This window comes from uncultured Dokdonia sp. (assembly GCF_947492815.1).
Taxonomy (GTDB): domain Bacteria; phylum Bacteroidota; class Bacteroidia; order Flavobacteriales; family Flavobacteriaceae; genus Dokdonia.
Window position 1 is genome coordinate 115,344 of the sequence record NZ_CANLOB010000008.1, and the last position, 57,671, is coordinate 173,014.

A 57,671-nucleotide genomic window follows, 5' to 3' on the forward strand; every position below is an offset into this window, starting at 1 on the left:
TTATAGGTATTGTAGCCTTTTTCTTGGGCAATCACCATATCCTCTTTTCCTGCTTCACGTATCACTTTATCATTATCTTGATCATGAATCCATCCTTCAGAAGTGATTTCTTGACGATTTCCACGTACGGTAATATTGTAATCACTACGGGTTGTATATTCTCTACGAGGTAATGGTGCGTCTGTCCTGTTTTCCCAAAAACTCTTCCCATCTACATGCACCCATGTTGCAGATCCTTCATATCTAGGACTATCATCTACTTGATATACTTTCTGCGTCCATTGTCCTTTCACATGGTCTTTAGGTTTTTGTTCGAAACGCCATTTATTATCTCCATCGTACATATAAAAATCTTGATTTTCAAACATCCAATCTTGCCTCCAATGCTTTACAATATGTGGTTGAGAAGGGTTTCCAACTTGTAAAAGATGCTGTATAGACACCTTATCTTTTTCATCAGTTACCAATGCTGCATATTCTAATGCCGTAGAAGTCTCTGGATGGGAGGGTTTATATAAAGAATCTCCACTGTATTCAAATGTTTCAACAAAATTAAAAGTCACTTCAAAACACCCGCACATTTTCTTTATGGCTTCTGCATCTTGTTTCTTTTTGTTTTGCGCATGTATTGTTCCTAACATAAAAATTGCAATAAGTGCAATCACAGTTCTTTTCATGATATCTCTTTTTAATTGGATTAATTGTTCGGGTGCAAAAATAGTTATTTTTATTAAATCTAAATAAGAATAATTTATATATTTGCACTCTATTAAGAATCATTCTAGATAAAATGAAATATAACTACTTGATAATGTTTACGTTATCTTTATTCGCTTTCGCGAAAGCGTATACACAAGAAACACAACCTCAAAAGAAAAAAGACACGACGCGCGTCTCTGAACTTGATGAAGTGGTGCTTACCGCAACCCGTACAGAACGTCAATTATCATCATTACCACTACCCGTTACATTAGTTTCTGGCAAGACGATCAAACAATCTGGGAGTTTACGAATAGACGATATTCTGGCAGAACAAACGGGATTGGTATTAGCTACCGATGAAAGTGGTTTTGAAGGCATACAAATACAAGGAATAGATTCTGATTATACGCTTGTATTAATAGATGGAGTTCCTCTTGTAGGAAGACGGGCTGGAAATTTTGACCTAAGCAGACTTACCGTTGGGAATATCAAACAAATTGAAGTGGTTAAAGGGCCATCCAGTAGTTTGTATGGTTCTGAAGCATTGGCTGGAGTTATCAATATTATTACCAAAACACCTAAAAATGAGAAGTTAAAAGGAGAAGCTTCCTATCGTGTAGGTTCTTTTACTGAACAAGATATTAATCTTTCCTTTCATCAAAAGAAAGGGAAAATACGATATGCTATTTTTGGAAATCGTTTTTCAAGTGAAGGATATGATCTCACTCCAGAAACAGCATCTCAGACGGTAAATCCATTTGAAAACTATACGTTTAATGGACGATTTTATTATGATTTTTCAGATCGATTAAAACTCTTTGCTTCTGGGCGTTATTTTGATCAATCGCAAGATTCTGGATTTTCATTTACAGATACCAATACCAATGGAGAACAAGTAATTATTACTGCTGCTGGTGAAGCCAATGAACAAGACTGGAATGGGCATGTACAATTAGATCAAGAGTGGAATGATAACCTAACCACTTCATATGAATTTTACTATACAAATTACATCGCTGAATCCCTTGCAAGAGATACTGATACCAATGCAATTATTACCGACACCTTTTTTGATCAACAATTAGTACGACCTGAAATACGCAGTAATTACACCTTTGAAAATGAAGGTACTCTAACAGCAGGTGTTGGATACCAATACGAATCATTAGATCGTTCGTTTTTTGATGAGCTTGTGAGTTTTAATTCGCAATGTGTATATGCACAATATGACTTTAATCCTATTGAAAATTTGAATATAATCGTTGGAGGGCGCTTTGACAATCATTCTGAATACAGCAACCAATTAAGCCCTAAAGTAGCTTTACGCTATAATATTACAGATGAACTAGCCTTAAAAGGTTCTGTAGGGTATGGATTTAAAGCGCCCGATTTCAGACAACTTTATTTCAATTTCACCAACTCAACAGTAGGATACACTGTATTAGGTTACAATGCTGTACCAAATGAATTACAAACATTATTTGAACAAGGGCAATTAGCATTAGGACAAAATATATCTACTGTAGAAGGACAAGTAGCTGTGAATGAAATCATTTCCCAATTTGATAATGAACTAAAAGCTGAAAGTTCTGTCGGATATAACATAGGATTCAATTACCGCCCTTTTAATGCACTTACCCTAGATATTAATGCCTTTAGAAATAACTTTAGCGACCTTATTGACACCCAAGTAATCGCAAGAAAAACAAATGGTCAAAATGTATTTAGTTATAAAAATTTTGACCGCATTTATACAGAAGGACTTGAGCTGAATGCTACTTATAAAATCACACAGCATATTAAAATTAGTGGGGGTTATCAGTTATTATATGCCTTCAATAGAGATATCAAAGAGCAAGTTGAAAATGGAGAACTCTTTGTAAGAGATGAAGACTTGACTTCTATTCCACTCTCTGAAGATGATCACTTTGGTTTTTTTAATAGATCAAGACATACCGCTAATCTTAAACTCTTTTATGACATTCCAAAATGGACATCAAATATTAATGCTCGCGTCATTTATCGAAGTAGATACGGATTAGGAGATACCAATGGAAACGGAACATTTGATGCTTTTGATGATGATGCCATAGTAGTAGATGGTTTTGCTACTGTTAATATAGCTGCTAGTAAAAAACTATTTGAACACTTTGAAATACAAGCAGGAGCCGATAATCTTTTTGATTTCCAAAATACAAACATACCTGGAATTCCAGGAACTCGAGGATACCTGAAAATTAATTACCAATTTTAATATATATACAACAATGAGAAAAGGATTTTATTTATTAGTACTAGTTAGTTTTATTATTGCTTCATGTAGTAATGATGATGACGGAGGCGAGGTAGCTTGTGCAGAAAGCACATTCTTTGAAGACAGCGATGGCGATGGTTTAGGAAATGCCAACGAATCACAAAGTGCCTGCGAAGCCCCAGAAGGTTTTGTTGCAAATTCAGATGACAATGATGATACGCAAGCATTAGCAAATCTGATTACTGCGTCTATTACAGATGTACATGCCCCACAAGAAGGAGGACAAGGACAACCCATTTCTGGTGATTTTACCAAGTTTGATCTTGATACAGGACAAATCACAACTAGCGATACAGATTGGGATATTGCTTTTAGAGCAACTACTATTATTGTAAATGGAGGTGTCTCACAAGGAACCACAGACGAGCCAGAGAGAACTGGTAATGCTGGCGCTTATATCGCTACAGGAACAATGAGTGATATTACATCTGTAGACACCAATTTATTTGTTCAAGATGCTGCCGATATACCTGCTATTCCTTCAGGAAGTGATAATGGTTGGTATAATTATTCAGGACCTCCATTATTCTTAATTACTCCTTTACCAGGAAAGATTTTAGTATTTAGAACTACAGAAGGTCGTTATGCAAAAGTTGAAATTTTAAGTTATTATGAAGGCGCTCCTTCTAATCCTGATACAACAGTAGATGCTAGTAGGTATTTTACATTTAATTATGTGTATCAACCTAATAATAATGTGACTGTTTTCTAATACATCTTAATTATTTTATTAGCCATCAATAATAAAAGCCTCTCAAATGAGAGGCTTTTGTTTTTTTATAACAATTTAATTTTATTACAACTTCACTTGCAAGGTTGTATAAAATGCTAATGGCTCTGCAGGGATAATACCTGGTCCAGGATACCCAGTGGCTCTTCTCGTAAAATACGATTCATCTAGTGCATTATTAATACCTGCTTCTAATCGCCAACGTTTATAAGTATATGCGGCAGAGATATCTAAAATACCATACGACGGAATACTTCCTTCTATACCACGTTGATTATCATTTACATCTTGAGGAGCATTTGTCGCATCTGTAAATTGTTCTGTCAGATACGTATATTGAATACTTGCCGTTAAGTTTTTATATCCAAAGTTCACACCCGTTTTAAGGTTTACATCAGGAATAAATTCTACTTGATTCCCTTCTACCCCTATTTCTTCAGAGTTTACATATTCAGATTGTGTCAATGCTAGGTTTGCAAATAGATTTAGTTTGATGTTTTCCTTTTCTTCAAAAAACGTATTTCTCACATTCCAATCCCCAAAAAATTCTAATCCATAAATAAACGCATCACCTATATTTCCTCTTCGTCTCTTAATACTATTATCAGTATCTGTAAACAATACTTCCCCCAGACGTTCGTCATAACGCACTCCAAATAAGCTCACATCATAAGATAGTTTATTATCAATTCGACCTCTCGCTCCAACATCAATGGTAAACCCTTCTTCATCTGTAATATTTTCATCAATCACAAATGATGGGTTTACAATACGTATGTCATTAAATGTCACCGAGCGATAGTTTTGACTTACATTTCCATACAATTCTATTGCCTGATTTAATCTGTAGGTTATACCAGTTCCTAATAACACAAAGTCACGTTCAAAAGTTCTGTTATCTGGTACTTCTTCATTTAATAGAGGATTTCCAGCTAAGTCCAACACAATATTTCTAAAAGCGCCTTCACTTTCTGTTTTTATATATTCAAAACGAAATCCAGGAGTAACCGTAAGTCTATCTGTAATATTAAAAATATTCTCTCCAAAAACTGCTAAGTTTCTATTTGGAAAATCAAACTGAGCCTGACGTTCAAAATTTGGAAATTGATCATCAGCAAAAGAAAAATCAGCATCTGCGGCGGCGGTACCTGGTCCTTGACGTTGATTATTATTAGCATCGTAATACTTAGATCCTATCAAAAGTACAGCATCTTTTTTTCCTATGTTATAACGTGTCAACAAGCGTGCTTCTGCTCCCCAATTTGAAAAATCATCTACCAAAACTTCTCTTGGCTCTTCTAAATCATCTGGCTGAGAAACTCTATTTTGACGAAACCCTACAGCACTTCGCCTCGCATCTAATCCAAACAGATGCAAACTAAAATCTGTTTTCTGACTAAACTTATGATCCAAACGTAATGAATATACCTTCCAATCAATATCAAACCAATTACGATCTCTATTACTAAAATCTGGATCTTCTAAGAATTGAGCATCTGTCAATCCTCCTGCTTGTTTTGCGAGGTAATTAAATAATGTAAGCTCTCCAGTAATGGTTGTTTTATCACTTAGCTTATACCCTACACTTGCAAAATAGTTACGACTATTAAATTGAGAATTGGGTCGGAAGCCATCTCCTTGTTTATAATTAAAATACGTATAATAACTCAACTTTCCAACGGTTCCGCTTAAGCTATTAAAAGAAGTAAGCAATCCAAACGAACCTGCAGTTTGTCTTGATACGAATTCTATTTTTTTATCTGGATTCGGTTTTTTGAACTTAAAATTTATCAATCCACCAAACTGTGTCCCATATTGTAAAGAAGCAGCACCACGCACTACTTGTATCTCACTCAAAGCTTCTGCAGGTGGGGTATAATAGCTTTCTGGATATCCTAATACATCTGCACTAATATCATAATTATTCTGACGGATATTAAAATTGGCCGAACGATTTGGATCTAATCCTCTACCCCCAATATTTAATTGCAATCCTGCATCTCCATTTTCATAAATATTCAATCCCACCACTTGGCTATAAATTTGACGAGGTGCATTTGCAGCAAGGTTTCCTGTGATTTGATCTATTAATACTACCTCACTTTTTTTACCTGCATAAATGGCCGTTCCTTCTACCTTCTTTAAAGAACGTAGTGCAAATATTTTTTCTTTACGCGTACTTAAAACAACTTCAGACAGAGATTCTCCTAGAGGGACTAGACTGTAATTCTTTTGAGTATTTCCCTGAATCATAAGAGGTTCTTCTATCAACTCAAAGGAAAGTCCAAAAACAGTAAGCACATACGTACCTTCTTGTACATTTTCAAACACATAGTTTCCTTGGACATCAGTTGTTGTTACTTGGTTTCCTCCCTGCAAATAGAGTTCTACGCCAGCCAATGGGGTATTCGTGTCATCAGTAATAACACCAGAAATGGTGTACTGTGCATGTGCACAAAATGATAATAGTATGAAAAATAATATGTTATAAACCTTTAATCTCATCGTTGAAGGGTTTGATCCAATTTTTGTGTGTAAATGATTCTTTTATTTCTGCCAGATTTACATCTGGGTCTATATATGTGGTACTCAATCGTCCGTTAAGCGCTACGTATGATTCTACATACACCTCAACATTTTGATGACCTTGTGCTGTAAAATGGTCGCGAAGATAGTGCGCATATTCCAATATAAAGTCAGGTTGGAAGCTCATTTGTTTTTCTTGCAAAGGTGTCAAGAAATCTGCATTATTTACATAGAAACGTTTGCCCGTTACTCCATCTTTGATTTTGAACTGTGCATATCCTGATTTTTCCATGAGCATCACACGCCAAGAAAAACGATACCCTTCTTCTGTCCAAAAAAGCTCTCCTGGATACAAAGCATAGCGCCAAGGGAGTAATAATTGGATACAAAAGAATAGGGTAACAACTCCCACAGACAATTTGTATCGTTGTACAGAAATAGGTTTCCATACGGTAGTACCTTCTAATAATTCTTTGGGGTATTTTACCGCTTTCGCGAAAGCGTATACCACTTTCTTATGAAACGCAGCATCAAAAAATATTAATGCACTTACAATCATAATATACGGAAACATCCCAATAGGAAATAATACTCGCGTCAATATATGGAAGATCACCACCATTAAAAAAGCAAACGTACGGGTAGGTTTCCAGAGTAATAAAAATGGTATCAACAGATCATAACCAGCGCCTATCCAGCTAAACGCATAGTGCACCCATTCTTGACCTAGTAGATCTCCAAGAAAAGGAATATCAAACTTAGAAGGCAACCATATTTTAAGTGGCATGGCATTGACTAACCAATCACTATTTAATTTGGCGAGTCCTGCATATACATAGACAATTGCTAATACTAATTTAATGCTATCAATGGTCCAACGCGGCACATATCCAATAGCCATTGTTGTAGAAAAAGAATCTTTTTGTTTACGCTTTCGCGAAATGGTATGCTGAGCTTGTCGAAGTAGCGTATCTAGCGAAAAATACTGTCCTGCAGGAACAAAAATTAATAAGAAGCTAAGTATAGAAATGAAATAATAATGATTAAGATACGTGGTTTTATCCATTAATTCTATATAGGTAAAGCTTAGGAAAAAGGTGATCATTGCAAAGCGATACTTCCATCCTATTGTAATCATCACAGCACTTGCAGCACAAATACCAAATAAAAGGTAGGTCCATTCTCCCAAAGGACGCACCCAACTAAAACCGTAAAATGTGAAATGAAATTCTGGAGCGATATAAAATTTTTCAATCCATCCATAGCTCCAAAAACGGATAATACTCACAAACATCAGAATACCAAAAAACACACGAAAGACCGCTAATGGAGCGGCCTCTGTGTAGCTATTCAAATATGTTTGGAGTTTTTTGTTCATAAAGTTTTAATCTCCATCTGCATCAGCAAAATCAATACTGATACTCAGAGCACTTACAGTATCTACTTTTAATAAAGGTACGATACGTTGTACCTCATCATAAGCATTTAAAAATGTGGTAGGAGGATTATTTTGTAATTCTTGTTCAAAGCTTCCTAAACCTTGTACGGCTTGTCTTGCAGTATTAAACTGGTTATCTATAATCGTACTTAAGTCAGCACCATCTTTAATGATATTTAATTCATCAAGGTAACTGCTTAAACTTTCGCCTTGTGCGTTTCCATTATAAGCGCGACCATTAAAAAAATCTTGTACAGCATCCAGTCCCTCTAAAAAGAATTGTTTAGATAGATTTCCTGCATACAATGCCTCTATCGTATTAGGCTCTACAGTGCCTGAAAATACACCTCCTGGGATACCCATTTTACCTGCTCTTAAAAATCTTTCGTAATAAAAAATATAATCATTTACAAGACGATCTACAGAAGCAGTAGAAGAAGCTCCATCATTATTTACAAAAGTATCTCTAAAACCACCTTGCCATTCGTTTAACACAGTTGTGGTAAGCGTTTGCATATCTGCTACAATATCTTGAAGGTATTGTTTATAATCATCTCCTTGTGCTCCATTATAGATAGCTAGTATTGCTGTATCATCTGCTGCTATTCCGTGAAGAAGGTAATCTAATGTTGGAAATCCTTTAGCCGCTCTATTGGAAGATAATCCTAAGTCATAAGAACCAGAAGCGATGTTATCTTCTATGGTTGTTACACTGGCAGGAAAAATATTTATATTTAAACGAAGTCCTACAGTTTCGGCAGGTCCATTTTCAAACATAGAGACACGTTGCCACGTAGTATAAGCATCTAACCAAGCAGCTCTGATAGCTGTTAAGTCATTAGAATTTGTGACAAACGCGGTTGTTTCTGTTTGAAGTGCATTTACTTTAGATTGAAAATCTACATAACCCGGTACGATAATGTTATCTGCCCAATTTTCTAATAGCGCAGTTCTATCAAACGAAGATGGTGTTGGATCTGGTCCCCCAGTTGGGTTATCATCTTCGCTAGAACACGCATATGCAAATAAAACTAATGCAATAATTCCTAAAAATCTTTTCATTCGTATAGTCTTTTACCACCAAAAGGGAGCACTTAGGCTCCCTTTGACTTTGGCGATTCTCATAATTAATTTATTGTTCCTGCCTGTTCTACAGTAAATGTAAAACGACTTGCAATAGTCTCAGACATTTCATCTAATGCTGCTGGTGTTAGATCCCAAAATCCATTTCCGGCAGTTAATTGATCAACAAACTCTTGAACCTCTGCTCCAGAAAAATAAGGAGCATTCGTTGCTGGATTTCTTGTAAACTGTAAGCTATAGATAAATCCAAATCCTTCAGAAAGATCATGAAAAGCTGCTCCAAAATCATCAGCTTCAATTCCGTTTTTACCTTGTTGTAAATAGTATACAGCACGAACACCTATCACTTGAGATAATAATTCTCTTAAAATAGTAGTTTGCTCATCTCTTACATCATAATCTTTTGCTACGATTGCTGCTCTTCCTAATACAAAAGCATCAAAAATATTATCTGCTATTCCTGCAAAATCACTATCTCCTTCTACTCTACCTATATATTTATTTAAGAAACTATCATCATCACCTATTGTTGGGTTTGGGTTTGTAAGATCTGCAGATGTTCCATAAGCATATCCGTAAGCTTCATCCCAAAAATGTTCCATTTGTGTATCAGTACCACTATCATTTCTAGGAACATCATTATCATTATCTTCTCTATTTGTTCCCGCATCTAATAATGTAGTACTTATATAGTTATTTACAATCTGATCAACCATTAAAGCTCCTATAAAACCTTTAGTAACAGCTTGATTGTATTCTAAACCTCCAGCATTCACATATCTTGTACTTCCACCATCAGCAATTTGACCTGCAACTCCTGGAGCTGCTGCTGTATTTTCTGCCGGAAACACTTCATTAATTTGTGCAGATAAAAGATCTCCAAAAAACTGTCTTATGGTCGCTGCTTCTGCTGTATTTGCAGTAAAATAATCTTCAGAACTAGCAACTGTATTTCTTAATTGTCTACTTGAAGAATTCAAATCTTCATTTCCAAATGGTGAGTTTTCATTAGCATACATATCTAGTAATGATTGCTCTGTAGCTATATCAAAATCTCTCATAGAAGAAATTAATTCTTCTCCCATAAGAATTCGTTGTGTTTGTCCAGGGAAATTTACTGTAGATTCTCCATCTCTTTCAAAAGAATAGGTAACAGGAACTTCAATATTTATTGAATCTGGGCCTGGATCGACAATGACTCCGTCATCATCATTGCTACAAGAAGTAAAAGCTAAGGTCGTAATGGCTAGTGTGGAAAATAGGATTTTTTTCATTTTTATTTAGACTTAATATAAATAACGTTTTTGATTACGACGACAAAAATAAGTCAGAGAAACGATTATACCAAGTTTATTTAGATTAAATTTAAATAAGGAATGTTAAGTTTAAGTTATGCACTAAAGATTGTAGGTTATAACTGGCTTTGTAGCTCTGCTCGTACAGATTTCACCCAAGTTTCTAGAAGTTCTTTTTCTTCTTCAGAGAGGTTTCCGTGGATTAATGCATAGGATTCTAATGGCATTTCACCTTCTTCTACTTCTTCTACTAGTTCGTCTAGTTTATGATCTTTCTTCTTTATAGAATAACTTTCCCATTTTGCAAAATCAAGATGTTCTTTCCCTTCTTCTATGTGATCTGCTAAGAAAAAAGTAAAAGGAGCCACCTCTGCATACCAAGGATACACTGTAGTGTTACTATGACAATCGTAACAGTTATTTTTAAGTATTGCTTTTACTTCTTCAGAAGGTTTTGTTTCTGCCTCAAAAGCAGCGATATCAGAATAGTCGCCTATATTTTTATCAGGTCTGATAAATTGAATAACAACCAATACTATAAGCGCTACAATGGCAATAATCTTTACAACTTTACGAATCATGAGGTGTGTTTATTTTCGACAAAAGTAAAAATATATGAACGCATTCACAACCCTATTTTTAATTATTCTAAATAAAAGAAAGTTAAAAACTGATGTCATAACAACTTACTCTTTTGGATACCTCAGATTTAATAAAGACTTTTGCACTAATGAATATATACACTACGCTCCAAATTGGAGCTTTCCACACAAATCATTGCGAAGATTTCCTTATTTACGAACAAATTTCCTCTCATCATAAATTAATTGCAGTACTAGATGGATGTACAATGGGTACAGAATCTGTTTTTGCTTCTATGCTTTATGGGAAAATTTTACGCACTATTGCTAAAAACATGTTTTACAAAGAATTTGTTACGAACAACGCGATAGTCTTAGAAACTACACTTAAAGACGTTATCAGGGAGTTAATAAAAGAAACTGTTTGTATTAAGAATCAACTTGGACTAGAAATAAACGAATTACTAGCCACACTTGTTTTAGGAATTATAGATACTAAAAGTGCTTCTGCAGAATGTATCACCATTGGAGATGGTTTGATTTATATAGATGGAAATACGTATGAGTATGAGCAAAATGATAAGCCAGATTACTTAGGATATCATTTATATGACGATTTTGACACTTGGTATGATCATCAACAACAAAAATTATCGATCCCAAATTTTAAAGATATGTCGTTTTGTACTGATGGAATATTTACCTTTAAGCATTTAGAAAATAAAGAAAAGCAAAAACCAGTATCAGAAATTATTGAATATGTATTACAAGATACTGAGCATATGGAATATGACACTTTATTAGATAGAAAAATACGTCATTTAAAAAATCAATGGAGGCATGTTGTCACAGATGATCTTGCTATTATAAGAATTATAAATACCCCATGAAAGTAGTATATCTCAAACAAAATTGGTCAGGTTATTTTACATATCCTATCTATGATGAGAAAGGAGAATTTGTAAATCAAGAGCATCGTATTCCGTTTGATATGACTATTAGTATAGATGATGATCTATTTATAGGAACTGCTATTGACCAAGAGTCAAAGCATCTCTTTGACAAGCCCGCAGAAGTAAAAGGATTTATAGAAAAAAATCTGATTAGCTTTACAAAACAATATCCTTGTCTTTATTTTTTAAATGATCAAGGAGAACTTGCTATAGACCCAGATAAACCACATCCCGAAATACGATATACAGGTTTTTTAAATGATGATAAGAATGAGATTATGGGGAAATGGGAAATAGGTACTGTACCAGGAGAAGGTGATTGGGGAGAGTTTGAATTAAAAAAAGTGTGATGGATGATTTTACACTAGATTATATAGACCATGTAGCTATACGTGTAAAAGATATAGAGACATCCGCTTCTTGGTATGAGAACGTACTTGGGCTTAAACGTAAAGTAGTCCCTGAATGGGGAGCGTATCCTATTTTATGTTGGCTGGTAAAATCGGTGTTGCCATATTTTCTACTACACTAGATGCCCCATCAATGGAGGCTTCCTATAGAAACATAAAAATAGATCATTTTGCTTTTCATGTGAGTATGGAAAATTTCGCGAAAGCAAGAAAGAAATATAAAGCTTTACAATTAGAATATATTTTTAGAGATCATATCCATTTTCATTCCATCTATACCAAAGATCCTGATGGCCAGACTGTAGAGCTTACCACTATTATTGGAGATTCAGACATCTTCTATACATAAGCGGTATTGCTCTATTCATTATTTGATACACATAAAAAAGCCTTCTTAAAAAGAAGGCTTTCATTTATACAAATTTCAATATGTTTCTTTTTAGTGACATCTAGGGCTCGGTTTGATGTTTACTTTATGTTTCATTCTGAAATAGGTTAAGTTATTCGATTAACTAACGTTTGTTAGATCATTTTATTGTTTGCTAATATATAATCAAATAACATACCAATTCAAAAGTTATTACTGTAATGATTGATATATAATAAACAGCTTAAAAATGTATTAACATGGTAATTTTCACAAATTAAGTGAATTGATTTCTAAATGTTAATAGTACCATAATCATCAATATAGTATATGAGAGCTACGCTTTCGCGAAAGCTACCCACTTCTACAACAATTAGATCCTGATAGTTGAGGCCAACGTCGTTATGTATATCACGCTACTTTATCTGAATATTACCGAATTCAAGAAAATTACAAACAAGCAATCATACATATGGATATTGCTATAGATCTAGTAACAAATCAACAAGGGAAAGAATATTTAGAGAAGAAGAGAATTGCGTTCATTCTTTAAGTCATCAACCTCATCTTTAAGCATTTTTTCAGCCCAAATCATTGCTTCCTCTAAGCCGTTATTAAAAAGTTTAAAAGGTTTCCTACAAAAAATTTGTTCTATAGCTGTTGTAGAAGGATCTGTTCCTGAAGGCACTACAATAGAAAGTGCCTTTAAGGTTCCTATTTTATGTAAATGTTCATAATCTGTAGGGACTACAGAATACGAATTAACACGATTAGAAATATACACCCAAGGTTTATTTTTCAAAACCAATAATCCTTTAAAGAGTAATGATGCTGCTGATGCATACGATAGATTAACGCCTTCATTTACTTCTACAACAAGAATATTTTTATTGTATACATAAACAGTAGCAATCTTACTTGTAATAGTCTTCGTTAACTGAAATTTGTTACTTACGTTATGTGGATTTAGGGAACTCATCTATGCTAAGATAGACTATCCTATCTGAATTTTAAATACTAAAAAACAAAAACCTATTAACTCTATGAAAGACAAAAACTTATAGATGAAATGCAGAAATAACCATTCATTAATTCTCTGGATGATACTTCGCTACCACTCTGTCTACACAATTAATTCCATCGATTGCAGCAGAAATAATTCCACCAGCATACCCAGCTCCTTCTCCGCAAGGGTACAATCCTTTTATTTCTACATGTTCTAAAGTAATAGGATCACGTGGGATAGACACCGGAGATGATGTTCTACTTTCTGGAGCGTGCAATACAGCATCGTTTGTAAGATACCCTTTCATCTTTCTTCCAAAAGCGAGGAATGCTTTCTTTAAACGTTTTGAGAGCATTGGAGGTAATACTTTATTTAAATCTACCGAGACAATTCCTGGTTGATAGGATGTTTTAGGAAAGTTTTTTGAGACTCTTCCATCCACAAAATCACGCATACGTTGTGCAGGTACTGCCTGTGTTTTTCCTGCAGCTTCCCAACAAGCATGCTCTACTGATTTTTGAAAATCTAAGCACACAAATGGATCTCCATCTTTATAATTAGACAAATCTTCTGGCGTCACACTCACTACAATCCCAGAATTTGAGTATGGATTATCACGTTTGGAAGGACTCCAGCCATTGGTCACTACTTCTTCCTGTGCCGTTGCGCATGGCGCAATAATACCACCGGGACACATACAAAAAGAATATACGCCCATTCCATCTACTTGTTGTACCAAACTATAGGATGCTGGTGGCAAATATGGATTATCACTATCTCCATGATACTGAATATGATCAATCAATTCTTGCTGATGCTCTATACGGACACCGATTGCAAAAGGTTTAGCTTCTATTTTAATATTCCTATCATGCAATAAATAAAAAATATCACGTGCACTATGGCCTGTTGCTAAGATTACGTTTTTAAAAGATAACCAGTCTGTATCATTAATTTGTATTTCAGAAATTTGCTGATCTACAACTTTAAGATCGGTAAGTTTACTTTCAAAACGAACTTCACCTCCAGCTTCTATAATAGCTTCTCGCATGGAAGTAATGATCTTGGGTAATTTATTGGTTCCAATATGAGGATGTGCATCTACCAAAATATCTTCTACAGCACCAAAATGTACAAACCACTCTATCGCTTTCAGTACATTACCTCTTTTTTTAGAGCGTGTATATAGCTTTCCATCCGAATAGGTTCCCGCACCCCCTTCTCCAAAGCAATAGTTAGAATCTTCGTTTACCACATGATCTTTATTGATGGCTGCAAGATCTCGGCGTCTCGCTCGCACATCTTTTCCACGTTCAAAAACAATAGGTTTTAACCCTCCTTCTATGGCACGTAAAGCCGCATATAACCCTGCGGGACCTGCACCAATAATAGCAATTTCTGGAGCATTATGTACCTCTTGAGGCACAAATGCAGGTAATGATTCACGTATTTCATCATGTTTCCAAAACTCAATCTGTAATGAAATCTTTACAGGAGCTTTACGTGCGTCTATGCTTCGTTTACGAATATCCCATTCTCGCACATCGTCTGCTCGTAGTCTCGCTTTCGCGAAAGCTTTCTCAGCAATATAATCATCATCTTCAGCTTGATGCGGTAATACATTTATTTGAACAAGTGTACTCATGGAATAATCGTTAGCTATTAGTTTGTAGTTCTTTCATTTCAGTGAAGGCGGAAATCTGAATGATTTATGGAATTCATTTTTGAGATTGCCAAATCCTGTCTATTCAATACTACTGTCTTAAAATGAATGTTCCTTTATATGCTCCTATCTGCCGACAGGCAAGTTCGCGAAAGCGGAAATCTTCATTATTCAGTCATTTTGATCCTTCGACTTCGCTCAGGATAAACTTTAGGAGAGCTCACACAAGCAGCTTCAGGTGATACTCATTGCCATGCAATTTCCTGCCTGCCGCAGGCAAGCTCGTCGTTCGTTCCTCACGCTGTCGAAATAACTCTTTTCATTTCAATATTAAATATTCGATATTTTTAAGTTCAAAAATCAGCAATCGTTAATCGACAATCGAAATATTATTTCAAACGTTCAATTAATGCCTCTAGCGTCACCGTTTCTTGTTCTCCTGCTACCATATCCTTTACTGTAAACGTATTGTCTTGCATTTCTTGTGTTCCTGCTAAAATCACAAATGGAATCTCACGACGATTGGCATAGGTCATTTGTTTTTTCATTTGTTTACCAGAAGTTACCATATTAGGATATATCTCAGCGCTGATTCCTTGAAATCGAAGTTTTTTAATAGCTTTCATTGCATACAAAGCTTCTTTATCACCAAAATTGATAAAAAACACCTTGGTTCCTTCTATCGCTTCTTCTGGAAATAAATTCAATTCTTCAAGCACTAATGCAATACGATCCAATCCAAAAGAGATCCCTACCCCACTCACATTTGGTAATCCAAAAATTCCTGTAAGATCTGCATAGCGACCTCCACCACCTACACTACCCATCTGTACACCTTCAGGTGCTGCTACTTCAAAAATGGCACCTGTATAATAATTCAGCCCACGAGCCAGCGTAACATCTAGTTGTAAAATAGCACTTTCTAATCCTAAACTTTCGATAGCATCATTAATAAATACCATTTCTTCAATTCCCTCTACTCCTGTTTCTGAAGTAGCCAGTAATTTTTTAAGTGTTGCTAACTGGTCTCCAAAACTACCAGAAATTGTAAATAATGGATCTACGTTTTTTATAGCTTCTTCAGAAATACCTTTAGAAAGCATTTCTTCGATTACTTTTTCCTTTCCAATTTTATCAAGCTTATCTAGAGCTACTGTAAAATCAATAAGTTTATCGCTAGCACCGATCACTTCTGCAATACCAGAAAGGATCTTACGATTGTTCATTTTTATAGTTACTCCTTCAAGTTTTAACGCAGTGAATACAGCATCATACAACTGTACAAACTCCACTTCCTGCCATAAAGAATCACTTCCTACTACATCGGCATCACACTGATAAAACTCTCTAAAACGCCCTTTCTGAGGGCGATCTGCTCTCCAAACAGGTTGCATTTGATAGCGCTTAAAAGGAAATTCAATCTCATTTTGGTGTTGTACCACATACCGTGCAAAAGGAACGGTTAGGTCATAACGTAAGGCTTTTCCAGATATAAGCTTCGTCATACCTTTTAAATCGTATGATACTTTATCAAAATTTTCTAATGTTGATGTTTTTATAAGATCATTAAAACCATCTTTTATCTTACTAAAATAATCCCCACTATTTAGAATCTTAAATATCAAACGATCTCCTTCTTCCCCATATTTCCCCATAAGTGTACTACTATTTTCAAAACTAGGGGTCTCAATAGGTTGAAATCCATAGTGCTGAAATTGCGTACGAATCGTATTCATAATATAGGAGCGTTTTGCCACCTCTGTAGGTGAAAAATCACGAGTTCCTTTAGGTATGGATGGTTTTTGTGCCATTTGTTTTTAGTCGTTAGCTTTTGTCATTAACTAGTTGTTTTCATATGCTTTATTGTATAAAAATCAACCTGCTATCATTTTCTTTTTCTTATACAGTGAATCAATGCATAGAATTTCGATGTCATTTTCGATTCTAGCTTCGATTTCAATGAGTGCAAATATCATAAAAATTAGACATTATTAATCTGTTTATGACTAGTATTTATAGTCTTTTCTTATGGTTTATATAAAGGAAGAAAAATTACACGCCACCTATTTTCCCATTTCCCTAGCCCTAAAGGGTAGGGAAAATTGCCTGAGAACTTATTGATTATTTTTTACTTTTGAGAATGGATCATTTAAAAAATGAAGGGATGCACGGAGAGGCAAAAAGTGACAAATTTGCCTTTGCCGAATATTTACGAAAAAATGCTACTCCAGAAGAAACTAAATTATGGGAATATTTAAAACAACGCCCTAAAGGTTATAAATTTAGAAGACAACATCCTTTTAATGATTATATATTAGATTTCTATTGTCATCGAGCAAAATTAGCTATTGAAATTGATGGTCCTATACACGCAATTCAAAAACAATATGATAAAGATAGAACATCAGTAATCAATGAATATGGCATCTCTGAAATACGGTTTTCAAACGAAGAAGTACATAATAATTTTAATGGTGTAAAAAACAGTATTATTTCTGTTCTAAATACAATCTCAAAAAATCACTCCCTTTAGGGTTGGGGAAATTGATTTTTGGCTTTGATTAATCATTATGAGTCATGGCGTATGTTTTCTATTATTCTTTTAAACCTTGATATTCTCATTTTTTGTTTCCCCTACCCTGAAGGGAGCAAAAAAATTAAACACATTGAATGATCTCAAAAAATCACTCCCTTTAGGGTTGGGGAAATTGATTTTTGGCTTTGCAAGCTGTTCAATTTCTTTCTAAAAATTGAGGGTATGAAATAATTAATTGAAAAGTTTGGTAACTTTTTTACCCCTTAATAGTCTTATCACAAACAACTATTAAAAACGAGTATAGATGAAAAGAGCAGTATTTGTTGTTTTATTGGGGTTTATTAGTCATTTTAATTACGCACAAAATGTGACGGGAGATTGGTATGGAAACCTAGAAGTACAGCCAGGCATGGTGCTTCCATTAGTTTTACATATCAATGAGACAGATGGCACTTATACCGGCACACTAGATAGTCCAGACCAAAAAGCATTTGGAATTCCTATCACTACAGTTACATATGCAGACGCTACACTACATGTTGCGATCACAAATATGGGGCTCACTTACGAAGGTGCTGTAAAAAGTGATGCTCATATTGAAGGGACTTTTCAACAAGGTGGACAAACATTTCCGTTAGCACTTGCTCGGGAAGCAATAACAGTAGAAGCACCTAACAGACCACAAGAACCACAAGCACCTTTTCCATATAAAACAGAAGAAGTAACTTTTAAGAATGAAGCGGCTAATGCTACTTTTTCTGGTACCATCACACTTCCTAAAGTTGTTTTTAAAGGTAAAAAGAAATTGCCTGCTGTCATTCTAATTTCTGGTTCGGGACCTCAAGACCGTAATGAAGAATTATTGGGACATAAACCTTTTTTAGTGATTGCAGATTACCTTACGCGTAATGGTATTGCGGTATTACGATATGATGATAGAGGTACTGCAAAATCTACCGGAGAGTTTCAAGGAGCAACTAGCGCAGATTTTGCTACAGATGCACAAGCTGCTTTTGATTTTTTGAAGAATCACCCTGATATAGATGCCTCTAAAATTGGCTTTGCGGGTCATAGTGAAGGCGGATTGATCGCACCAATGGTTGCTGCAAAAAACAAAGAAGTAGCATTCATTGCGCTATTAGCTGGAGTGGGACAACCAGGAGACGAATTATTGATGGATCAAGGGTTTCTCATTGGAAAAGCGCAAGGGCTTGATGATGAGATATTACGTAAAAATCGAATTGCACAAGAAGTCATGTTTGGCATTGTAAAGGAGTATTATGGAAATACTCCGAAAGTAAAAGAAGAACTCACAACATATTTAAGTAATGCTTTAGATCAAAATCCAGAAATGATCCCTGAAGGAAGTTCTAAAGAAGCACTTATGAAGCGTGAGATTAACACACTTTCTTCTGAGTGGTTTCAGTACTTACTCATTACAGACCCTAGACCTACGTTAGAGAAGGTAACCTGCCCTGTATTAGCTATTAATGGATCTTTAGATTTACAAGTACCATCACAAAAGAATCTTGAAAATATCGAAAATGCTGTTAAAAAAGGTGGAAATACAGATGTTACCACCGTAGAATTCCCTAATTTGAACCATCTATTTCAAACCACTACTACTGGAAGCCCGTCTGAATATGCAACAATAGAAGAAACATTTTCACCAGAGGCATTGAAAGTATTGAGTGACTGGATTATAGAAAAGACTAAATAACACAACCCATTATGTTTTCACTTTTTAGAGAAAATTTCCGTATTTCATTAGACAGCATTAAAAGTCAATCATTAAGAACTATCTTAACTGTACTTATTATTTCTCTTGGAATATTTGCACTTGTCGGCATACTTACATTTATAAAAGCATTTGAAAACACTCTTACTAATGATTTTGCATCTATAGGAAGTAATACTCTTACAATTCAACGGTATGAATTTTCAAACCAACGAAGAGGAGATCGTAAAATCATTAACCCAGTGATAGGATATCGAGATGTAAAAGAATTTGCTGACAATTTTTCATTTCCAACTGCGCAAACAGCAATTTCATTTACAGGAACTTTTACGGCTGAAGTAAAATATGAAAATGATAAAACAGATCCTGAGGTTCGAGTTGTTGGCGTAAATGAGAATTTCCTCCAAAATGCTGGACTTAAATTAGACAAAGGACGAAATTTCACTCCTTTTGATATTAGTAATAATACACGTGTCTGCGTACTGGGAAGTGATTTTTATAAAAATCTATTCAAAGATGATAACCCTATTGGAAAAACAATAAGTATAAGAGGTACTAAATTTAATGTCATAGCTATCCTAGAAGAAAAAGGAGCCACCTTTGGTAATAATCAAGATTTACGTGTATTGATTCCCATACAAGTAGCCCGTACTATGTTTACGCAACCTAATATTAATTATAGTGTAAGTATTATGGTAGACGATCCAGAATTTCTGGATAGCGCCGAAGAAGAAGCTGTACTCGCATTTAGAAACATCCGAAAACTATCACCTATAGAAGAAAATAATTTTGGAATAGGTCGTAGTGACGATCTCGTAAATCAAATTGCGGTGATAACAGGAGCCTTAGGTGCTGCTGCATGGGTTATAAGTTTAATTACCATTTTTGGATCATGTATTGCACTTGTAAATATTATGCTAGTTTCTGTAACAGAACGTACACGCGAAATCGGTGTACGAAAAGCATTAGGGGCTAAAAAATCTACGATTGCGTTTCAGTTTTTATATGAAGCTATTATTATTGGACAATTAGGAGGGTTCTTAGGTATTTTCCTTGGCGTCGTCGTAGGATTTGCTATTGCTTATGGATTCGAATTAGTGTTTACATTCCCATGGAAAGCTGTTATAACCGCTGCATCTATTACTTTTGTAATCGCAGTTGTATCTGGTTTACTTCCAGCACTTAAAGCTGCTAAATTAGATCCTATTGAGTCATTAAGATATGAGTAATTTGTTATTGGTAATTATATAAAGGTCTAAAAATCTTTGTATAATTTTACCAGAAATACTATTCCTTAATATCTACAAAGCGAGAAAACCAACTAAACAAATCACCTTTGGTAATCACAGCACCTTGTTGAATCAGTTTAAATTTATCACTATTTGGTTTATCACTATAGTCTTTACTAGCACTCATAAAAACAACATCATCATTCCCTAAGTTTTGCTGTAACCATTGATATCCTTCTTTTGTGGTGATATCAATATCTTCTTTATTAATTTTTACGGCGATCAGCGTCATTTTATCTTCTCTAAGATCGAAAAGATGCATTTGATTAGGAGATATATGCTCTAAATATTTTGCTTTAGTCAATACATTCTCCCATACAAGGTCAGAAAAAATATCGATCTCTTCTTCAGCAACGTGAGGTTTATTAGTTTTTATTTCTTGCCATTCATCTGCTGTGATAGATTGAGTAGCTAAAAAATTAATAAACTCTTGGTGTAGTTCTTCTAGTTGTTCTTTTGTAAGTCGAGCGTATTGCATGCTATTCCTTATTTTAAAAATACGCTTTCGCGAAAGCGTATACTTGTATATTTTATATATGCGAATTGTTAGCTATAAAAAAACCGCTTTCATAACTGAAAGCGGTTTTAAATACTATGTATTCCCAATTATGCTTCTGCGATTACGTCAAATGCAAATGGTACGACAACATCTCTATGGAAACGAATAGAAGCTTCATAGCTACCTAAACGCTTAATGTTATTACCAGGGATTGTAATAAATTTTTTCTCAACAGAAACACCTGCTTTTTCTAAAGCTGCTGCTAGATCTGCATTATTTACAGAACCAAAAAGCTTGTCTCCATCTCCAGTTTTAGAGCTAATTTTAACTTCTAAATCTTTTAATTTATCTGCTTCTTTTTGAGCATCATCAATTACTTTCTTCTCCTTAAAAGCTCTTTGCTTTAGGTTTTCAGCAAGCACTTTTCTTGCAGAAGGTGTTGCAAGTACTGCTGCTCCTTGAGGAATTAGAAAATTTCTTCCGTAACCGTTTTTTACTGTTACGATATCGTCTGCAAATCCTAGATTCTCAACGTCTCTCTTTAATATAAGTTCCATGAATGTCTAGTTTTTATTTGTATAAGTCAGTCACGTAAGGCATAAGAGCCAAGTGGCGTGCACGTTTTACAGCAACACTAACTTTACGTTGATATTTTAATGAAGTTCCTGTAAGACGACGTGGTAACAATTTACCTTGCTCGTTTACAAAAGACAATAACCAATCTGCATCTTTATAATCAACGTACTTGATACCTGATTTCTTAAAACGGCAGTATTTTTTTGCCTTATTAGTTTCAATATTCAAAGGCGTAAGATATCTGATATCTCCGTCTTTTTTTCCTTTTGCTTGTTGTTCGATAGAAGATGCCATAATTACGCTTGTTTTTTGTTTCTAGCTACTCTTTTTTCTGCCCAAGCAATTGCATGCTTGTCTAACTTAACAGTAAGATAACGCATTACACGCTCATCTCTACGGAATGTAAGCTCATACTCAGAGATTGCCTCTCCAGGTACTGTAAATTCAAATAGGTGGTAAAAACCACTTTTTTTGTGTTGGATAGGATAAGCAAGCTTCTTAAGCCCCCAATCCTCTTTGTTAATCATCTTAGCACCCTTGCTTTTAAGAAAATCTTCGTACTTCTTAACTGTTTCCTTTATCTGTTCATCAGATAAAACGGGATTCAAGATGAAAACAGTTTCATAATGATTCATATAGAATGATTTTAATTTAAAAATGAGTGCAAAATTAAGTATAGTTATTGGTTTAGCAAAGCATATTTCAAACAAATTAAGGTCAAAATATTCGTTTTTTAAAAATAGACCTATAAATATAGCGTAATTTGTTATGAAGAAACCACTTATAGCCATGTAATTCAATAATAGAATCTTAAAAGAGTCGATAAAAAACATAAAAATCCGACGAAATTCACTTTTTTATTGGTGTTTCCTTTTTTTTTGAGTATTATTGTATCTCTTAACCTATTTAAATTAAAGACTGTGGAAGGAGTAATTCTAGATTGCGCTGTTGTTGACGACTCGAGTCTACAACGCCTTGCGATTGTAAAAATGATCAGTGATCATCCTAATTTACGACTCGTAGCCGAATACAATAATGCCATAGAGACAAAAAACGGTCTACTTGAAACAAAAGTAGATTTAATATTTCTCGATATCGAGATGCCTATTTTGTCTGGATTCGATCTATTAGATGATCTGATCCATAAACCACAAATCATATTTGTTACAGGAAAAACAAAATATGCGTACAAAGCATTTAACTATAATGCAATTGATTACTTACGCAAGCCTATAACTAAAGATAGATTTACAAACGCGGTTTACAAAGCCATTAGCTTATATAAACTTAAAACAGAAGGTGCTGTAGATGATGATGATTACATTTTTGTAAAAAGTAACCTCAAGAAGAAAAAAGTAATGCTTAATGAGTTAAAATACATTACTGCATTAGGTGATTATGTTAAACTTGTTACTGTACATGATCCTATTGTTGTTCTTGCTACGATGAAATCTTTTGTCGCACAACTACCGCCAGAACGTTTTATGCGTATACACAAATCATACATTATTAACATAGATAAAGTAGATAAATACAATAGTAGAAATATTGAAATTGATGGAGAAAAAATTCCATTAAGTCGACATAAAAAGACAGAGTTAATAGAAGCACTTTCTGCTTAAGATTAATTCCAATTTACAACAGTAAAAAATCCGCTCCCCCAAATAAGCGGATTTTTTTTATATCCTATTTTCTCTATATATCTTACTCCAATTTAGTTGTATATGCTTTCGCGAAAGCGAACTTGTGAAATTCACGACTACAAGGAGGAGAGCGAAGCGTTAAAGCGTACAAAAGAGAAAAACTAATAACAATCGACATCTATAATAAGGCGTACGCTTCTATATTGAGGTATTGCCTTAAAGCTTGTTTGCACTCTAGCTATAAGCCCTTTTGTCTGCTTTAAGTTTTGTCTTCTATGAATCTTTACCAACACATTACGACGGTATTGATTACGTATACGAGCTACAGGAGGTGTTTCTGGGCCTAAGACAGCTTCATTTCCTAATACTTGGCGCAATGCTTTTGCTACCCATATACTAGATGCTTCAATTTTCTGGTAATCTCTATGCTTTAATGTAATGCGAATTAATCTATAAAAAGGAGGATATTTAAAATCGTGTCGTTCTTGCAATTGCTCTTCATACATCGCATCAAATTTATTAACAGATACCTGCTGTAATATCTGATGATACGGATTGTAGGTCTGCACCAAAACTTTTCCTTGTTTTTCTGTTCGCCCTGCCCTACCTGACACTTGCGCTATTAATTGATAACTGCGTTCGTGTGCTCTAAAATCTGGAAAATTAAGCATACTATCAGCGTTCAGGATTCCTACTAGTGTTACATTTCTAAAATCAAGGCCTTTGGTAAGCATTTGTGTTCCTACCAGTATATCAATCTGTTCTTGTTCAAAAGCAGTAATTATCTTTTCAAACCCATATTTTCCTCTAGTCGTATCGGAATCCATACGAGCGACTTTATATGATGGATACAACTCTTTAAGCTCTGCTTCTATTTGTTCGGTTCCGAATCCTTTTGTTGTTAAATCTGGACTACCACAAACCATGCATTTTAATTGCATTGCTATATGATGGCCACAATAATGACATCGTAATTGGTTTCTATATTTATGATAGGTTAAACTCACGTCACAATTAGGACATTGCGGCGCATGGCCACATGTTTTGCATTCTAAAACAGGCGAAAAACCTCTTCGGTTTTGAAATAAAATAACTTGCTCTCCTAGTTTTAATGCATCTGTAATTGCACGTAATAAGGTGTCACTGAAATGCCCAGTCATTTCTCGTTTACGTTGTTTTTCCTTGATATCTACAAGGTTAATTTCTGGCATCAAGATATTACCATGTCTATATGCAAGATGTACATAACCATATTTACCTTGTCTAGCATTATAAACAGTCTCTACACTAGGTGTCGCAGATCCTAACATTACTTTTGCATTAAACATATGGCCTAACACTATAGCTGTATCTCTTGCATGATAACGCGGTGCTGGATCGTATTGTTTAAAGCTACTCTCATGTTCTTCATCTACAACGATTAATTCTAGATCGCTAAAAGGAAGTAACATAGCACTTCGAGCACCAATAATAATTTGTGCTTTCGGAGCATTATGAAGTACATTATTCCAAACTTCTACACGTTCGTGCACTGAATATTTAGAATGATAAACAGCTACTTTTTCTCCGAAATAATTCTGTAACCGAGTAATTAACTGAGTAGTTAATGCAATTTCAGGAAGCAAGTATAAAATTTGTTTTCCTGAGTGTAATAGTTCTTCTATGATAGATACATAAATCTCTGTTTTTCCAGATGCTGTTACTCCATGAAGCAAACACACATTTTGTATTTTAAAGCTTTCTTTGATTTGTTGTAAAGCTTCAGCTTGATATGTATTTAATGTTTTAATATCACTTGTTTCTCCTTCAAATTCGATACGGTCTTTCCGTTTTTCATAGGTTTCAAAAACACCTTTTGAAACAAGCGACTTTAGTTGTGATGATGAAGCATTTGCAGCTTTTTGTAAGGCAATCGTGGTAATGGGTTTATTGGTTTTCGCTTTAAGCGAAAAAAAAGTGAGCACCAACTCTCGTTGTTTTGGAGCTCTTGACAATGAGTCTAGTAACTCATTAAAAGCAACTTCTTCTTTATAATCAGAATGTATTTGAACAAAAGCAACTAGCTTAGGTTTATATTGCTCGTACACTTCTTCTTGTACAGAAATAGCACCTTTATCTAATAGTTTTTTAATAGTAGGCAACACTTTACGTTTACCTAATATATCCATGACTTCTTGTATTTTAATCACAGATTGATGTTGTAATGCTTCGTAAATTAAAAACTCATCATCTTGCAAGTCTTCATCTTGAAGGACTACTTCGGGCTGTAATCTTATGATGGTTTCACTTTCCAATAGAAAGGCACTAGGAAGAGATGCTCTCATGACTTCGCCTTCTGTACACATATAGTAAGAAGCTACCCAAGCCCATAACTCAAATTGTTTTTTAGTTACTATAGGTTTTTCATCAAGAATATGCTCTATCTCTTTAGCTTCATATAGTGTAGGTGGTGATGTATGTATATTTTTCACCAAAGCAGCATACACCTTTGACTTTCCAAAAGGAACTGCAACTCGCATGCCCGCTTGTAAAAATTTTGCTTCTGCCTCAGTGATACTATAGGTAAAAGCTTTTTCTACAGGAATGGGAAGTATGACGTCTATAAAATATGGCATTTATCAGAAAAATATAAACGAAAATACAAAGTAAGTAAGATGTTCTTGCCGTATATGGATAAGAATTATAAACAAAGAGAAATAGAAACATAAAAAGGAAAGCTACCCGAAGGTTACTTCCCCTTATATTTTTTCAATCTACTGATTGAAATATTTATTGATTATTCCTAGTTTCTACTTGGAAATACTCCTTGTAGCGCTATGATATAATGTACCCCTAAAAACGGCTGTAGATTACTATATGATTGACTACCTCCTTGCATACCTACAGTAGTAGCCGTTGTTACAGCATTATCGTTTAACTTAGCACCTGCAGCGGCAGCAGAACTATAGAACTGTCCTGTACCTAGGAAGTTTCCTTCTGGCTCATCCTCATTATTATTATCACCTACATTTACAGTTGTTGTAGAAGTAGCTATATGATTGTGAGAAGGCAAATTAGCTATCGAAAGTTGAATACGTTCAGTACCGCCTCTCTGTCCTAACTGGTATGTTCTTAGCCCAGGACCAGTCCCTGGATGAATAGCAGCCCTACCTCTCAAATCAGGTAATGCAAAAGTTGTTCTTCCGTCTCCTCCATAGGTAGTTCCTAAGATCGAAAACAAAGCAGAGTATTGACTTATCGCTAATAACTGTCCATCGCAGTATGCCCAAGATCTTGGCGCAAAATTTCCTGCAAATAATTTAATTTCTCCTAAAAATGGATCCATAATATATTGTTTTAAATAATGTTAGTAAAATTGATTTAGATAGGTATTAATTTCTAGATGGATATACTCCAAATAACGCTATGATATAATTTGCCGTACCAAAAGGCTTAATGATATCAAAACTTTGACCATTACCTGTGTTAGTCATAGAGCTAGCTGTTGTCATAGATCCGCCATTAAGTGTAGCGCTAGCTGCAGCGCCAGAACTAAAAATTTGTCCTGTACCTACAAAGTTTCCTTCTGGCTCATCTTCGTTATTGTTATCTCCTACATGCGCTGTTGTATCACTAGCTACAAAGTGATTGTGAGTAGGCATTTCAGCAACTGTAAGTGTATGGTCTTCTTGCCCTCCTCTTTCACCCAGTCTATATGTAGACAGTCCAGGTCCATGACCAGGGTGGATAGGGGTTCTACCTCTTAAATCAGGTAATGCAAAGGTTGTTCTGCCATCTCCTCCATAGGTAGTTCCTAGGATAGAGAACAGAGCTGTATTTTGAGCAATCGGCAATAATTGCCCATTACAAAAAGCCCAACTCCTAGGTGCAAAGTTCCCCGCAAACATTACAATTTCGCCAATAAATGGATTCATAATTGTGTGTGTTTTAGTGTTAATTAATAATTTTCCTCATCAAAATATTTTTAAATAATTTGATATCCCACCAAATCTAAAAATTATGGCTAAGAAAAAACCCCGTATTTCTACGGGGTTTTATAATTAAGCAGTTATTTACTAGTATTATTCTACACGAATCCAATTTTGTGTCCTATAGAACACTGCAATATACCCTCTTACATGTAAAATAGATGGATCTTCCTTATCCAACCATAGCTTTGCCGTATATTTCTTTCCTTTTTCTGGATCAAAAATGGTACCTCCAGAATATTCATCACCATCTTTTTCTAGGTCTTTAATAATATTCAATCCAATAACAGGTACATTTTTTTCTGCTCCTTTACATTTACTACAAACCTCATCTTGACGAGTCTCATCAGTAATGGCGACTACTTTTCCAAACACCTTATCTCCTTTCTTGTATATCTCTACCGTAGATTTTGCCTCTCCGGTCTCATCATCTATTGTTTTCCATTTTCCAAATATGGTTCCTTGCTGTGCAAATCCTTGAATAAAAAATAATAGCAATACTGCTTGTATAATGGCTTTTTTACGATTCATTTATATAACAATTTAGTATAAACAATAACGGTAGACCATAGCCTACCGTTTATCATATATGAAGAAGTTCCATTAACTTCCTAACATTCCTTCTTTAAGATCTTCATCGGCAGGATCTTCTCCTAACCAAATTCCAAAAAGTGCCTTTTTAAAGTCTAATCCTTCAATAGTTCCAACTTTAGTTCCATTTTTATAAACGACTGTTCCTTGACCTTTAATATAGGCAATATCAAATACATTGGTCTTTACAATTTCGTCACTAAAAAAGCCTTTAAACTTTTCTATTCTGTCTTCTATTGGAGCAATGTTATCATCTGTAGATGCTTCAAATCCATCATCTACAGCACTTTTCATTTTCTTACTTGAAACCAATTTAGAGACGATATCAAGTTTTATCACCATTGTTTCATCTGCATTGATGATACGTTGTGCATCACTACTTTTAGATTGAAGGTATAAGCCTCCTGCATAAAGATCAAAAACTACTTTCTCTCTCATTCCTGCTCCATTAAGTACAAGGTCTGTACCTTCTAACGTCATTTGATTAGGAAGTGTTGCATCTCCTACCTGTGTTTGCGCATTTGCAAATCCAATACTAAAAATTGCCATTAAGGCTAACATAAAATTTCTCATTGTTTATTTATTGAGGGTTTGATTCATTTTCAATTTTTGTAACGCTGCATTCAATTCAAATCCGAGTAATAACAAATTTGAATTAAGCCAAATATATAACATCATAATTAAAAGAGCACCTATAGAGCCGTACAACTCATTATAATTTGAAAAATTATCGATGTAAATTCCAAAAAGATACGTTGTTAGCATAAATAATATAGTGGTCATTAAAGCTCCTGGAGAGAAAAACTTACTCGTTTTTCCTTCTTTTGTTCCAAAATAATATAATGTTGCTACTGCAATATATATCATAATAACAAAAAACATGTAACTCCCTATAGAAACTAATGTAACATCTACACCGTCACTCATCATATCACGTTCTCTTAATATATGCAGTACATATTCAAAATATATTAATACTGTTATAGTAGTAACCAACAACAGTGCCAAAACAATAGACACCCCTAAAGCAACTGAATATTGCCTAATAAAATTCCTATTGATATTTACATTAAACGAGCCTTCAAAACCACTAAAAATAGCATTAATCCCGTTACTCATTAAAACCAAAGCTAAAACAGCTCCAAAAGATAACAAACCCGTTCTTGGGTTTTCTGAGATATCAGAAAATACAGGTTCAAAAAATGCTAATGACTGTTTGGGTATTAATTCATAAATAAAATCCATGAATTTTTTTTGAAAGTCATCTACAGGAATCAAAGGAATTAAATTTAATAAGAAAAGTAAGGTTGGAAATATTGCCATAAAAAAGCTATACGCAATAGATCCTGCTCTTGCCGAAAGTGTACCTCGTATAATCCCTGTGAGATATGTTTTAATAAGATGATAAATGGTCATCCCTTTAAAACCAGGAAGTACTACTTTTTTTAAACAGTGTACACAAAATCTAAAAATAGCAAAACGCTCTAGCTTGTTTTCTAGCGATGCCATCTTATACTGCTTTCAAACTTAAATCTAAATTATATACAGAATGCGTTAAAGCGCCACTAGAAATATAATCTACACCACATAAAGCATACTCACGTATGGTCTTTTCATTAATACCTCCCGATGATTCCGTAAGGCATAAATCACCTATACGTCTCACTGCCTCTCTAGTATCTTCATAATTAAAATTATCTATTAAAATACGATACACATAGGTATGACTTTTTAAAATTTCATCTATTTCATCTAGATTACGTGCCTCTACAATTATTTTAAGATCACGATTTGTTTCTTTTAAATAAGCTACTGTTTTCTGAATCGCTTGTGTAATGCCTCCTGCAAAATCAATATGATTATCTTTAAGCATAATCATATCATATAATGCAAATCGGTGGTTTTCTCCACCTCCTATTTTTACAGCCCATTTTTCTAATGCGCGTATCCCAGGAGTAGTTTTACGCGTATCTAAAATCTGCGTTTTTGTTCCTTCTAATAAATTGACAAAAAAGGCCGTTTTTGTTGCGATAGCGCTCATACGTTGCATAGCATTCAATACTAATCGTTCGGCTTTTAGAATAGACTGTGAAGGTCCTTTTACATAAAAGGCTATATCGCCGTATTTCACACGACTCCCGTCTGAAATATGCTCTTCCAATTCGAGTAAAGGATCTACGTAAGCTAATACCGCTTTCGCGAAAGCTACCCCAGCAAGCACCCCTTCATCTTTGACTAATAATTTTGCCTTACCAACTGCCGTTGAAGGAATACAGGCTAACGAACTGTGATCACCATCACCTACATCTTCACGTATGGCATTTTCAATAATACCTTTTATTTCTTGATCAAATTGCGTTTGAGAAATCATATATATAACTAGTTTATGTAAAAATAAGGAAAGCACTACAAATAACGAATAATGAAATACGAAATACGAAATACGAAATACGAAATACGAAAATTATAAAACTATTTTTTGAATATGAAAAAGAAACACATTAAGCATAAACTTTGAAACCTGAAACCTGAAACCTGAAACTAAGTACTCAAAACTAACTATTAATAACATTCAGCGTAAGAATTAGTATTTTTATCGCATGAACATCAAACTGCTTTGCATAGGAAAAACAGACGATAAACGGCTACTTGCACTCATTGAAGAGTACACTAAACGTTTGAATCATTATATCAAATTTTCGATAGAGATTATTCCTGATATTAAAAATGTTAAAAACCTCAGCGAGACCCAACAAAAAGAAAAAGAAGGGCAGCTTATTTTATCAAAAGTAGGATCTCAAGATCATCTGATTCTTCTAGATGAAAACGGTAAAGAAATGAATAGTGTTGGCTTTTCTCAATATTTACAGAAAAAAATGAACGGAGGATACAAAACACTCGTTCTTGTCATAGGCGGACCTTATGGGTTTTCCGAAACTGTATATAAAGCCTCACAAGGTAAAATTGCTTTATCGCAAATGACATTCAGTCATCAGATGGTACGTTTATTTATTACAGAGCAACTCTACAGAGGTTTTACAATTCTTAAAGGAGAGCCGTATCATCATAGATAATTGTTCAAGCATAAATATTTATTCCGTACAATACACTTCAGTTTTATGTTTTCCTCTTACATAAATGTATCTATGCCTACGTATCACAAACTCAGACAATCCAATATTTGATGGGTTATCAGGGCTCCAATCATAGGTATAACCTAATTGTGTCCATGGATATCCATATTCTTTAAATTCGGTATCTGTACAATCATTATACTGTACAGCACGTGTATGATTAAACCACATTCGATACTCCTCAGTAACATTCTCTGGTATATTTAAATCACAAACAGTATCATCTGTCCCATTATCTGGACATGGTCGATATATATCTTCGGGTTTTACCCATAATTCTAAAAAGAAGGTTTCTTTTGTAAATGGCTGTAATCCTAATAATTGACGTAAACGCATAATAGGATCTTTTTGTGTTTTAAAAAAGCTTCTACAACTATCCTTTATAATAGGCGCTAATGTCACCCATATATCATAACCTTGGGTACTATCTATTCCCTTTTTTGAGTAATTACCAGGATGTGATTTCCAAGAAACTACCTGTATGTGGCGTTCTCCATTAATAAGTGTATCTATAAGATTAGGATTTCCCTCTATAGGCAAGAGTTTTGTATAACGTTCTTCAGGAGTTGGGTTTTGCGCATCGATAATTGCTTTTTCAAAAAGATGTCCTAAATAAGCAACTTGTGTACTATCATATCCAGGATGCAGATTTTTTTTCTTTGTTGTAATTTTTGAACTAGTGACTGCTTCTTTTTTGGTCTCTATATGTTTTTTGCATCCCACAAAACTGATAATAAACAGTACCAAAAAAACAAAAACAATAAATAGTCGTAAAGAAGATATCTTATAGTTAGCATTCATAATCGTATATTCTTACTAAGGTTATGATATTGCAAATGTATTACACTACTAGTTTACATTTACAGGTACTTCTACGGGAAAACCACAGCTAACTAAAAGACACTTCTGGATAAAGGCCTTCGAAGCAGTCATGATCATCAAAACACTGCAACACTTTAATCTCATGCGCTTTAGTATGCTATGTTTTACAGAAAATTAGTGAGCAAAACACTAGCTTAGAAAGCTATTTAAAAACAGCACCCCGTAAAACTACCTGTTTTTAAAAAAAATGTTTTTTAATCAAGCATTTTTAGCGAACTTGGAGACTTATTAACCAAAAACCTCTAAACTAATGAGTAACATTATTAAATTATCAGACGCAGAAAATTGGACGCTAAAATGGCAAAATGAAACCAAAGGACAAAATCACTGTAATGCATTTTTAGTGCCTGTACAAGATCTTTTAGGAGCACTCTCAGAAATGGGAATTCTTTCTATAGATGGAACTGGTAATATCAAAGGACATTATACCGATACTCAAGAAGAAAAAATTCGCACCTACATGGCGATAGATGAAACTATAATTACCACTATAGACAAAACATATCCTCCCGGAGAGACTAGAGATGAAGCGCTAAAAGATGCAGGTTGGGGAGAAAAATTATTAGTTGTAGGTACTGTAAAAACAACGACAGTAAATAAATCTGGCAATATTATTTATGAAGATATAGTAAAAGATGAAAAAAATGGAAGTGGCGGTACTGCTAGATACCCCAGCGGTGTTACACTAAACGGTAGTGGAGTTTATGATTTTACAGCTCCTTGCCCAAATGATTGTGATCCTAATAGTCCGTTAAATCACTAAATTTATCAGAGAAAAATGACAGAATTCATAAACGATTTCATTAAATACTTAGGTATTCTGTTATTACTTATAAATTTTATTTTATTCACAAAAAGCCATAGGCATTATAAAAACCTTATGGCTTTTAACATCTTATACATTTATATAATAATAAGTTTATCATTATTAACGATTACTAATGTTTTCAATGAACTTAAAATACGCAACTTATATTTATCTCATTTTTATTTTATTTTTCAATACGTCTTAATTTCTATATTTTACATCATTTTATTTAGAAATAATGATCAACGTAGATTTATTCAAATTTTATTTATTTTAGTAATTTTAACTTTAGGTATACAATACGTAATTTACCCTCTTAACTTTTTTAAATTCAATTTATTAGAAATATTTCTAACTTCATTTCCTTTAACAATATATTCTATAATTCACTTATATAATTCATTAACAAAAAAAGGAGTTTATTTATATTTTAATGCTGCCATCTTAATTTATATTACTGCTACTACACTCATATTTATTCTAGGGAATTATATTACTGGTGTAGAAATAGATAAGACAATAGCTAGAAATATTTGGTTTATCCATAAAATTTTATACTTAGCATTTTTAACATTAATTCTTTTAGAATGGAAAAACAGTTTCTCTTCATACAAGATCAAAACTCGATCATAGCAGCACTTGCCTATGGGATTATATTCCTGGTCTTATTGACTACGGGACTGCTCTTGTTTTTCCATTATTCAAGACGCAAGATCATCCAAAAAGAGCTTGAAAAAGCAGCTTTAAAACTAGAGCACCAAAAAACAATCTTACAAGCTACCATTGCCACCCAAGAAGAGGAACGCAAGCGTATTGCTCAAGATTTACACGATGCCATTAGTGCACGTTTGAATGTGGTAAGCCTTACTACCAACTTATTACTAGATGATGATACCATCAACGAAGAGCAAAAAGTATCACTAGAGCATATTTTGGGAGTCACGACAACTACACTAGAAAGCTCTCGTAAAATTGCTCATGACCTCCTCCCTCCTATCTTAGATAAATTTGGACTAAAAGTTGCTCTTGAAGAACTCTTTGATGATTTTATAAAAAGCCAACAACTACAGATCAAACACGATATAGACGAACTAGAGTTTCTAAGTAAAACGAATAACTTACACGTATTTAGAATTGCGCAAGAACTTATTAATAATGCTGTACGTCATGGAGATGCCAGTCGTATGAATATACAATTAAAAAAAGAAGGAGAAAACCGCTTCATATTTACATGTAAAGACAATGGGAATGGCTTTGATGTTAAGAAAGTAAGAAAGCAATCTGGGATTGGTTTACAAAATATCAATAGCAGAGCTGCCATTCTAGAATGTGACTTACACATAGAAAGCGAAATAGATAAAGGAAGTTTATTCACGATACAATCAAAAAAATAATGAGTAATCAAATAAAATTAGCCCTTGCAGACGATGAATTATTATTCAGGCAAGGCTTACGCGCTATTTTAGCCAGAGAAAAAGAGTTTGACGTACTTTTTGACGCCACAGACGGACAAGACTTGATGGATCAGTTACGAGCTAGCGACAACCTACCAGATGTCATTCTTACTGACCTTAAAATGCCAGAATTAAACGGTGTAGAAGCTACAAAATTAATACACAAAGAATTTCCAGAGGTAAAAATTATCGCCTTAACAAGTTACTTCAGCAAACCTTTTATTGTGAATATGATTTCTATAGGTGCTGTGGCCTATCTAGCCAAAAACAGCAGTCCTAAATTAATGGTCAAAACCATTAAGGAAGTTTATGAAAAAGGATTCTATTACGACACTCAAGTACTCAAGTTTATTCAGGAAGGACTTCTAAACCCTTCTGAAAAGAAGTTGAAATCCAACTTTGACACTACCTATTTTACAAAAAGAGAAAAAGAGGTCTTAGAACTTATTTGTAAACAACACACTACCAATGAAATTGCAGAAGCCCTGTTTATTAGTCCACGCACGGTAGAAGGTCACCGTAATAATTTGTTACTAAAAACTGAATCTAAAAACATCGCTGGTCTCGTAGTATATGCTATCCAACACAAAATAGTAGATTTAGACAGTAAGTTTTGAAATTAAAATATAGTGCACAGAAGTAAGAGAAGAGATTAAAAAAATAGAGTAACACTCTAAATTAGAGTGTTACTCTATTTTTAATTTTAACTTCTAGATATCATTAAGATACTTTTTAGGACACCATCAAGAACGTGTGAAGTGGTATAAATATCAAAAAATAAATCTTTAAAGTTTAAATCTTGGAATTTAAAGTTCTAATTACAACCTAAAAAACACTTCCCAACTCCTCTTTTTTCCAAGGTGAGTATTCAAAGTGTCAATCTGAACGCAGTCAAGAAAAAATTTATCAATATCATCATAGGTCCAAATACTTTAAACTACAACTCTTTACTACGTCCTTCAACCAGCATTACATACGACGTATTGAAGTATTAAAGACACCACTCTTCTGAAAGATAATACTCTTAATATCAGCTTAAATAGAATTAAAATCAATTATTTTCAGGACTCATAGAGGATTCTTTAACGTAACATCCTAACCTAAAATACGTCTAATTACAAAATACTTCCTTTTTTTAGTAATTTATTAGTATGAAATACGTCTAGTATATAGTATTTTTACAGTTCCTAAATTGATAATCAATTTATAATGAATCCTACAAAAACAAGAAAAAAGAGTCGTCTGCAATTATTGCATCAGTATTATAGCTATACAGGATTTTATAGCTTTATTAAAGATGCCTTAAAAAAAGCAGTACCTGCTATTCTTATTGTTGTTGGGATTTTATTACTTATCAATTATTTCGTTATTGATGTAAATACAGCATTGACATACGTTATTGATAATTATTCTGATCTTACTATTATCCTTACGTTTCTTTTATCTGAATCTATATTAGGGATTATTCCTCCTGAACTATTTATTGCGTGGAGTGGCAAAACAGCAACACCTCTTATAAGTTTAACGTTGCTAGCTACCATGTCATATCTAGGTGGTATTTTTTCGTTTTTTATGGGTAAAGGAATTACTAAAATTCCTGCAGTACATGAGTATCTAGAAGTACGAATGAAAAAGCACATCAAGAATACCCGTAAATGGGGTGGTCTTATTATTGCTGTAGGAGCCTTACTTCCTATTCCATTTGCAATGACAAGTATAGCCGCAGGAATGATTAAGTATAAGTTTACGAATTACTTATTATTTGGCGCTTTACGTTATATACGTTTTTATGCGTATGCCCTTGTTATTTTCAAACTTGTATAAGTTAAGAAGGTAATTTACCATACGTTTTGTGTTATTCTTTATAAACCCTACTGTAGGCAATTTCGCGAAAGCGGAAATAGTCACAACGAGATCATACTACTAATAAGTAGTATTCCAATAAAACTATAACCCTATATAATAAGCAACTTCGCAGTAGCCTTACTATGAGATATTGTATAACTTTTTATACTCATCTAGAAAATGCTGTCTATGTTCTAAGCCATTAAATCCTCCGTTGATGAGTTTTGTTACCATATGGATATCATCCGTATCGGCATATCGATTGATTCTTCGTTTTTTCCAAAACCAACACGCAGAAGATAATGCCCATTCGGGTTGTACCACCAAGTCTGGATGAGATACAAAGTCTTGCCCAGTTGCATCAGAAAACGATTTATAGTTAGCTTTCCCAGTTAATTGTATCAAACCACGACCTCTAAAACGCCATCCATCACCACTCGCTTCACTTCCATTACCAATTCTATTAGCATATACCTTATTAGCTATTTTTTCAGGTTTTCTTGCATAGCTTTCGGCAGCTACCAATGTAGGAAAATACTTCCTAAAGACAGCATACAATGCTTTAGCTGAATAATTTAAATTTTCTGATACATATTTAAAACTCCCGCTCTCATGGGATATTTGCGCTAAAAAATGTGCTTTACGTAACGGTGTATTTATCTCATACTCATTCAGTATTGCTTCATAAATATCAAGATAGGGCTCTATGTTTTTCCAACTTACATCCGGTATAACTGTTTGAAATTGTTCTTTTGTAATCATAATTATTGTGAATTAGAGGGTGCAAATATGGCCTTAAGACGATCTATAAGCCCTTGTAATACACTAAATATGGCATCCGAAGAAAAACCTCCTATCAGTGCAAGAACACTTTTATTGAATAAATTAATGCTCTCTGGATCTTTCGTGTAGAAATTAAGTATCTCAGACATAATAAGTCCAGAAATAACTCCTAACACAATAAGTGCAATATAATAGATCGTATCTTCTGGCACTAGATTTCCATTTTTAACCGAAGTACTTACATTTTTAAGTAAATAAAATACGACCCCAAGTCCTGATATAGAAGCGAGGTAAGCAAGATTAAGCAATAAAGAGACACCATGATTATTCATAACCCCAAGATCCAAAGATTCATTATTAACATCTTCTGTAGATCCTGTAACAATAAATGTTACTAAAAAAATAATGGCCAAAATAATTAGATTACGTACTAACGGTAACTTGCTAAAAAGTGATTTGTCAATATTTTTCTCTCTTAACTTTTTAGTAAAAGCAATAGATTTTGGAGTAGCGGGTGCTATATTTTTACACAACATGTTATGCGCATTCACTAAATTATCTACTGAACAATTTTGTATAAGATTTACTACATCAGTATTAATAGTAATACCATTATATACTGCAAATGAGAGCATTTCATTAATCTCTTCACTCATTTTTCCTTTAACCTCATCAGAAATACCATACTTCTTTTGAGTATCCTTGGTTGTAGGAGTTGCTTGAGATGATGTTGCAGTAGTATCTGCTGTTGGTGTTGTTTTAGTGGTTGTTGCCATGAATGAGGGTAGCTTTTATTTGCTTATAACCAAACTTACTTTAATCATACCCCACATTTAAAGGGGTTCTTATCTGTTTTTAAAATCAGGTATTATTACGGTATTCTAATTATTTAAAAATCAGTAGTGTCCTTAATTTATAAGTTTTGGATACTAGCGCCTAATATATTAAAAATACACACATCATTTTAAATACATAACCCTATAACTTTTTAGCTTTCTCTCGTATCTTAGCATTTCGATTAGAGAACCACAATTATGACACTTGTTTTTGCCACAAATAATCCTAATAAACTTAAAGAAGTCCAATCGTTATTACCTGATTCTATTCAATTAAAAAGTCTAGAAGATATAGGATGTACCGAAGATATTATTGAAGATGCTCCTACCATAGAAGGGAATGCTTTACTTAAAGCAAATTATGTAAAAGAAAAATATGGATATGATTGTTTTGCAGATGATACGGGTCTTGAAGTCACATCATTAAACGGAGCACCTGGTGTATATTCTGCTCGCTATGCAGGTCCTCAAAAAAATGCATCAGACAATATGAACAAACTACTCATTAGTTTGGCAGTTCAAACAGATCGAAGCGCGCAATTTAAAACGGTTATCGCTTTCGCGAAAGCGGACAAAACCTACACCTTTGAAGGTATTTGCAAAGGTCAGATCACAAAAGAACGTCATGGTAATGGCGGTTTTGGTTATGATCCTATTTTTATGCCAGACGGTTATGATGCAACATTTGCACAAATGGCACTAGCGCTAAAAGGAAAAATAGGTCACCGAGGAAAGGCAGTTAGAAAGTTTATAGACTATGTCAATAGTATTGATTGATCTTATTTTTCAACTTAAATAGTGGTAATCCATTAATTAAACGTACTTTTGCACCTTCAAAACCTCAGGGTGAGGTTTGTATCGATACATAATCGGTACACATGTGTTGATCGAAGCAAGTGGTTTTTTTACGTCGTTGCGCTTCCTACAGCACACTAACGTATTAAAATATATCAAATGACATTTGATCAATTAGGCTTAAACGAGCCTTTACTTCAAGCTATTGAAGACATGGGGTTTGTAACCCCTTCAGAAATTCAAGCAAAAGCAATTCCTACATTACTTGAAGAAGAACAAGACATGGTAGCGCTTGCGCAAACCGGAACAGGAAAAACAGCTGCTTTTGGCTTTCCATTATTACAAAAAATAGACGCTTCAAGTCGCACAACACAAGGACTTATTATTGCGCCTACTCGTGAGCTTTGTTTACAGATTACAAACGAGATGAAATTATATGCAAAACATATAAAAGGATTACGTGTTGTTGCTGTATATGGCGGAACAAATATACAAGAGCAAGCTAGAGAAGTATCAAAAGGAGCTCAAATTGTAGTAGCTACTCCTGGACGTATGCAGGATATGATGCGTAGAGGCATGGTAGATATTACAAAACTAAGTTACTGTGTATTAGATGAAGCAGATGAAATGCTTAACATGGGATTCTATGAGGATATCACTACGATTCTAGCAGATACTCCTGAAGATAAACTAACATGGTTGTTTAGTGCAACTATGCCTAGAGAAGTTGCTCGTATTGCAAAAGAATTTATGGTAAATCCTCTAGAGATTACTGTAGGTTCAAAAAATGAAGGCGCAAAAAATGTATCACATGAGTTTTATGTAGTACATACACGCGATCGTTACCAAGCATTAAAACGTCTAGCCGATGCAAATCCAGACATATTTTCTGTGATTTTTTGTCGTACTAAAAGAGATACCCAAAAAGTAGCAGAACTTTTAATAGAAGATGGCTATAATGCTGCTGCGCTTCACGGAGATTTAAGTCAGAATCAGCGTGATCTTGTGATGAAGAGCTTTAGAGGAAGACAAATCCAAATGCTTGTCGCTACAGATGTTGCCGCTCGTGGTATTGATGTAGATGATATTACACACGTAATCAACTACCAACTTCCTGACGAAATAGAAACATACACACACCGTTCTGGTCGTACAGGTCGTGCCGGAAAGACAGGTACTTCTATGGTTGTTGTGACTAAAAGTGAGATGCGTAAAATCAAACAACTAGAAAAAATTCTAGGCAAAAAGTTTGAGCAAAAAACAATTCCAGATGGAAAAGAGATTACACAAGTACAACTTTTTCATCTTGCAAATAAAATAAATAATACAGAGGTTAATCATGAGATCGATAGTTATCTTCCAGCAATAGAGGAAGTACTTGAAGATCTTTCAAAGGAAGAATTGATCAAGAAAGTATTTTCTGTAGAGTTTACACGTTTCTTTAATTATTATAAGAAAGCAAAAGACCTTAATCAAAATGCGGTTGCTGCTTTTAAAGAAGAATCTGGAGATACAACACGTTATTTCATTAATGTAGGTCGTAAAGATGATTTTGACTGGATGAAGTTAAAAGACTTCTTAAAGGAAAAAACAGGACTTGGACAGGATGGTATTTACCGTGTAGACTGTAAAGACAGTTTCTCATTCTTTAATACAGATACAGAACATAAAGAAAAAATCATTGCGCTATTTGAAGACTTTACATTAGACGGACGTCGTGTAAGTGTAGAAGAAACACAAGGTGGCGGTGGCCGTGATCGTAAGCGTGGTGGTGGAGATCGCAGACGTAATGATCGTCGTGGCGGCGGTGGTAGAGATCGTCGTGGCAGTAGTTTTAAAGGAGGTGGAGATCGCAGAAGAAATAATGATGATAGACGTGGTGGCGGAGATCGACGTCGCAACAGTGATGATCGTTCTCGTGAAAATAGCTCTGATGGTAGACGCCGTCGTAATGATGCAGACAGACCTTCTTATAGTGGTTCTGAAGGAGGAGGAGGAAGACGTCGTTCTTCATCTTCATCAGAAGATCGTAGACCAACACGTGCAGAACGTGGTGGCCCAAGATCTCCTCGTAGATCTAATGAGGGAGGCGCTTCAAATTCCCCATTTTCAGGAAAGAGAAGACGTCGTAGCTAAATAGAAGGAATATTTAATTGTTATATTTATGGTAAAAATGTAGTTTTGGCTAGGTTTTAGCGACATAATCCATAAATTAACACCCGCTATGAGAAGATTATTATTTATATTACTACTGTTAAGTGGATTAACAAGCGTTCATGCGCAAGATGATACAACACCTACACAGGAAAAGGATTCGGTTGCTACGCTACAGAAAGGCTTTATCAATGGATCAGTTTTAAGCTCATCTACAGATCAAGCATTACAAAATGTAAATATTGTAAATCTTACCAACCTGAAAGGAGCTATTACTGATAACAAAGGAGAATTTGTAATCAAAGCTCAAGCAGATGATACGTTATTTTTCTCTTACTTAGGGTATAAAACTTTACAAGTACGTGTAAGTGCCGATTGGATAAAGTACGGGAATGTAAAAATAAAAATGACAGAAGTAGGAATTGCACTGGAAGAAGTAGTCGTTCAAGAAATTCAATTGACTGGTTACTTAGAGATAGATGCAAAGCGAATTCCTATTTATAATAACTCTCGCTTTAGTATTTCTGGATTGAATACAGGATATGAAGGTGGTAAATCACAACCTGGAGCAGTTTCTAAGGTTATCAATGCTATTTTTAATCCTGCCGATTTACTCTATAATCTCTTCGGAAAAAAACCCGAGCAACTCAAGAAGATGCGAAAAATGAAGGAAGACGACAAAGTACGTAATCTTCTAGAGAAAAAATTTGACAGAGAAACCTTAGTAGCTTTACTTCAAATAGACAAAAACGACATAGACGCTATTTTGAACAATTGTAATTATTCTGACAACTTTATTGTCACTGCAAATGACCTTCAAATTCTGGATGCAATCAGTGAATGTTATGAGGAGTACAGAGTACTGCAAAGAAAAGATTAAATTAAAAATAAAAGATATCAAACTAAAAATCTCGCTCAAAAAGCGAGATTTTTAGTTTGTAGGAATCGTAATAGTGATACAGGTTCCTTCTTCCGGTTGACTATCCCAATGTATGGTTCCTTTTAATATTTCGACGCGACTATTAATACTTTTAATGCCTAATCCCGCTTTCGCGAAAGCGTACTCATACTCAAAACCAACCCCATCATCTTCTATCATAAGATGTACTTGATCTTCATATCCAATTAATTGTAACAAGATGGTTTTTGCACCTGCATGTTTCTGAATATTTGAAAAAATCTCTTGTACTAATCGGTAAATCATGACTTCTTTATTTTTAGGAAGCTCAGGAAGCGCTCTGATCTCTAAAGTTGCTTCATACCCTTGTTGCGTTAGGTATTCTACCATATCTTCTAACGTACCTACAAGCCCTGAAATAGATAGCGAGTGTGGAATCATATTATGAGATATTCTACGCACTTCCATACAGGATTCATCTATCAGATTTGCTGTTTTTTCTCTCATCTCTATTGTACTTTGATCTAACATGCAACCCTTTAACACTGTAAAATGTGCTTTTACAGTACTCAAAAGCCCCCCAAGACTATCATGCAAATCTTGCGCTATACGAAGTCGCTCAGACTCTTGCCCTTCTATCATGCTATTCATAGAGATTAAAAGATTTTTTTGCTCTACCTCTTTCAGTTCTTTTTCTTTTAAGATGACTTCTTGAGACGCAATCATTTTCTGATATTTTAATCTCTTCTTAAAAAACAAATAGGTCCCTATAAGTACGATTCCTAAAGTCACTAAAAGATATATGATAAATTTACGCTGCTTATCTCTTTTTATAATAACAAGTTCTTGTTGTGCTATTTTACGCTCTTTTTTTTCGCTTTCATAACGTTGCATTGCATCATTAAGGCTCTCATTACGCTTCTTATCATTAACAGAATCTTTTAAGATGTTGTATTTTTTGAATAATACAAGTGCTTTTTCTGGTTGTGCTTCTTTTTCGTAGGCTTTAATTAAATCTGGTAGTATATCATAGACACTTTCCTGAAAATTACCTTCTTCAAATTTATCATACGCTGTTGTTAATATAGATAAGGCTTCCTTAGTATTTCCTTGTTGCAGATTAACTTGTCCTAAGCCTCCTAAAGCTGTATAATAAATCATTGTATTAGACGCTGCGTCTACCTTTTCTATCAATCCTTCATAGGTTTCTTTTGCCTTGTCATATTGCGCAGATTTTCTGTAAAAATTTCCCAAGTTACATTCTGACAAGTATTTGTACACCCAATTATTCTGACCAGCGCCTTTCTCCATGTACTTATCTATATTTGCTATAGATGCTAGAAGCAATTCTATTGCTTTATCGATATCATTTTTATGATCTCCGTAAATACTAGCCGCATTTGCCTGACCAATAGCGAGTCTTCTTAAATCTTCATTCTCCTTACTTAGTGCTATTGTTTGATTAAAGTATTGTAATGCAAGATCTGCTTCTCCTTGTTTTTCATATACACTTCCTATAGAACTATACACAGAAGGTAATCGTTGTTTTTCTCCAAGTTCTTCAAAGTAAACAGAGCTTATTAAATAATTTTCTATGGCATTGCTAAACTTATTAAGCTGAAAGTTTGCATTGGCTATGTAATAATACGCGATACCTTGCCGTATGGAGTCATTTATTTTTTGAGCATATTCTAAATATTTGATGGCATAGCCATGTGATGCTTTTTGATCTGCATAGTAATACTCTCTACGTAGCCTGTTATAGGCGTCCATAACTAATGTATCATTGGTCTCTGTAGCTACTACTTGTTTTAAACTATCGACTACTTTAGCATCTTGACCATATAATAGATGACTAGTTACAACAAACACTAAAAACAAAAATATCCTCAAAGAATTAGTTTTAAAAAGAGTATACTAATATATGACATATTCGGTAGTTTATTTTTTACGAATAGTAAACGAATACTAATAAGGTTTCCGCTAGTGAGTGTATCAAAAAAAGCAATAGTATATTTTATATAAAACTCCCAATGAAAATTAGAATACTAAACATCTAAATACACAATGGGTTTCTACGTACTATGTAATGCAATACGGTTGCCTTCAGAATCTATAAAAACACCCATATAGCCATGATCTTCACTTATCTGAGTTTTGTTTTGTACTACATTACCTCCCGCAGTGCTTACTCTTTCGAGACAAGCGGTTATATCTGTTGTAAAAAAATACAATAATGCACCTTCTTGACTAGGAGTATATGATTCATACTGAATTAAAGAACCAGAAGCCTTATCTATAGTATCTGGCCTTGGAAAAAATCCCATAAGAACACCTCCAAAATCTTGCAAACTTATTTTTATTCCAAACACGGCTTCATAAAATATGATAGCACGTTTCATATCTGCTACTGGAATTTCAAACCAATTTAGTTTTAGTTCCATAATTTATGCTTCTAATATTTTCTTTAAGTTATGAAGACCTTCTTCAAAATCTTTCCCTACTGCTTTATCCATATTAAAAAAAAGCATGAATATTGTTGTTGGAAATTTATTCTGCCCCGTAAATCCCCATATTACTTTTGTTTGTCCAGGCCCTTCATCTGCAACAGTATAATAGCCATCACTTTCAGACTTCCATGGTTTTAAGAATACCAAATGATTATCAATTCGTTCGTTCTCTACAATAGCTGTAATTGTTTGGCTCCCCTCTCCCACTTCTTTATTACCTATCCAACTAGATTTAAAACCTACTTCTCCATCGGTCCCTGTAAAGGTTTGTTTCATATTAGGATCTTTTTTCTTCCAAGGTGACCAATGGTCTTGATTTTTGACCATCTTCAAATAAGGAAATACAATTTCTTTAGGTTTATCAATTACAATACTTCTACTTACATCATACGATTTTGGAGCTATAGCTGCTAAAATTATTAGTAATATCAATATAGCAGCAACTATATAAATGAGCGTCATCATGAGATTATAGTGTGTTGGTTATTCCTTTAAAGTTAAACAAAATAGAAATATGTATACAAAAAAAGAGGCTTTTCTGACATAGAAAAGCCTCTTTCCAATACGTTTATTTAACTTAAAGTGCAGCTATAATCTCTAAAGGATCAGCTCTTAGTTTATAATCTTCTGCTAAGTAATGGTAGCTTATTTTTCCATTTTGTTCAATGATGTACGTAGCAGCAATTGGTAATTCATTTGCTTCATTTCCTTGACTTTCTACTAAGTCTATTCCGAACTTTTTATAAAGTGCTACTAAATTTTCTGGTAATTCATATACCAGTCCTAAAGAGCGCGCCAACTCATTATTTTCACTCGTTAACACTTCAAAATCTAGTTCATTTTTTTCATGAGTAGATAAGGTATTATCTGGTGTTTCTGGAGTAATTGCAACAAGAGTTGCTCCTTTAGCTTTTATTTCTGGTAATGCATTTTGCAACGCTTTTAAAGCAATATTACAATAAGGACACCAACCGCCTCTATAAAACGTAAGTACTACTTTACCTTCCTGTAAAAGCGCTTCTAAAGCAACTTGTTCTCCTTTTGCATTCGGCAATGTAATAGCAGGAAACTGGTCTCCTGTTTTTGTCGCATTTGCTAAAATATCTGTGGCTTGTAATGCTTCAATAGCATTTCTCATGGTATCTTGCGCTTCCCCTGGATGTCTTTTTACGCTATTATCTGCAAACTCTTTAAGTTGTTCTGTAAGTGTCATGTGTCTGTTTATTTTTGGATATAGTCTTTATTATGATTCAATAATTACACAGCAATACTCCTTAAATATTGTTAAATTTCTGAGTACGCTTTCGCGAAAGCGTACTATACAAAACTACAAAATAAGCATTTCACTAAATCAAAAAGCTTACTGACTCATTCTTAGTTTCACAATAAAAAAGCTAACCATAAGTTTGACGAAAATAAATCAAATGAAACGATTATTCATTTTTATATTTCTTTTAGTTTCTAGTAAAGCTATTTTTTTCCAAAAACTAAAAACAAGCACTCATCTTGTTAAGAATCAGAAAACCAACAAGTACAAAAAATATGATTTTCAAGAGTTTTTAAAAATCAAAACTATTGATAGTGGATATAATTATATAAAAACAATACATAAAAAAATAAATACTGACTATCCGTATTTTAAAAACCAAGAGGACATTCAGGTGAGAGTGTTATTAATTAATGATGGTAATTATAAAGGAATTGAAATAATACCCATTGATGAGACAAATAATTTCGGAAAAGACATTATACGAACTTTAACGATTGCTAATGAAAACTTAGTACCAAACGACAATGAAAAATATATTACTATGTTTAGCATCACCTATGATTACGAACCGCATATAGAAGATTGGAGTTGGAAAAAAGAACTTCCTAAAATCAGATTACCACTATTCAAACATAAAAGAGACACGAGAATTTTACATTAAGAGCATCAAAACACTTAGTTCTAATTAGTACTGTGATTGCAATAAACAAGCGTATTTCAAATGCTCACTAGTTACTTATATTGATCTTCTTCCCATCTCGCAATAATACGATCTACATCTTTGATCATTTTTTTGGTCCACTCTAGTTTTTTCTCTAAAACTTCTTTTGCAGATAGTTGCCAAGAGATATCAGAACTTTTTAATCGTGTCATGATATGTTGCAATGCAATTGCTGCAGAGACAGATATATTAAGGCTCTCTGTAAATCCTACCATAGGAATATATATAAAATCATCGGCTGCTTCTAATACATCATTACTCAATCCTTCGGTCTCTCTTCCAAAGAAAATAGCAGCTTTCTGTGTGCAATCAAAATCTTCTAAACGGTGTGCTTTTTTATGAGGTGTGGTCGCAATAATACGATATCCATCTTCTTTTAAGGATTGTACACATGCTTTGGTACTTGTATGTCGTTGTACATCTACCCATTTCTGGGCTCCCATAGCAATCTCTCGATCAATACGTTTTACATTTACTTCTTCAATGACATGTAGCTTTTGCACTCCAAACGATTCACAACTTCGTATCACAGCGCTTGTGTTATGTAACTGATATACGTCTTCTACAGCAACCGTAATATGATAGGTACGCTCTGATAAGACACGTTCAAAAAGATCACGACGGCGCTCTGTTAAATAGCTTTGTAAATAATCAAGTAATTTTTGGTTCATGTGCATTGGTAAATGAGATAAAGATACTGTACTTTTAACTTGTAAAGAATTTTTATGAAAAAGCAACGTATTGTCGTTATAACAGGAGCTGGTATTAGTGCCGAAAGTGGTTTAAAAACATTTAGAGATTCTAATGGACTTTGGGAAGGACATGACGTAATGAAAGTTGCCTCTCCGCAGGGCTGGACAGATAATATGGAGTTGGTATTAGATTTCTATAATCAACGAAGGAGACAGTTATTAGAGGTGCATCCAAATGAAGCCCATAAATCATTGGTCGCTTTAGAATCAGATTTTGACGTGCATATTATCACTCAGAATGTAGATGATTTACATGAGCGCGCTGGAAGCTCTAACGTACTACACTTACACGGAGAATTATTAAAAGTACGTAGTACTTTTGATGAAAACCTTGTGCTCGATTGGCGTACAGATCTTAATTCTGGAGATTTTTGCGAACATAATTTCCAATTGCGTCCACATATCGTTTGGTTTGGAGAGATGGTTCCTTTACTAGAGCCTGCAGCGCATTTAGTTGCTCAGGCAGATTATGTGATGATTATCGGAACTTCTATGCAAGTATATCCTGCAGCAAGTCTTATAGATTATGCGCCTCCGCACGCAGCTATTTATTTTATAGATCCTAAGCCTGCGGTAGCCCCTAGAGCTAATCTAACTATTCATGCCGAGACTGCTACTACAGGAGTTCCTAAAGTGGTACATGAGTTATTGAAATAAGAGGTTATTCTGGAGTAGTACGTATACTATATTGTAATCGTGCTACTTTTGCCCATGTCACTATGGCTTTAATTTGAGCATCACTTAATTGTGCTTCCTTATGTGTCCACGTATACGAGTCTAAAGGCATTTCTTTATCTTCCACCATTTCTATAACTTCTTCTAATTTGTGATCCTTACGCTTTGTAGAATATGAAGACCATTCAGAAAAATTAAGCTCACCTTTTCCATGACGTATATGATCTGCAAGCCAATATGAAACCGGGGCTACTTCTGCATACCAAGGATATCTCGTCTGATTACTATGACAATCAAAACACGTTTCTTTTAATATATCCTCGACAGATGCAACAGGCTTTGTTTCTGCTAAAAAGGGTTGCACACTATCATAATTGCCTTCTTGATTTTTATCGGGACGAAAAAATTGCATGACAACAAGTACAAGTAATGCAAGTACTAGAAATCGTTTGATCCATTTCATAAAATGACATTGATTGAGTTACTAAGGTAAATGTTATTAAAATACATTTCCTATTTTTAACACCTACAAATAAGTATTGTGACCCAAAAAGAATTATACAATGAACTTAACTATGTAAATCATAGTAGGGAAAAACGTGCGTATTATGCTCAATTAGTAATTAATACACCCGAATTGATGCCACATGTTTTGGATATTTTATTTAAAGTAAATGATCCTATCTCCAATAGAGCGGGATGGTTATTAGAGTTTGTTTGTAAAACAGACATTACAATGTTGTTTCCATATATAGACATCTTTACAGAAAAAATGCATACGGTATATCAAGATTCAGCACTTCGTCCTGTCGCTAAGATTTGTGAATACCTTTCACTATCGTATTATAAAAAGAAAGACCCGCTTACGCGAAAACATATAAAGCTACTACATAAAGAACGAATTACAGAAGCGGGGTTTGATTGGCTCATTACCGAACAGAAAGTAGCGGTAAAAGCCTATACACTTACAACGCTATTCTTAATTGGCACAGAAATAGATTGGATTCATCCTGAACTTAAACGTATCATGGAAGATGATTACCATAAAGGAAGTTCCGCCTACAAAGCTAGATGTAGGCATATGTTTGAAGCGTTGAGAAAGTTTGAAAAAAGAGTATAAAACGTTTTGCTTTCAGAAAATAGAGTTTAGACTATTGTATCCTAAGCTTGTCGAAGGAGTACTGATAATCAAAACCTGTTCTTGACTACACTTGAACTAACAAATAAAAATAGTTACATAGCTATTTTAGTATCAAATTAAGTTAACCGTTTATGAATATTTTAATAATACTAAGTATTTATATTTGAAAGTAAACCATATATTAAACCACATGAAAAGAGTAAAAAATCTTAAACAATTGATCTTTAAAAAAGAAGTCATCTCAAAATTAGAGTCGTTAAAAATGAAAAGAATCTACGGAGGGAGAAGTCAGGCAGGAGATTGCCTTGATCGCAAATCTAAATCTACAAGTCCTATTTGCTTATGCTAGAGCGCATCCTACTATCTGATAGAATCAAGCTTAAACAACTAGTATCTATATAAAAAAGATATAATACAATCTCATTACTTCCCAATCAACCAATTACCCACCGCACATTGTAAACATTTATTCTCAGAACAATACGTTGTTTTCAATTGTATCAATGCTTGTGAGTGTAAGGCATTTTCAGTTTTAGGGCGAATCTCATTATACTTTTTTACAATACTGTTTTGTTCAGATTTTATAGCGGTTATAAAATCTAAAATAGTATCTGTGCATTCCTTTCCTATATATTGACTGTAGGCAAATTTTATAGGGATAATAGTATTAATCAATAACAGATCAATAAATGATTTAGAGAGTTTTTTTACTCTCTTTTTTTGCGATGTTGAAAATGAATAATGAGTATCCCAATACGTTGATGCTTGCACCTTCAGAATATCATAAAAATCTGATAGTGTTTCTACATGCATTAGTTTTTGGAATAATCCTGGGATCGTGTAATATAGCATCGCTAATTGCGAGAGTCGGATGGTGGGGAAATTATCAGGCCGTAATTTAAAAAACTGAATGGGTAGTATTCCTTCTGTTTCTAATTGAAATTTATGATGTACAAATTCATATTCTCCCTGTAATTGCAATACATAGCTATCTACACTATCTTCGGGTAATAATCCGCCTGCTCCTAGCAGTAATGCCTCTAAGCGAAAGGGTTCTTGAGCACATTTTCTGATAATACTAAAATCAATATGCTCTGCTAGTGACTGAAAAGAAGCTCCATTGACTTTTGTTCCAAAAGCACGTAATAACATTACAAACAACACCCCTTCCCAATCGTTATTCGTGTGTGAAAGTATTTCTTTTATAGCATCTGTTTTACGTTCTAAACGTTCTAAATACAAACGTTCTTGCCAATGATTCCAAATAGGATCAGGAACTTCAGAAATGAAGCTTTCACAATTAATCCATTTCAGTGATTGATTTTCAAAAAGTGTGGTGTAATTAGCTAATGCCGCTTGTGTAACATACTCCTTTAATTGTAAGGTAGGAATTGCAGTATTATCACTTCTATAGATATCAACATCATGCTCCCATACCACATGAAGAATTACGTTATTGTATGCAGCATCCGTTTCATGTCCATGTGCATACCAATCTGATGATTTGATATGAATTTCTACATTACCAGCCCACTCCTGATCACCAATAACGAGACGCGCATTAAAAAAATCAGGCCCAGCGAGATTGTTATGATCACCTAGCTTGATAATCGTAATAGGTGTTTTGCTAGTTGTTTTAGCTTTCGCGAAAGCAAACTTTTTATATTTCCATAAGTAGTGTAAAAAATCTTCACGCATCCTGTGAAGATACGTGAAAATATATTTTTTTTACAACTACAACTATAACGTTTTTAGGAGAAAGCGATTCTTAAATCGCGCTTATAATATCATGTTTTGTGATGATATGATGTTTACCGTTTCCTAAATCAACTAATACCGCATTATTTTCTTTAGTAATTAGTTTAGAAACCTCTTCAATAGGTGTTTTTGCGGTTACTATTGGGTATGGAGCTCCCATTACTTCTTTAATAGGTGTCTCAGCAATATCATTATTTTCTAAATAGGCTCTAAATAAATCTGCTTCATCTACGCTTCCAACCATACCTGTAGTGTCTTCAACAGGAATCTGTGATATTTTAAAAGTACGCATACGCTCGATCGCGTGTGAAACTAACTCTTCTGTTTTAACAGTAATGAGTGGTTTATCAATATGATTTTTGATTAAATCGGTCGCTACAGTAATCTCTTCATCTAAGAAACCACGCTCACGCATCCAATCATCATTAAACATCTTTCCTACATACCTACTACCATGATCATGAAATAATACGACTACCACATCGTCAGGTCCAAATTTTCCTTCTTCATTCAATTGTAATAATCCCTTGATGGCAGATCCTGCAGAATTCCCTAAGAACATTCCTTCCTCTTTAGCTAGGCGTCGTGTATATACAGCTGCATCTTTATCAGTTACTTTTGTGAATCCATCAATGACATCAAAATTTACATTTTCAGGAAGGATATCTTCTCCTATTCCTTCTGTGATATATGGATAGATTTCATTTTCATCAAAGATTCCTGTTTCATGGTATTTTTTAAATACAGAACCATAGGTATCTATTCCCCATACTTTTACATTAGGGTTTTGTTCTTTAAGATATTTTCCTACTCCAGAAATGGTACCTCCTGTACCTACACCTACAATAAAGTGTGTTACTTTTCCATCTGTTTGCTCCCAAATTTCAGGTCCTGTACTTTGATAATGCGCCTTTGCATTACTAGGATTATCATATTGGTTTACATACCAACTATTTGGTGTTTCTGTAGCAAGGCGTTTTGAAACTGAGTAATAACTACGAGGATCTTCTGGTTCTACATTGGTAGGACATACAACGACCTCACTTCCAACAGCACGTAGGATATCCATTTTCTCTTTAGACTGCTTATCCGAAATTACGCATACCATCTTATACCCTTTAATAATGGCAGCAAGTGCAAGTCCCATTCCAGTGTTTCCAGAAGTACCTTCTATGATCGTACCGCCTGGTTGTAGACGTCCATCTGCTTCTGCATCTTCAATCATCTGTAATGCCATACGGTCTTTTACAGAATTCCCTGGATTAAAGGTCTCATATTTTGCAAGTACAAGTGCAGGTACATCTTTTACTAATGCATTCATCTTCACCATAGGTGTATCTCCTATTGTACCTAATATATTTTCAGCGTATTTCATAGTCATATTTTGAGTGGTGCAAAGATACTTAGTACATCTCAAAATGAGAATTAATATCTTACAAAACTCCTGTATATTAAAAATCCTGTATACATAAAATGCATACAGGACTTATTTACTCTTTTAAAGCATCTATTATTTAGCAATATTCACCGCTCTTGTTTCTCGTATTACGGTTACTTTTACTTGACCTGGATACGTCATATCTGTTTGAATTTTCTGAGATATTTCAAATGAAAGTGCTGCTGCTTTTTCATCATTCACCTTTTCACTCTCTACAATTACACGAAGTTCTCTACCTGCCTGGATCGCATATGCCTTTTTAACACCACTAAAACCAAAGGCAATATCTTCAAGGTCTTTAAGGCGTTGTATATAAGAATCTAATACTTGACGTCTAGCGCCAGGACGAGCACCACTTATAGCATCACACACTTGAACAATAGGCGATAATAAAGAAGTCATCTCTATCTCGTCGTGGTGAGCACCAATAGCATTACAAACATCTGGTTTCTCCCCATGCTTTTCTGCCCATTGCATTCCTAAGATTGCGTGAGGCGTTTCTGTTTCTGTATCTGGTACTTTTCCTATATCATGTAATAAGCCTGCTCTTCGAGCTAGCTTTGGATTTACACCAAGCTCTGCTGCCATCACAGAACATAGTTTTGCTACTTCTCTACTATGTTGCAATAAATTTTGTCCATAAGAAGATCTGTATTTCATTCTTCCTACGGCTTTGATTAATTCTGGATGTAATCCATGAATACCAAGATCTATTACGGTACGTTTTCCAACTTCTACAATTTCTTGTTCTATTTGTCTCGTTGTCTTACGAACTACTTCTTCAATACGAGCTGGGTGAATACGCCCATCTGTTACCAATTTATGTAATGATAATCTTGCAATCTCTCTACGCACACTATCAAAACAAGATAAAATAATAGCGTCTGGAGTATCATCTACAATAATTTCTACTCCCGTGGCAGCTTCTATAGCACGTATATTTCTTCCTTCCCTTCCTATGATACGACCTTTTACGTCGTCACTTTCTAGGTTAAAAACAGAAACACAATTTTCTACAGCCTCTTCAGTTCCGATACGTTGTATCGTATTAATCACAATCTTTCTAGCTTCTTGCTCTGCTGTCATTTTAGCCTCTTCCATAGCCGTTTGGATATGTGCCATGGCATCTGTTTTAGCTTGTGCTTTTAGGGACTCTACAAGTTGTTCTTTAGCTACATCGGCAGAAAGTCCAGAAATCACTTCTAATTGCTGCACTTTACTTTTATGTATCTTATCAATTTCAGATTGTTTCTTTTCTAAATAAGCAACTCGTTTATCATAATCCTTTACTTTGTCTTCAAGGCTTTGATTCAGTTTTTTATTTTTTGAAAGCTCACTACTTACTTGTGATTCCTTATCTCTGGTACGCTTCTCAGCCTCAGAAATCTTTTTATCTCGGTTTAGAATTACTTTTTCGTGTTCAGATTTAAGTTCTATAAACTTTTCTTTTGCTTGTAATATCTTTTTTTCTTTTGTTGATTCTGCCTTTATTTCAGCTTCTTTAATAATATTTTGAGCACTTTTACTTGCATTTTTAACTACTTGAGAAGCATTATTACGCTCCAATAGTTTTGCTATAAAAAACCCAATAATCAAAGCAACAATTCCTACAATAATTAGGAGTATAGTTGTATCCATAAACAATTTTTATAATCGACACTCTTCTAACAAAGAGTAATACAATGGTTAATATTAAAGGTATATACTACCTTTTCAGTTGGTTATTCCCTAAAATAGGGTATAAAAAAAAGCCTGCATTAGTTGGGATTTTGTATAAACTCCTAAATAAAAGGATTAGAGCTAGAGGACTGATCAAGAATCCGTGACGAAGACGGCGCGCTTTTACAATCCAGATTCACTCTTTACAAAAAAATATCTGTTGAGTTTATCAAAAAAAGACCAATGCAGGCAGTAATATGCTGTATGTAAAGAACGTTATAATTGCTCATTCAAGAGAGCACTCAATGCTTCTAAACGCTTTGAGATTTCTTCTTGATTTGAGTTTTTATCTATATTTTTTTGGGTTGCCTGAGATGCAAATTGTAAGGCACACATCGCCAGTACATCCTGTTTATCTCTAACGGCATAACTTTGCTCAAATTGTTTAATCATAGCATCTATTTTTTTTGCAGCTTTACGCAACCCTTCCTCTTGTTGTACAGGAATAGTGAGCGGATACACGCGGTCTGCTATAGATAATTTAATTTTAAGCTTTTCAGACATAAAATTTTCCTTTTATTCAGAAAGTGATACCATACAAGCATCTATCTCTCTAATTAAGGTGTTTATTTTGAGCTTGGTTTCCCTTTTATAATCGTTACTGCCTAGTAATGCATTTGCCGCTTTGAGTGTATTAATCTCTTTTTGCCTTTCATCTAAAGTATCCTTGAGATTTTTATTCTCTGCATCTAATGATGCAATAGTAATCTCTAAAAGCTCATGTCTTTCCTTAAGCGCTTGATGGCGTTTTAATAAAGTATCAATTCTATACTCTAGAGAATCAACAACTTCTATAAGATTACTCATACTGACAATACATATACTACGTAACACAAAGTTAACATTAGTGAGATAGAATAACAACTCGAAACGTTAAAATTTCAAATAGATCATAACTAACTAACTTACAAGTAAATACATTTTTATTAAAAATCAATTATACGCTTTCGCGAAAGCGTACTAAGCAACACCCCCTAAAGTCAACCTTTAATTCTTATTTTTGACACTTAAAACAAACACACGTGGCTTTTACTAAAACAACAGAACAAGACTCTCATTACGATGACTTAGAAAATATGCCTGTTTCAGATCTATTAATGCATATGAATAATGAGGATAAAACAGTTCCTTTAGCCATAGAAAAAGCCTTGCCGCAAATTGAAGTACTCATTCATCAAGTTGTTCTGCGATTAAAAAAAGGAGGTCGTTTGTTTTATCTTGGTGCAGGAACCAGCGGACGTTTAGGCATTGTTGATGCCTCCGAATGTCCTCCTACATTTGGTGTTTCTCACGACCTTGTCATAGGTCTTATCGCTGGTGGTGACATTGCGATTCGTAAAGCCGTAGAATTTGCAGAGGATAGCAAAGATCAAGGCTGGAAAGATTTAGAAGCTCATAATATTTCTAAAAATGATTTTGTGATTGGTATCGCCGCCTCTGGAACAACACCTTATGTAATTGGAGCATTAGAAGCTTGTAATAAAAAAGGTATTGGAACTGGATGTATCACTTGTAATCACAAAAGTCCACTATCATTAACAGCAACTTATCCTGTAGAAGTTATTGTAGGTCCTGAATTTGTAACGGGAAGCTCTCGTATGAAAGCAGGAACTGCACAAAAACTAGTACTGAATATGATTTCTACCGCAACGATGATTCAACTAGGTAAAGTAAAGGGTAATAAAATGGTGGATATGCAATTGAGTAATGATAAACTTGTTGCAAGAGGAACACGTATGATTATGAATGCACTAAACATAGAAGAACATATAGCAAATAAATTACTACGCACTCATGGAAGTGTACGTAATGCAATCGATAATTATGAGCACGAATAAAGAAACGCTTTTAAAAGGTATCAAAATTATGGGAGGTACATTAGTCCTACTAATTCTAGCCCCTATTATTCTTAATTCTTCTTTTAAAAATCAAGATCATCCATTTTTCATTCCTGTATTAGGAATAGGAATTATTTGTTTAATTGGAGCTATTTACTTCGGTTTTAAAGGAATTAAAACGCTAATGAAAGCACTATTTAATGAGTAAACTTATATCCCTTCTCTTTTAGGAACTGGTGTAGAAGGGTTATACCCAAAACCAGGGATTACAACTTCTACTTGTAACGTCTGCAACATGTAACTTATAATAGCGTAATGATGCGTAGCATGTGTATTTGCTTGTGCTAAAATGCTTTCTAAAGTATACATAATCGTCACTTTTCCTTGTCCCAAATTATCTGTAACATGCAGTAAGTAATCTGTATTCACATCAGTATATGAGACCAATTGCTGCTGTATCTCTCTAATGTGATTTTTTGCAGCTTCTGGATTAGTAGAAATAATTTCATCTCGTTTACGTGCTGTTAAATCAATTTCATTCTCCTGTAGTCCATTTATAATACAATCGAAAAAATCTAGTGCGTGTCTTATATGAGAACCAATACTACTGTAATAAGGACCTACAGTCACATCTGTATATATATTAGTATCTATAGCATCGATTAAAGAAATGGCATTATTTAAGTTGTTGTTGATAGCAGATATTACTGAAGAACGCATAAAATATGATTAGGGTGTAAATATAGGTTAAATTAACGATTCTGTCTTTTAGATCGTATATAGCTTGTATTTCTTACAACTTTTTGAGATAAAGAACGTTTACCCATTAAAATTAATTATTTTTAAATCGTAAGTCCACATAGTACTGTAAGCAAGATAGTGCTATAGAGACTTACATTATAGAAACACCTATCATTATTTCTTATAATTCTATTTTATGAAAACTATATATACCCTCCTTTTGAGTTTAAGTTGTCTTCTAACCTATGCTCAGGAAACTATTGAATATCCATCTAAAGACGGTTTACAAATCACCGCCGATCTTTATGAAGCACCAAACAGTGATACATTCATACTTCTTTTTCATCAAGCTGGATGGAGTCGTGGAGAATATAAAGAAACGGCACCAAAGTTAAATGCACTTGGCTATACCTGTTTAGCTGTAGATCAACGTTCTGGAGGAGAAGTCAATGACATAAAAAATCAAACTAATAAAAGAGCTAAAAAAGCTGGCAAGAAAACAACATACATAGATGCTTTTCAGGATATAGAAGCCACTGTTGCTTATGTAAAAAAAACATATAATCCTAAGAAAATAATTATTTGGGGAAGCTCTTACTCTTCTTCACTTGTTTTAAAATATGCTGGAGATAACCCTAATGCTATAGATGCTGTCTTATCATTTTCTCCTGGAGAATATTTTGAAAATAAAAACTTCATAACTTCTAGCGCTAAATCTATTCAAATTCCAACTTTCATTACTTCCAGTAAAGGAGAAGTTAAATCTTGGTCACATATGTATAATATAATTCCTTCAAAAACGAAAAAATCATATATTCCAAGAACTGCAGGAAATCATGGTTCAAGAGCTTTATGGAGTAAATTTAATGATAGTGAAGGATATTGGACTGCTGTAAAAAGTTTTTTAAAAAACATATAATACTTAAAACAACTATAAACAAAAAGGCTATCTCTGAGAGATAGCCTTTTTGTTTATATAACATATTTCTTTATGCTTTTTCTTGTTGTACCATTTCTAAGCGACAATCTATACGTACTTCTTCTCCTAAGATATAACCACCTGCTTCCATCGCTGCATTATACTTTAGTTCAAAATCATATCTATTAAGTTCTCCTGTTATGCGTAAACCCGCTCTTGTTCCAAAACTAGAATGTGTTATCACCCCTCCAAAAGTAGCATCTAAAGCCACTTCTTTTGTCACACCATGCATTGTAAACAATCCAATGACCTTATACTTTTTCCCTTCTATTTTTTTAAACTCAGTAACTTTAAAATTTATAGTAGGATATTTTTCTACATCAAAAAAATCGGCATTACGCAAATGATTATCTCGTCGTTCGTTTTTTGTATCTACACTTGCGGCTTGAATTGTAATATCAAAGGTAGCGTCAGAAAAATCAGAAGCATCCGATTTAATAATAGCATCATACTCATTAAACGTACCTTCAGTTTGCGAAATCACTAAGTGATCGATATCAAATCCAATAGAAGAATGTGATTTATCAATAATCCATGTAGCTTGCTGCCCATATAAAGCTACTGACATGAATACACATAAAAGTACACTATACTTTTTTAAAAATTTATTTTTCATTTTATTATTATTTTAA

The 57,671-nt window shown here is 34.2% G+C and carries 61 protein-coding genes and 1 other RNA gene (1 of these 62 only partly in view); 25 read left to right on the forward strand and 37 right to left on the reverse strand.

The window, feature by feature from the left end; genetic code table 11:
• A protein-coding gene (locus Q1A01_RS10145) for a DUF6607 family protein (RefSeq protein WP_299679840.1) crosses the window boundary here: on the reverse strand, positions 1-677 show its 5' portion. Its footprint begins 229 nt before the window's first position; only the first 677 of its 906 coding nucleotides appear in the window; it begins with the start codon at positions 675-677; its stop codon lies beyond the left edge, outside the window.
• Positions 678-811: 134 nt separating this feature from the next.
• On the opposite strand from Q1A01_RS10145, the gene Q1A01_RS10150 reads away from it, so the two are divergent.
• Entirely contained in the window at positions 812-2,956 is a 2,145-nt protein-coding gene (locus Q1A01_RS10150) for a TonB-dependent receptor (RefSeq protein ID WP_299679843.1), read from the forward strand.
• A 13-nt stretch (positions 2,957-2,969) separates the two neighbouring features.
• Positions 2,970-3,728, forward strand: coding sequence for an HmuY family protein (locus tag Q1A01_RS10155; RefSeq protein ID WP_299679846.1), 759 nt, complete (start codon positions 2,970-2,972; stop codon positions 3,726-3,728).
• Between the two features lie 84 nt (positions 3,729-3,812).
• Here the strand turns inward: Q1A01_RS10155 and Q1A01_RS10160 are convergent, their stop codons facing one another.
• From Q1A01_RS10160 to Q1A01_RS10180, 5 genes are all read right to left on the reverse strand, one after another.
• Positions 3,813-6,251 (reverse strand): TonB-dependent receptor, encoded by a 2,439-nt coding sequence (locus Q1A01_RS10160; RefSeq protein ID WP_299679849.1) that lies wholly within the window; start codon positions 6,249-6,251, stop codon positions 3,813-3,815.
• The gene (locus tag Q1A01_RS10165; RefSeq protein ID WP_299679852.1) at positions 6,232-7,650 is read right to left on the reverse strand and encodes an HTTM domain-containing protein; all 1,419 of its coding nucleotides are present in this window, start codon (positions 7,648-7,650) and stop codon (positions 6,232-6,234) included. The genes Q1A01_RS10160 and Q1A01_RS10165 overlap by 20 nt, the downstream gene beginning before the upstream one ends.
• A 6-nt stretch (positions 7,651-7,656) precedes the next feature.
• Entirely contained in the window at positions 7,657-8,772 is a 1,116-nt protein-coding gene (locus Q1A01_RS10170; protein ID WP_299679855.1) for an imelysin family protein, read from the reverse strand.
• A 65-nt stretch (positions 8,773-8,837) separates the two neighbouring features.
• Positions 8,838-10,067, reverse strand: a complete 1,230-nt coding sequence (locus Q1A01_RS10175; protein ID WP_299679859.1) for a DUF4856 domain-containing protein — start codon at positions 10,065-10,067, stop codon at positions 8,838-8,840.
• 137 nt (positions 10,068-10,204) lie between these two features.
• Complete coding sequence (locus Q1A01_RS10180) at positions 10,205-10,669, reverse strand: heme-binding domain-containing protein (protein WP_299679862.1); 465 nt, start codon at positions 10,667-10,669, stop codon at positions 10,205-10,207.
• A 149-nt stretch (positions 10,670-10,818) separates the two neighbouring features.
• Between Q1A01_RS10180 and Q1A01_RS10185 the strand changes: the two genes are divergently transcribed.
• Genes Q1A01_RS10185 through Q1A01_RS10200 form a run of 4 tightly spaced genes read left to right on the forward strand, consistent with a single transcriptional unit; the run spans position 10,819 to position 12,381 of the window.
• The gene (locus Q1A01_RS10185) at positions 10,819-11,559 is read left to right on the forward strand and encodes a protein phosphatase 2C domain-containing protein (RefSeq protein WP_299679865.1); all 741 of its coding nucleotides are present in this window, start codon (positions 10,819-10,821) and stop codon (positions 11,557-11,559) included.
• Positions 11,556-11,972: a hypothetical protein gene (locus Q1A01_RS10190; protein WP_299679868.1), complete on the forward strand. Its 417-nt coding sequence runs from the start codon at positions 11,556-11,558 to the stop codon at positions 11,970-11,972. Before Q1A01_RS10185 ends, Q1A01_RS10190 begins: the two co-directional genes overlap by 4 nt.
• The gene (locus tag Q1A01_RS10195; RefSeq protein WP_299679870.1) at positions 11,972-12,154 is read left to right on the forward strand and encodes a VOC family protein; all 183 of its coding nucleotides are present in this window, start codon (positions 11,972-11,974) and stop codon (positions 12,152-12,154) included. Before Q1A01_RS10190 ends, Q1A01_RS10195 begins: the two co-directional genes overlap by 1 nt.
• Positions 12,109-12,381: a hypothetical protein gene (locus Q1A01_RS10200; protein WP_299679873.1), complete on the forward strand. Its 273-nt coding sequence runs from the start codon at positions 12,109-12,111 to the stop codon at positions 12,379-12,381. The genes Q1A01_RS10195 and Q1A01_RS10200 overlap by 46 nt, the downstream gene beginning before the upstream one ends.
• A 538-nt stretch (positions 12,382-12,919) precedes the next feature.
• On the opposite strand, the gene Q1A01_RS10205 is transcribed toward Q1A01_RS10200, so the two are convergent.
• The 3 genes from Q1A01_RS10205 to hisS all read right to left on the reverse strand — a co-directional run bounded on the left by Q1A01_RS10205 (position 12,920) and on the right by hisS (position 16,879).
• Positions 12,920-13,378 (reverse strand): hypothetical protein, encoded by a 459-nt coding sequence (locus Q1A01_RS10205; protein ID WP_299679876.1) that lies wholly within the window; start codon positions 13,376-13,378, stop codon positions 12,920-12,922.
• 109 nt (positions 13,379-13,487) lie between these two features.
• Positions 13,488-15,050: an FAD-dependent protein gene (locus Q1A01_RS10210; protein ID WP_299679879.1), complete on the reverse strand. Its 1,563-nt coding sequence runs from the start codon at positions 15,048-15,050 to the stop codon at positions 13,488-13,490.
• A 407-nt stretch (positions 15,051-15,457) separates the two neighbouring features.
• A complete protein-coding gene (gene hisS, locus Q1A01_RS10215; RefSeq protein WP_299679882.1) occupies positions 15,458-16,879 on the reverse strand; it encodes a histidine--tRNA ligase in 1,422 nt (473 codons plus the stop codon).
• 329 nt (positions 16,880-17,208) lie between these two features.
• On the opposite strand from hisS, the gene Q1A01_RS10220 reads away from it, so the two are divergent.
• The 3 genes from Q1A01_RS10220 (at position 17,209) to Q1A01_RS10230 (ending at position 20,571) form a co-directional block, all read left to right on the forward strand.
• A complete protein-coding gene (locus Q1A01_RS10220; protein ID WP_299679885.1) occupies positions 17,209-17,601 on the forward strand; it encodes a DUF559 domain-containing protein in 393 nt (130 codons plus the stop codon).
• Between the two features lie 307 nt (positions 17,602-17,908).
• The gene (locus Q1A01_RS10225) at positions 17,909-19,324 is read left to right on the forward strand and encodes an alpha/beta hydrolase (protein ID WP_299679888.1); all 1,416 of its coding nucleotides are present in this window, start codon (positions 17,909-17,911) and stop codon (positions 19,322-19,324) included.
• An 11-nt stretch (positions 19,325-19,335) separates the two neighbouring features.
• A complete protein-coding gene (locus tag Q1A01_RS10230) occupies positions 19,336-20,571 on the forward strand; it encodes an ABC transporter permease (protein WP_299679891.1) in 1,236 nt (411 codons plus the stop codon).
• 58 nt (positions 20,572-20,629) lie between these two features.
• On the opposite strand, the gene Q1A01_RS10235 is transcribed toward Q1A01_RS10230, so the two are convergent.
• From Q1A01_RS10235 to rpsF, 4 genes are all read right to left on the reverse strand, one after another.
• Complete coding sequence (locus tag Q1A01_RS10235) at positions 20,630-21,109, reverse strand: DUF6495 family protein (protein ID WP_299679895.1); 480 nt, start codon at positions 21,107-21,109, stop codon at positions 20,630-20,632.
• A 128-nt stretch (positions 21,110-21,237) separates the two neighbouring features.
• Positions 21,238-21,687, reverse strand: a complete 450-nt coding sequence (rplI, locus tag Q1A01_RS10240) for a 50S ribosomal protein L9 (protein WP_299679898.1) — start codon at positions 21,685-21,687, stop codon at positions 21,238-21,240.
• A 13-nt stretch (positions 21,688-21,700) separates the two neighbouring features.
• Positions 21,701-22,000, reverse strand: coding sequence for a 30S ribosomal protein S18 (gene rpsR / locus Q1A01_RS10245; RefSeq protein WP_299679900.1), 300 nt, complete (start codon positions 21,998-22,000; stop codon positions 21,701-21,703).
• Positions 22,001-22,002: 2 nt separating this feature from the next.
• Positions 22,003-22,341 carry a 30S ribosomal protein S6 gene (gene rpsF / locus Q1A01_RS10250; RefSeq protein WP_299679902.1) on the reverse strand — a complete coding sequence of 113 codons (339 nt, stop codon included), beginning with the start codon at positions 22,339-22,341 and terminating at the stop codon, positions 22,003-22,005.
• A gap of 285 nt (positions 22,342-22,626) precedes the next feature.
• Here rpsF and Q1A01_RS10255 point away from each other — a divergent pair, with 285 nt between their 5' ends.
• On the forward strand, positions 22,627-23,328 hold the full coding sequence (locus tag Q1A01_RS10255; RefSeq protein ID WP_089373490.1) for a LytTR family DNA-binding domain-containing protein: 702 nt from the start codon (positions 22,627-22,629) through the stop codon (positions 23,326-23,328).
• A 182-nt stretch (positions 23,329-23,510) separates the two neighbouring features.
• On the opposite strand, the gene priA is transcribed toward Q1A01_RS10255, so the two are convergent.
• The 7 genes from priA to nadC form a co-directional block, all read right to left on the reverse strand.
• Complete coding sequence (gene priA, locus Q1A01_RS10260) at positions 23,511-25,964, reverse strand: primosomal protein N' (RefSeq protein ID WP_299679904.1); 2,454 nt, start codon at positions 25,962-25,964, stop codon at positions 23,511-23,513.
• A gap of 167 nt (positions 25,965-26,131) precedes the next feature.
• A complete protein-coding gene (locus Q1A01_RS10265) occupies positions 26,132-26,674 on the reverse strand; it encodes a tail fiber protein (protein ID WP_299679906.1) in 543 nt (180 codons plus the stop codon).
• Positions 26,675-26,720: 46 nt separating this feature from the next.
• Positions 26,721-27,263: a tail fiber protein gene (locus tag Q1A01_RS10270; protein WP_299679908.1), complete on the reverse strand. Its 543-nt coding sequence runs from the start codon at positions 27,261-27,263 to the stop codon at positions 26,721-26,723.
• 147 nt (positions 27,264-27,410) lie between these two features.
• The gene (locus Q1A01_RS10275; RefSeq protein WP_299679911.1) at positions 27,411-27,848 is read right to left on the reverse strand and encodes a DUF2147 domain-containing protein; all 438 of its coding nucleotides are present in this window, start codon (positions 27,846-27,848) and stop codon (positions 27,411-27,413) included.
• 72 nt (positions 27,849-27,920) lie between these two features.
• The gene (locus Q1A01_RS10280) at positions 27,921-28,481 is read right to left on the reverse strand and encodes a chalcone isomerase family protein (protein WP_299679914.1); all 561 of its coding nucleotides are present in this window, start codon (positions 28,479-28,481) and stop codon (positions 27,921-27,923) included.
• Positions 28,482-28,484: 3 nt separating this feature from the next.
• Complete coding sequence (locus tag Q1A01_RS10285) at positions 28,485-29,417, reverse strand: YihY/virulence factor BrkB family protein (protein WP_299679917.1); 933 nt, start codon at positions 29,415-29,417, stop codon at positions 28,485-28,487.
• 1 nt (position 29,418) lies between these two features.
• Complete coding sequence (nadC, locus tag Q1A01_RS10290; protein WP_299679920.1) at positions 29,419-30,279, reverse strand: carboxylating nicotinate-nucleotide diphosphorylase; 861 nt, start codon at positions 30,277-30,279, stop codon at positions 29,419-29,421.
• 229 nt (positions 30,280-30,508) lie between these two features.
• Between nadC and rlmH the strand changes: the two genes are divergently transcribed.
• Positions 30,509-30,982, forward strand: a complete 474-nt coding sequence (gene rlmH / locus Q1A01_RS10295) for a 23S rRNA (pseudouridine(1915)-N(3))-methyltransferase RlmH (protein ID WP_299679923.1) — start codon at positions 30,509-30,511, stop codon at positions 30,980-30,982.
• Between the two features lie 18 nt (positions 30,983-31,000).
• On the opposite strand, the gene Q1A01_RS10300 is transcribed toward rlmH, so the two are convergent.
• Positions 31,001-31,843 (reverse strand): hypothetical protein, encoded by an 843-nt coding sequence (locus tag Q1A01_RS10300; RefSeq protein WP_299679926.1) that lies wholly within the window; start codon positions 31,841-31,843, stop codon positions 31,001-31,003.
• Between the two features lie 331 nt (positions 31,844-32,174).
• Between Q1A01_RS10300 and Q1A01_RS10305 the strand changes: the two genes are divergently transcribed.
• From Q1A01_RS10305 to Q1A01_RS10320, 4 genes are all read left to right on the forward strand, one after another.
• Complete coding sequence (locus Q1A01_RS10305; protein ID WP_299679929.1) at positions 32,175-32,687, forward strand: hypothetical protein; 513 nt, start codon at positions 32,175-32,177, stop codon at positions 32,685-32,687.
• Between the two features lie 632 nt (positions 32,688-33,319).
• On the forward strand, positions 33,320-34,126 hold the full coding sequence (locus Q1A01_RS10310; protein WP_299679932.1) for an ATP-binding protein: 807 nt from the start codon (positions 33,320-33,322) through the stop codon (positions 34,124-34,126).
• The gene (locus tag Q1A01_RS10315) at positions 34,126-34,803 is read left to right on the forward strand and encodes a response regulator transcription factor (protein ID WP_299679935.1); all 678 of its coding nucleotides are present in this window, start codon (positions 34,126-34,128) and stop codon (positions 34,801-34,803) included. Before Q1A01_RS10310 ends, Q1A01_RS10315 begins: the two co-directional genes overlap by 1 nt.
• A 592-nt stretch (positions 34,804-35,395) precedes the next feature.
• Complete coding sequence (locus tag Q1A01_RS10320; RefSeq protein WP_299679938.1) at positions 35,396-36,010, forward strand: short-chain dehydrogenase; 615 nt, start codon at positions 35,396-35,398, stop codon at positions 36,008-36,010.
• Between the two features lie 162 nt (positions 36,011-36,172).
• On the opposite strand, the gene Q1A01_RS10325 is transcribed toward Q1A01_RS10320, so the two are convergent.
• Both Q1A01_RS10325 and Q1A01_RS10330 read right to left on the reverse strand, forming a co-directional pair.
• Complete coding sequence (locus Q1A01_RS10325) at positions 36,173-36,793, reverse strand: glycoside hydrolase family 19 protein (RefSeq protein WP_299679941.1); 621 nt, start codon at positions 36,791-36,793, stop codon at positions 36,173-36,175.
• A 2-nt stretch (positions 36,794-36,795) separates the two neighbouring features.
• A complete protein-coding gene (locus Q1A01_RS10330; protein ID WP_299679944.1) occupies positions 36,796-37,590 on the reverse strand; it encodes a hypothetical protein in 795 nt (264 codons plus the stop codon).
• A 258-nt stretch (positions 37,591-37,848) separates the two neighbouring features.
• On the opposite strand from Q1A01_RS10330, the gene Q1A01_RS10335 reads away from it, so the two are divergent.
• From Q1A01_RS10335 to Q1A01_RS10345, 3 genes are all read left to right on the forward strand, one after another.
• Positions 37,849-38,427 carry a non-canonical purine NTP diphosphatase gene (locus Q1A01_RS10335; RefSeq protein WP_299679947.1) on the forward strand — a complete coding sequence of 193 codons (579 nt, stop codon included), beginning with the start codon at positions 37,849-37,851 and terminating at the stop codon, positions 38,425-38,427.
• 177 nt (positions 38,428-38,604) lie between these two features.
• The gene (locus Q1A01_RS10340) at positions 38,605-40,581 is read left to right on the forward strand and encodes a DEAD/DEAH box helicase (protein WP_299679950.1); all 1,977 of its coding nucleotides are present in this window, start codon (positions 38,605-38,607) and stop codon (positions 40,579-40,581) included.
• An 88-nt stretch (positions 40,582-40,669) separates the two neighbouring features.
• Positions 40,670-41,479 (forward strand): carboxypeptidase-like regulatory domain-containing protein, encoded by an 810-nt coding sequence (locus Q1A01_RS10345; protein WP_299679953.1) that lies wholly within the window; start codon positions 40,670-40,672, stop codon positions 41,477-41,479.
• A 51-nt stretch (positions 41,480-41,530) separates the two neighbouring features.
• On the opposite strand, the gene Q1A01_RS10350 is transcribed toward Q1A01_RS10345, so the two are convergent.
• From Q1A01_RS10350 to Q1A01_RS10365, 4 genes are all read right to left on the reverse strand, one after another.
• Entirely contained in the window at positions 41,531-43,390 is a 1,860-nt protein-coding gene (locus Q1A01_RS10350; protein WP_299679956.1) for an ATP-binding protein, read from the reverse strand.
• Positions 43,391-43,572: 182 nt separating this feature from the next.
• Positions 43,573-43,941: a VOC family protein gene (locus Q1A01_RS10355; protein ID WP_299679959.1), complete on the reverse strand. Its 369-nt coding sequence runs from the start codon at positions 43,939-43,941 to the stop codon at positions 43,573-43,575.
• A 3-nt stretch (positions 43,942-43,944) separates the two neighbouring features.
• Positions 43,945-44,469 (reverse strand): SRPBCC family protein, encoded by a 525-nt coding sequence (locus tag Q1A01_RS10360; RefSeq protein ID WP_299680031.1) that lies wholly within the window; start codon positions 44,467-44,469, stop codon positions 43,945-43,947.
• A 115-nt stretch (positions 44,470-44,584) separates the two neighbouring features.
• On the reverse strand, positions 44,585-45,220 hold the full coding sequence (locus Q1A01_RS10365; protein WP_299679962.1) for a peroxiredoxin-like family protein: 636 nt from the start codon (positions 45,218-45,220) through the stop codon (positions 44,585-44,587).
• A gap of 211 nt (positions 45,221-45,431) precedes the next feature.
• Here Q1A01_RS10365 and Q1A01_RS10370 point away from each other — a divergent pair, with 211 nt between their 5' ends.
• A complete protein-coding gene (locus Q1A01_RS10370) occupies positions 45,432-45,938 on the forward strand; it encodes a hypothetical protein (protein ID WP_299679965.1) in 507 nt (168 codons plus the stop codon).
• 71 nt (positions 45,939-46,009) lie between these two features.
• Here the strand turns inward: Q1A01_RS10370 and Q1A01_RS10375 are convergent, their stop codons facing one another.
• A complete protein-coding gene (locus Q1A01_RS10375; RefSeq protein WP_299679968.1) occupies positions 46,010-46,669 on the reverse strand; it encodes an RNA methyltransferase in 660 nt (219 codons plus the stop codon).
• A gap of 54 nt (positions 46,670-46,723) precedes the next feature.
• Between Q1A01_RS10375 and Q1A01_RS10380 the strand changes: the two genes are divergently transcribed.
• Positions 46,724-47,407 (forward strand): Sir2 family NAD-dependent protein deacetylase, encoded by a 684-nt coding sequence (locus Q1A01_RS10380; protein ID WP_299679971.1) that lies wholly within the window; start codon positions 46,724-46,726, stop codon positions 47,405-47,407.
• A 4-nt stretch (positions 47,408-47,411) separates the two neighbouring features.
• On the opposite strand, the gene Q1A01_RS10385 is transcribed toward Q1A01_RS10380, so the two are convergent.
• Positions 47,412-47,888 carry a heme-binding domain-containing protein gene (locus tag Q1A01_RS10385; protein ID WP_299679974.1) on the reverse strand — a complete coding sequence of 159 codons (477 nt, stop codon included), beginning with the start codon at positions 47,886-47,888 and terminating at the stop codon, positions 47,412-47,414.
• A 78-nt stretch (positions 47,889-47,966) separates the two neighbouring features.
• Here Q1A01_RS10385 and Q1A01_RS10390 point away from each other — a divergent pair, with 78 nt between their 5' ends.
• Positions 47,967-48,545: an adenylosuccinate lyase gene (locus tag Q1A01_RS10390; protein WP_299679977.1), complete on the forward strand. Its 579-nt coding sequence runs from the start codon at positions 47,967-47,969 to the stop codon at positions 48,543-48,545.
• Positions 48,546-48,756: 211 nt separating this feature from the next.
• Positions 48,757-48,915, forward strand: coding sequence for a class I lanthipeptide (locus tag Q1A01_RS10395; protein WP_299679980.1), 159 nt, complete (start codon positions 48,757-48,759; stop codon positions 48,913-48,915).
• A gap of 74 nt (positions 48,916-48,989) precedes the next feature.
• On the opposite strand, the gene Q1A01_RS10400 is transcribed toward Q1A01_RS10395, so the two are convergent.
• The 6 genes from Q1A01_RS10400 to Q1A01_RS10425 form a co-directional block, all read right to left on the reverse strand.
• Positions 48,990-50,264 (reverse strand): DUF2851 family protein, encoded by a 1,275-nt coding sequence (locus Q1A01_RS10400; RefSeq protein ID WP_299679983.1) that lies wholly within the window; start codon positions 50,262-50,264, stop codon positions 48,990-48,992.
• Between the two features lie 70 nt (positions 50,265-50,334).
• Positions 50,335-51,699 carry a pyridoxal-phosphate dependent enzyme gene (locus tag Q1A01_RS10405; protein ID WP_299679986.1) on the reverse strand — a complete coding sequence of 455 codons (1,365 nt, stop codon included), beginning with the start codon at positions 51,697-51,699 and terminating at the stop codon, positions 50,335-50,337.
• A gap of 135 nt (positions 51,700-51,834) precedes the next feature.
• Complete coding sequence (rny, locus tag Q1A01_RS10410) at positions 51,835-53,400, reverse strand: ribonuclease Y (protein ID WP_299679989.1); 1,566 nt, start codon at positions 53,398-53,400, stop codon at positions 51,835-51,837.
• Between the two features lie 137 nt (positions 53,401-53,537).
• Positions 53,538-53,647: non-coding RNA, 6S RNA (gene ssrS / locus Q1A01_RS10415), on the reverse strand.
• 50 nt (positions 53,648-53,697) lie between these two features.
• Positions 53,698-53,985 carry a cell division protein ZapA gene (locus Q1A01_RS10420; RefSeq protein WP_299679992.1) on the reverse strand — a complete coding sequence of 96 codons (288 nt, stop codon included), beginning with the start codon at positions 53,983-53,985 and terminating at the stop codon, positions 53,698-53,700.
• Positions 53,986-53,997: 12 nt separating this feature from the next.
• A complete protein-coding gene (locus tag Q1A01_RS10425) occupies positions 53,998-54,288 on the reverse strand; it encodes a hypothetical protein (RefSeq protein ID WP_299679995.1) in 291 nt (96 codons plus the stop codon).
• Positions 54,289-54,503: 215 nt separating this feature from the next.
• Between Q1A01_RS10425 and murQ the strand changes: the two genes are divergently transcribed.
• Positions 54,504-55,319 (forward strand): N-acetylmuramic acid 6-phosphate etherase, encoded by an 816-nt coding sequence (gene murQ / locus Q1A01_RS10430; RefSeq protein WP_299679998.1) that lies wholly within the window; start codon positions 54,504-54,506, stop codon positions 55,317-55,319.
• The gene (locus Q1A01_RS10435) at positions 55,306-55,527 is read left to right on the forward strand and encodes a DUF6095 family protein (RefSeq protein ID WP_299680001.1); all 222 of its coding nucleotides are present in this window, start codon (positions 55,306-55,308) and stop codon (positions 55,525-55,527) included. Before murQ ends, Q1A01_RS10435 begins: the two co-directional genes overlap by 14 nt.
• 2 nt (positions 55,528-55,529) lie before the next feature.
• Here the strand turns inward: Q1A01_RS10435 and Q1A01_RS10440 are convergent, their stop codons facing one another.
• The gene (locus Q1A01_RS10440; protein WP_299680004.1) at positions 55,530-56,039 is read right to left on the reverse strand and encodes a DinB family protein; all 510 of its coding nucleotides are present in this window, start codon (positions 56,037-56,039) and stop codon (positions 55,530-55,532) included.
• A gap of 217 nt (positions 56,040-56,256) precedes the next feature.
• On the opposite strand from Q1A01_RS10440, the gene Q1A01_RS10445 reads away from it, so the two are divergent.
• The gene (locus Q1A01_RS10445) at positions 56,257-56,979 is read left to right on the forward strand and encodes an alpha/beta fold hydrolase (RefSeq protein ID WP_299680007.1); all 723 of its coding nucleotides are present in this window, start codon (positions 56,257-56,259) and stop codon (positions 56,977-56,979) included.
• A gap of 70 nt (positions 56,980-57,049) precedes the next feature.
• Here Q1A01_RS10445 and Q1A01_RS10450 read toward each other — a convergent pair whose 3' ends face one another.
• A complete protein-coding gene (locus Q1A01_RS10450) occupies positions 57,050-57,655 on the reverse strand; it encodes a YceI family protein (RefSeq protein ID WP_299680010.1) in 606 nt (201 codons plus the stop codon).
• Between the last annotated feature and the right edge of the window lie 16 nt (positions 57,656-57,671).

What these genes read in the sequence shown, in the direction of transcription:
- Q1A01_RS10150 (WP_299679843.1), top strand. Translation starts at nt 812, where the DNA reads ATGTTTACGTTATCTTTATTCGCTTTCGCGAAAGCGTATACACAAGAA.
- rpsF (WP_299679902.1), bottom strand. Translation starts at nt 22,341, where the DNA reads ATGAATCATTATGAAACTGTTTTCATCTTGAATCCCGTTTTATCTGAT.
- Q1A01_RS10375 (WP_299679968.1), bottom strand. Translation starts at nt 46,669, where the DNA reads ATGAACCAAAAATTACTTGATTATTTACAAAGCTATTTAACAGAGCGC.
- Q1A01_RS10365 (WP_299679962.1), bottom strand. Translation starts at nt 45,220, where the DNA reads ATGACACTTACAGAACAACTTAAAGAGTTTGCAGATAATAGCGTAAAA.
- Q1A01_RS10400 (WP_299679983.1), bottom strand. Translation starts at nt 50,264, where the DNA reads ATGCGTGAAGATTTTTTACACTACTTATGGAAATATAAAAAGTTTGCT.
- Q1A01_RS10190 (WP_299679868.1), top strand. Translation starts at nt 11,556, where the DNA reads ATGAAAGTAGTATATCTCAAACAAAATTGGTCAGGTTATTTTACATAT.
- rny (WP_299679989.1), bottom strand. Translation starts at nt 53,400, where the DNA reads ATGGATACAACTATACTCCTAATTATTGTAGGAATTGTTGCTTTGATT.
- Q1A01_RS10200 (WP_299679873.1), top strand. Translation starts at nt 12,109, where the DNA reads ATGTTGGCTGGTAAAATCGGTGTTGCCATATTTTCTACTACACTAGAT.
- Q1A01_RS10275 (WP_299679911.1), bottom strand. Translation starts at nt 27,848, where the DNA reads ATGAATCGTAAAAAAGCCATTATACAAGCAGTATTGCTATTATTTTTT.
- Q1A01_RS10205 (WP_299679876.1), bottom strand. Translation starts at nt 13,378, where the DNA reads ATGAGTTCCCTAAATCCACATAACGTAAGTAACAAATTTCAGTTAACG.
- Q1A01_RS10170 (WP_299679855.1), bottom strand. Translation starts at nt 8,772, where the DNA reads ATGAAAAGATTTTTAGGAATTATTGCATTAGTTTTATTTGCATATGCG.
- Q1A01_RS10345 (WP_299679953.1), top strand. Translation starts at nt 40,670, where the DNA reads ATGAGAAGATTATTATTTATATTACTACTGTTAAGTGGATTAACAAGC.
- Q1A01_RS10325 (WP_299679941.1), bottom strand. Translation starts at nt 36,793, where the DNA reads ATGATTACAAAAGAACAATTTCAAACAGTTATACCGGATGTAAGTTGG.
- Q1A01_RS10335 (WP_299679947.1), top strand. Translation starts at nt 37,849, where the DNA reads ATGACACTTGTTTTTGCCACAAATAATCCTAATAAACTTAAAGAAGTC.
- Q1A01_RS10380 (WP_299679971.1), top strand. Translation starts at nt 46,724, where the DNA reads ATGAAAAAGCAACGTATTGTCGTTATAACAGGAGCTGGTATTAGTGCC.
- Q1A01_RS10175 (WP_299679859.1), bottom strand. Translation starts at nt 10,067, where the DNA reads ATGAAAAAAATCCTATTTTCCACACTAGCCATTACGACCTTAGCTTTT.
- Q1A01_RS10155 (WP_299679846.1), top strand. Translation starts at nt 2,970, where the DNA reads ATGAGAAAAGGATTTTATTTATTAGTACTAGTTAGTTTTATTATTGCT.
- Q1A01_RS10225 (WP_299679888.1), top strand. Translation starts at nt 17,909, where the DNA reads ATGAAAAGAGCAGTATTTGTTGTTTTATTGGGGTTTATTAGTCATTTT.
- Q1A01_RS10230 (WP_299679891.1), top strand. Translation starts at nt 19,336, where the DNA reads ATGTTTTCACTTTTTAGAGAAAATTTCCGTATTTCATTAGACAGCATT.
- Q1A01_RS10450 (WP_299680010.1), bottom strand. Translation starts at nt 57,655, where the DNA reads ATGAAAAATAAATTTTTAAAAAAGTATAGTGTACTTTTATGTGTATTC.
- Q1A01_RS10305 (WP_299679929.1), top strand. Translation starts at nt 32,175, where the DNA reads ATGAGTAACATTATTAAATTATCAGACGCAGAAAATTGGACGCTAAAA.
- Q1A01_RS10360 (WP_299680031.1), bottom strand. Translation starts at nt 44,469, where the DNA reads ATGACGCTCATTTATATAGTTGCTGCTATATTGATATTACTAATAATT.
- Q1A01_RS10340 (WP_299679950.1), top strand. Translation starts at nt 38,605, where the DNA reads ATGACATTTGATCAATTAGGCTTAAACGAGCCTTTACTTCAAGCTATT.
- Q1A01_RS10195 (WP_299679870.1), top strand. Translation starts at nt 11,972, where the DNA reads ATGGATGATTTTACACTAGATTATATAGACCATGTAGCTATACGTGTA.
- Q1A01_RS10315 (WP_299679935.1), top strand. Translation starts at nt 34,126, where the DNA reads ATGAGTAATCAAATAAAATTAGCCCTTGCAGACGATGAATTATTATTC.
- Q1A01_RS10445 (WP_299680007.1), top strand. Translation starts at nt 56,257, where the DNA reads ATGAAAACTATATATACCCTCCTTTTGAGTTTAAGTTGTCTTCTAACC.
- Q1A01_RS10300 (WP_299679926.1), bottom strand. Translation starts at nt 31,843, where the DNA reads ATGAATGCTAACTATAAGATATCTTCTTTACGACTATTTATTGTTTTT.
- Q1A01_RS10435 (WP_299680001.1), top strand. Translation starts at nt 55,306, where the DNA reads ATGAGCACGAATAAAGAAACGCTTTTAAAAGGTATCAAAATTATGGGA.
- Q1A01_RS10270 (WP_299679908.1), bottom strand. Translation starts at nt 27,263, where the DNA reads ATGAATCCATTTATTGGCGAAATTGTAATGTTTGCGGGGAACTTTGCA.
- Q1A01_RS10385 (WP_299679974.1), bottom strand. Translation starts at nt 47,888, where the DNA reads ATGAAATGGATCAAACGATTTCTAGTACTTGCATTACTTGTACTTGTT.
- Q1A01_RS10355 (WP_299679959.1), bottom strand. Translation starts at nt 43,941, where the DNA reads ATGGAACTAAAACTAAATTGGTTTGAAATTCCAGTAGCAGATATGAAA.
- nadC (WP_299679920.1), bottom strand. Translation starts at nt 30,279, where the DNA reads ATGATTTCTCAAACGCAATTTGATCAAGAAATAAAAGGTATTATTGAA.
- Q1A01_RS10235 (WP_299679895.1), bottom strand. Translation starts at nt 21,109, where the DNA reads ATGCAATACGCTCGACTTACAAAAGAACAACTAGAAGAACTACACCAA.
- Q1A01_RS10265 (WP_299679906.1), bottom strand. Translation starts at nt 26,674, where the DNA reads ATGGATCCATTTTTAGGAGAAATTAAATTATTTGCAGGAAATTTTGCG.
- Q1A01_RS10210 (WP_299679879.1), bottom strand. Translation starts at nt 15,050, where the DNA reads ATGAGTACACTTGTTCAAATAAATGTATTACCGCATCAAGCTGAAGAT.
- Q1A01_RS10320 (WP_299679938.1), top strand. Translation starts at nt 35,396, where the DNA reads ATGAATCCTACAAAAACAAGAAAAAAGAGTCGTCTGCAATTATTGCAT.
- Q1A01_RS10220 (WP_299679885.1), top strand. Translation starts at nt 17,209, where the DNA reads ATGGATCATTTAAAAAATGAAGGGATGCACGGAGAGGCAAAAAGTGAC.
- Q1A01_RS10285 (WP_299679917.1), bottom strand. Translation starts at nt 29,417, where the DNA reads ATGGCATCGCTAGAAAACAAGCTAGAGCGTTTTGCTATTTTTAGATTT.
- Q1A01_RS10185 (WP_299679865.1), top strand. Translation starts at nt 10,819, where the DNA reads ATGAATATATACACTACGCTCCAAATTGGAGCTTTCCACACAAATCAT.
- Q1A01_RS10180 (WP_299679862.1), bottom strand. Translation starts at nt 10,669, where the DNA reads ATGATTCGTAAAGTTGTAAAGATTATTGCCATTGTAGCGCTTATAGTA.
- Q1A01_RS10395 (WP_299679980.1), top strand. Translation starts at nt 48,757, where the DNA reads ATGAAAAGAGTAAAAAATCTTAAACAATTGATCTTTAAAAAAGAAGTC.
- Q1A01_RS10405 (WP_299679986.1), bottom strand. Translation starts at nt 51,699, where the DNA reads ATGAAATACGCTGAAAATATATTAGGTACAATAGGAGATACACCTATG.
- hisS (WP_299679882.1), bottom strand. Translation starts at nt 16,879, where the DNA reads ATGGCACAAAAACCATCCATACCTAAAGGAACTCGTGATTTTTCACCT.
- rlmH (WP_299679923.1), top strand. Translation starts at nt 30,509, where the DNA reads ATGAACATCAAACTGCTTTGCATAGGAAAAACAGACGATAAACGGCTA.
- Q1A01_RS10165 (WP_299679852.1), bottom strand. Translation starts at nt 7,650, where the DNA reads ATGAACAAAAAACTCCAAACATATTTGAATAGCTACACAGAGGCCGCT.
- Q1A01_RS10160 (WP_299679849.1), bottom strand. Translation starts at nt 6,251, where the DNA reads ATGAGATTAAAGGTTTATAACATATTATTTTTCATACTATTATCATTT.
- Q1A01_RS10425 (WP_299679995.1), bottom strand. Translation starts at nt 54,288, where the DNA reads ATGAGTAATCTTATAGAAGTTGTTGATTCTCTAGAGTATAGAATTGAT.
- rpsR (WP_299679900.1), bottom strand. Translation starts at nt 22,000, where the DNA reads ATGGCATCTTCTATCGAACAACAAGCAAAAGGAAAAAAAGACGGAGAT.
- Q1A01_RS10330 (WP_299679944.1), bottom strand. Translation starts at nt 37,590, where the DNA reads ATGGCAACAACCACTAAAACAACACCAACAGCAGATACTACTGCAACA.
- Q1A01_RS10280 (WP_299679914.1), bottom strand. Translation starts at nt 28,481, where the DNA reads ATGAGAAATTTTATGTTAGCCTTAATGGCAATTTTTAGTATTGGATTT.
- rplI (WP_299679898.1), bottom strand. Translation starts at nt 21,687, where the DNA reads ATGGAACTTATATTAAAGAGAGACGTTGAGAATCTAGGATTTGCAGAC.
- Q1A01_RS10310 (WP_299679932.1), top strand. Translation starts at nt 33,320, where the DNA reads ATGGAAAAACAGTTTCTCTTCATACAAGATCAAAACTCGATCATAGCA.
- Q1A01_RS10370 (WP_299679965.1), top strand. Translation starts at nt 45,432, where the DNA reads ATGAAACGATTATTCATTTTTATATTTCTTTTAGTTTCTAGTAAAGCT.
- priA (WP_299679904.1), bottom strand. Translation starts at nt 25,964, where the DNA reads ATGCCATATTTTATAGACGTCATACTTCCCATTCCTGTAGAAAAAGCT.
- Q1A01_RS10420 (WP_299679992.1), bottom strand. Translation starts at nt 53,985, where the DNA reads ATGTCTGAAAAGCTTAAAATTAAATTATCTATAGCAGACCGCGTGTAT.
- Q1A01_RS10440 (WP_299680004.1), bottom strand. Translation starts at nt 56,039, where the DNA reads ATGCGTTCTTCAGTAATATCTGCTATCAACAACAACTTAAATAATGCC.